General features: G+C 60.4%; 60 protein-coding genes and 1 pseudogene (2 of these 61 cut by a window edge). 44 read left to right on the forward strand and 17 right to left on the reverse strand.

Annotation, left to right across the window (positions count from 1 at the left end; all coding sequences use genetic code 11):
• On the forward strand, positions 1-237 hold the end of the coding sequence (gene fliI / locus OC605_RS15225) for a flagellar protein export ATPase FliI (RefSeq protein WP_016771077.1). Its footprint begins 1,122 nt before the window's first position; only the last 237 of its 1,359 coding nucleotides appear in the window; its start codon lies off the left edge, out of view; it ends in the stop codon at positions 235-237.
• A gap of 6 nt (positions 238-243) precedes the next feature.
• The gene (gene fliJ / locus OC605_RS15230; RefSeq protein ID WP_262137955.1) at positions 244-693 is read left to right on the forward strand and encodes a flagellar export protein FliJ; all 450 of its coding nucleotides are present in this window, start codon (positions 244-246) and stop codon (positions 691-693) included.
• A 31-nt stretch (positions 694-724) separates the two neighbouring features.
• Here the strand turns inward: fliJ and OC605_RS15235 are convergent, their stop codons facing one another.
• Complete coding sequence (locus tag OC605_RS15235; protein WP_262137957.1) at positions 725-1,078, reverse strand: hypothetical protein; 354 nt, start codon at positions 1,076-1,078, stop codon at positions 725-727.
• Positions 1,079-1,295: 217 nt separating this feature from the next.
• Here OC605_RS15235 and OC605_RS15240 point away from each other — a divergent pair, with 217 nt between their 5' ends.
• From OC605_RS15240 to OC605_RS15300, 13 genes are all read left to right on the forward strand, one after another.
• A complete protein-coding gene (locus OC605_RS15240; RefSeq protein ID WP_262137958.1) occupies positions 1,296-1,601 on the forward strand; it encodes an STAS domain-containing protein in 306 nt (101 codons plus the stop codon).
• 5 nt (positions 1,602-1,606) lie between these two features.
• Positions 1,607-3,310, forward strand: coding sequence for a fused response regulator/phosphatase (locus OC605_RS15245; RefSeq protein WP_262137960.1), 1,704 nt, complete (start codon positions 1,607-1,609; stop codon positions 3,308-3,310).
• Positions 3,311-3,340: 30 nt separating this feature from the next.
• Positions 3,341-3,688: an Hpt domain-containing protein gene (locus tag OC605_RS15250; RefSeq protein ID WP_016771073.1), complete on the forward strand. Its 348-nt coding sequence runs from the start codon at positions 3,341-3,343 to the stop codon at positions 3,686-3,688.
• 105 nt (positions 3,689-3,793) lie between these two features.
• On the forward strand, positions 3,794-5,161 hold the full coding sequence (locus OC605_RS15255) for a flagellar hook-length control protein FliK (protein WP_262137961.1): 1,368 nt from the start codon (positions 3,794-3,796) through the stop codon (positions 5,159-5,161).
• Positions 5,162-5,466: 305 nt separating this feature from the next.
• Positions 5,467-5,970, forward strand: a complete 504-nt coding sequence (gene fliL, locus OC605_RS15260; protein ID WP_016771071.1) for a flagellar basal body-associated protein FliL — start codon at positions 5,467-5,469, stop codon at positions 5,968-5,970.
• 9 nt (positions 5,971-5,979) lie between these two features.
• The gene (fliM, locus tag OC605_RS15265) at positions 5,980-6,948 is read left to right on the forward strand and encodes a flagellar motor switch protein FliM (protein ID WP_003222890.1); all 969 of its coding nucleotides are present in this window, start codon (positions 5,980-5,982) and stop codon (positions 6,946-6,948) included.
• Between the two features lie 55 nt (positions 6,949-7,003).
• Positions 7,004-7,462, forward strand: a complete 459-nt coding sequence (gene fliN / locus OC605_RS15270; protein ID WP_016771070.1) for a flagellar motor switch protein FliN — start codon at positions 7,004-7,006, stop codon at positions 7,460-7,462.
• A complete protein-coding gene (gene fliO / locus OC605_RS15275) occupies positions 7,463-7,915 on the forward strand; it encodes a flagellar biosynthetic protein FliO (protein ID WP_150742468.1) in 453 nt (150 codons plus the stop codon). It begins immediately after the preceding gene.
• A complete protein-coding gene (fliP, locus tag OC605_RS15280; RefSeq protein ID WP_071171446.1) occupies positions 7,915-8,673 on the forward strand; it encodes a flagellar type III secretion system pore protein FliP in 759 nt (252 codons plus the stop codon). The genes fliO and fliP overlap by 1 nt, the downstream gene beginning before the upstream one ends.
• Positions 8,670-8,939: a flagellar biosynthesis protein FliQ gene (fliQ, locus tag OC605_RS15285; protein ID WP_262137964.1), complete on the forward strand. Its 270-nt coding sequence runs from the start codon at positions 8,670-8,672 to the stop codon at positions 8,937-8,939. The genes fliP and fliQ overlap by 4 nt, the downstream gene beginning before the upstream one ends.
• A gap of 3 nt (positions 8,940-8,942) precedes the next feature.
• Positions 8,943-9,728 carry a flagellar biosynthetic protein FliR gene (gene fliR / locus OC605_RS15290; RefSeq protein ID WP_073472764.1) on the forward strand — a complete coding sequence of 262 codons (786 nt, stop codon included), beginning with the start codon at positions 8,943-8,945 and terminating at the stop codon, positions 9,726-9,728.
• Between the two features lie 3 nt (positions 9,729-9,731).
• Positions 9,732-10,871: a flagellar biosynthesis protein FlhB gene (flhB, locus tag OC605_RS15295; RefSeq protein ID WP_076566597.1), complete on the forward strand. Its 1,140-nt coding sequence runs from the start codon at positions 9,732-9,734 to the stop codon at positions 10,869-10,871.
• A gap of 114 nt (positions 10,872-10,985) precedes the next feature.
• Complete coding sequence (locus tag OC605_RS15300) at positions 10,986-11,654, forward strand: hypothetical protein (protein WP_262137965.1); 669 nt, start codon at positions 10,986-10,988, stop codon at positions 11,652-11,654.
• Positions 11,655-11,713: 59 nt separating this feature from the next.
• On the opposite strand, the gene OC605_RS15305 is transcribed toward OC605_RS15300, so the two are convergent.
• The 3 genes and pseudogenes from OC605_RS15305 to OC605_RS15315 form a co-directional block, all read right to left on the reverse strand.
• Positions 11,714-12,073 (reverse strand): DUF6124 family protein, encoded by a 360-nt coding sequence (locus tag OC605_RS15305; protein ID WP_042610027.1) that lies wholly within the window; start codon positions 12,071-12,073, stop codon positions 11,714-11,716.
• A gap of 699 nt (positions 12,074-12,772) precedes the next feature.
• The gene (locus OC605_RS15310; RefSeq protein WP_262137967.1) at positions 12,773-15,076 is read right to left on the reverse strand and encodes a hypothetical protein; all 2,304 of its coding nucleotides are present in this window, start codon (positions 15,074-15,076) and stop codon (positions 12,773-12,775) included.
• A gap of 375 nt (positions 15,077-15,451) precedes the next feature.
• A pseudogene (locus OC605_RS15315) lies at positions 15,452-15,807 on the reverse strand (DUF6124 family protein).
• Positions 15,808-16,335: 528 nt separating this feature from the next.
• On the opposite strand from OC605_RS15315, the gene flhA reads away from it, so the two are divergent.
• The 14 genes from flhA to OC605_RS15385 all read left to right on the forward strand — a co-directional run bounded on the left by flhA (position 16,336) and on the right by OC605_RS15385 (position 30,867).
• On the forward strand, positions 16,336-18,465 hold the full coding sequence (gene flhA, locus OC605_RS15320) for a flagellar biosynthesis protein FlhA (RefSeq protein ID WP_016771062.1): 2,130 nt from the start codon (positions 16,336-16,338) through the stop codon (positions 18,463-18,465).
• 11 nt (positions 18,466-18,476) lie between these two features.
• The gene (flhF, locus tag OC605_RS15325; RefSeq protein ID WP_024012117.1) at positions 18,477-19,817 is read left to right on the forward strand and encodes a flagellar biosynthesis protein FlhF; all 1,341 of its coding nucleotides are present in this window, start codon (positions 18,477-18,479) and stop codon (positions 19,815-19,817) included.
• A gap of 116 nt (positions 19,818-19,933) precedes the next feature.
• Entirely contained in the window at positions 19,934-20,764 is an 831-nt protein-coding gene (fleN, locus tag OC605_RS15330) for a flagellar synthesis regulator FleN (protein ID WP_016771060.1), read from the forward strand.
• Positions 20,761-21,501: an RNA polymerase sigma factor FliA gene (fliA, locus tag OC605_RS15335; RefSeq protein ID WP_016771059.1), complete on the forward strand. Its 741-nt coding sequence runs from the start codon at positions 20,761-20,763 to the stop codon at positions 21,499-21,501. Before fleN ends, fliA begins: the two co-directional genes overlap by 4 nt.
• Before the next feature lie 167 nt (positions 21,502-21,668).
• Entirely contained in the window at positions 21,669-22,040 is a 372-nt protein-coding gene (locus OC605_RS15340) for a chemotaxis response regulator CheY (protein ID WP_024012118.1), read from the forward strand.
• 18 nt (positions 22,041-22,058) lie between these two features.
• Positions 22,059-22,847 carry a protein phosphatase CheZ gene (locus OC605_RS15345; protein ID WP_042607546.1) on the forward strand — a complete coding sequence of 263 codons (789 nt, stop codon included), beginning with the start codon at positions 22,059-22,061 and terminating at the stop codon, positions 22,845-22,847.
• A gap of 53 nt (positions 22,848-22,900) precedes the next feature.
• Positions 22,901-25,180 carry a chemotaxis protein CheA gene (locus OC605_RS15350; protein WP_130887173.1) on the forward strand — a complete coding sequence of 760 codons (2,280 nt, stop codon included), beginning with the start codon at positions 22,901-22,903 and terminating at the stop codon, positions 25,178-25,180.
• Positions 25,181-25,229: 49 nt separating this feature from the next.
• Positions 25,230-26,375, forward strand: coding sequence for a chemotaxis response regulator protein-glutamate methylesterase (locus OC605_RS15355; RefSeq protein WP_130930097.1), 1,146 nt, complete (start codon positions 25,230-25,232; stop codon positions 26,373-26,375).
• Complete coding sequence (locus OC605_RS15360) at positions 26,375-27,115, forward strand: flagellar motor protein (protein WP_016771055.1); 741 nt, start codon at positions 26,375-26,377, stop codon at positions 27,113-27,115. Before OC605_RS15355 ends, OC605_RS15360 begins: the two co-directional genes overlap by 1 nt.
• A 12-nt stretch (positions 27,116-27,127) precedes the next feature.
• The gene (motD, locus tag OC605_RS15365; protein ID WP_016771054.1) at positions 27,128-28,018 is read left to right on the forward strand and encodes a flagellar motor protein MotD; all 891 of its coding nucleotides are present in this window, start codon (positions 27,128-27,130) and stop codon (positions 28,016-28,018) included.
• Positions 28,019-28,061: 43 nt separating this feature from the next.
• On the forward strand, positions 28,062-28,850 hold the full coding sequence (locus OC605_RS15370) for a ParA family protein (RefSeq protein ID WP_262137972.1): 789 nt from the start codon (positions 28,062-28,064) through the stop codon (positions 28,848-28,850).
• Positions 28,851-28,940: 90 nt separating this feature from the next.
• A complete protein-coding gene (locus OC605_RS15375) occupies positions 28,941-29,894 on the forward strand; it encodes a CheW domain-containing protein (RefSeq protein WP_130902402.1) in 954 nt (317 codons plus the stop codon).
• Positions 29,895-29,984: 90 nt separating this feature from the next.
• Entirely contained in the window at positions 29,985-30,470 is a 486-nt protein-coding gene (locus OC605_RS15380) for a chemotaxis protein CheW (protein ID WP_016771050.1), read from the forward strand.
• A 1-nt stretch (position 30,471) separates the two neighbouring features.
• Positions 30,472-30,867 carry a DUF2802 domain-containing protein gene (locus tag OC605_RS15385; protein WP_137216006.1) on the forward strand — a complete coding sequence of 132 codons (396 nt, stop codon included), beginning with the start codon at positions 30,472-30,474 and terminating at the stop codon, positions 30,865-30,867.
• Between the two features lie 120 nt (positions 30,868-30,987).
• Here the strand turns inward: OC605_RS15385 and OC605_RS15390 are convergent, their stop codons facing one another.
• Both OC605_RS15390 and OC605_RS15395 read right to left on the reverse strand, forming a co-directional pair.
• Positions 30,988-31,317, reverse strand: a complete 330-nt coding sequence (locus tag OC605_RS15390; RefSeq protein ID WP_016770586.1) for an EscU/YscU/HrcU family type III secretion system export apparatus switch protein — start codon at positions 31,315-31,317, stop codon at positions 30,988-30,990.
• Entirely contained in the window at positions 31,314-32,888 is a 1,575-nt protein-coding gene (locus tag OC605_RS15395; protein WP_123442834.1) for a flagellar hook-length control protein FliK, read from the reverse strand. Before OC605_RS15395 ends, OC605_RS15390 begins: the two co-directional genes overlap by 4 nt.
• A gap of 197 nt (positions 32,889-33,085) precedes the next feature.
• On the opposite strand from OC605_RS15395, the gene ccmA reads away from it, so the two are divergent.
• From ccmA to OC605_RS15455, 12 genes are all read left to right on the forward strand, one after another.
• On the forward strand, positions 33,086-33,721 hold the full coding sequence (gene ccmA, locus OC605_RS15400; RefSeq protein WP_217863992.1) for a cytochrome c biogenesis heme-transporting ATPase CcmA: 636 nt from the start codon (positions 33,086-33,088) through the stop codon (positions 33,719-33,721).
• Positions 33,718-34,386, forward strand: coding sequence for a heme exporter protein CcmB (gene ccmB, locus OC605_RS15405; RefSeq protein WP_039763615.1), 669 nt, complete (start codon positions 33,718-33,720; stop codon positions 34,384-34,386). The genes ccmA and ccmB overlap by 4 nt, the downstream gene beginning before the upstream one ends.
• A 97-nt stretch (positions 34,387-34,483) precedes the next feature.
• Positions 34,484-35,239, forward strand: coding sequence for a heme ABC transporter permease (locus OC605_RS15410; protein WP_122611635.1), 756 nt, complete (start codon positions 34,484-34,486; stop codon positions 35,237-35,239).
• Positions 35,236-35,412: a heme exporter protein CcmD gene (gene ccmD / locus OC605_RS15415; protein WP_016771045.1), complete on the forward strand. Its 177-nt coding sequence runs from the start codon at positions 35,236-35,238 to the stop codon at positions 35,410-35,412. The genes OC605_RS15410 and ccmD overlap by 4 nt, the downstream gene beginning before the upstream one ends.
• Positions 35,409-35,864, forward strand: coding sequence for a cytochrome c maturation protein CcmE (gene ccmE, locus OC605_RS15420; protein WP_016771044.1), 456 nt, complete (start codon positions 35,409-35,411; stop codon positions 35,862-35,864). Before ccmD ends, ccmE begins: the two co-directional genes overlap by 4 nt.
• Before the next feature lie 3 nt (positions 35,865-35,867).
• Complete coding sequence (locus tag OC605_RS15425; RefSeq protein WP_262137984.1) at positions 35,868-37,856, forward strand: heme lyase CcmF/NrfE family subunit; 1,989 nt, start codon at positions 35,868-35,870, stop codon at positions 37,854-37,856.
• On the forward strand, positions 37,853-38,389 hold the full coding sequence (locus tag OC605_RS15430; RefSeq protein WP_262137986.1) for a DsbE family thiol:disulfide interchange protein: 537 nt from the start codon (positions 37,853-37,855) through the stop codon (positions 38,387-38,389). Before OC605_RS15425 ends, OC605_RS15430 begins: the two co-directional genes overlap by 4 nt.
• Positions 38,386-38,856, forward strand: a complete 471-nt coding sequence (locus OC605_RS15435; protein WP_016771041.1) for a cytochrome c-type biogenesis protein — start codon at positions 38,386-38,388, stop codon at positions 38,854-38,856. Before OC605_RS15430 ends, OC605_RS15435 begins: the two co-directional genes overlap by 4 nt.
• Positions 38,853-40,052: a c-type cytochrome biogenesis protein CcmI gene (gene ccmI / locus OC605_RS15440; protein ID WP_262137989.1), complete on the forward strand. Its 1,200-nt coding sequence runs from the start codon at positions 38,853-38,855 to the stop codon at positions 40,050-40,052. The genes OC605_RS15435 and ccmI overlap by 4 nt, the downstream gene beginning before the upstream one ends.
• Positions 40,053-40,077: 25 nt before the next feature.
• Positions 40,078-40,482 (forward strand): hypothetical protein, encoded by a 405-nt coding sequence (locus tag OC605_RS15445; protein WP_073472737.1) that lies wholly within the window; start codon positions 40,078-40,080, stop codon positions 40,480-40,482.
• Between the two features lie 146 nt (positions 40,483-40,628).
• Positions 40,629-40,841 carry a type II toxin-antitoxin system HicA family toxin gene (locus tag OC605_RS15450; RefSeq protein ID WP_130887162.1) on the forward strand — a complete coding sequence of 71 codons (213 nt, stop codon included), beginning with the start codon at positions 40,629-40,631 and terminating at the stop codon, positions 40,839-40,841.
• Positions 40,841-41,245 (forward strand): type II toxin-antitoxin system HicB family antitoxin, encoded by a 405-nt coding sequence (locus tag OC605_RS15455; protein WP_016771035.1) that lies wholly within the window; start codon positions 40,841-40,843, stop codon positions 41,243-41,245. The genes OC605_RS15450 and OC605_RS15455 overlap by 1 nt, the downstream gene beginning before the upstream one ends.
• A gap of 112 nt (positions 41,246-41,357) precedes the next feature.
• On the opposite strand, the gene OC605_RS15460 is transcribed toward OC605_RS15455, so the two are convergent.
• From OC605_RS15460 to gcl, 9 genes are all read right to left on the reverse strand, one after another.
• Entirely contained in the window at positions 41,358-42,557 is a 1,200-nt protein-coding gene (locus OC605_RS15460; protein WP_262137992.1) for an MFS transporter, read from the reverse strand.
• Positions 42,558-42,725: 168 nt separating this feature from the next.
• The gene (locus OC605_RS15465; protein ID WP_016771033.1) at positions 42,726-43,724 is read right to left on the reverse strand and encodes a sulfate ABC transporter substrate-binding protein; all 999 of its coding nucleotides are present in this window, start codon (positions 43,722-43,724) and stop codon (positions 42,726-42,728) included.
• A 103-nt stretch (positions 43,725-43,827) separates the two neighbouring features.
• Complete coding sequence (locus tag OC605_RS15470) at positions 43,828-44,652, reverse strand: ion transporter (RefSeq protein ID WP_186565946.1); 825 nt, start codon at positions 44,650-44,652, stop codon at positions 43,828-43,830.
• Between the two features lie 21 nt (positions 44,653-44,673).
• Positions 44,674-45,588, reverse strand: a complete 915-nt coding sequence (locus OC605_RS15475) for an urea transporter (protein ID WP_262137994.1) — start codon at positions 45,586-45,588, stop codon at positions 44,674-44,676.
• Between the two features lie 151 nt (positions 45,589-45,739).
• Positions 45,740-47,155, reverse strand: a complete 1,416-nt coding sequence (gene pyk, locus OC605_RS15480) for a pyruvate kinase (protein ID WP_133340666.1) — start codon at positions 47,153-47,155, stop codon at positions 45,740-45,742.
• On the reverse strand, positions 47,152-48,426 hold the full coding sequence (locus OC605_RS15485) for a glycerate kinase (RefSeq protein ID WP_262137996.1): 1,275 nt from the start codon (positions 48,424-48,426) through the stop codon (positions 47,152-47,154). Before OC605_RS15485 ends, pyk begins: the two co-directional genes overlap by 4 nt.
• 154 nt (positions 48,427-48,580) lie before the next feature.
• The gene (locus tag OC605_RS15490) at positions 48,581-49,474 is read right to left on the reverse strand and encodes a 2-hydroxy-3-oxopropionate reductase (protein ID WP_056783869.1); all 894 of its coding nucleotides are present in this window, start codon (positions 49,472-49,474) and stop codon (positions 48,581-48,583) included.
• A 100-nt stretch (positions 49,475-49,574) separates the two neighbouring features.
• The gene (gene hyi, locus OC605_RS15495) at positions 49,575-50,357 is read right to left on the reverse strand and encodes a hydroxypyruvate isomerase (RefSeq protein ID WP_122691603.1); all 783 of its coding nucleotides are present in this window, start codon (positions 50,355-50,357) and stop codon (positions 49,575-49,577) included.
• Positions 50,358-50,566: 209 nt separating this feature from the next.
• A complete protein-coding gene (gene gcl / locus OC605_RS15500; protein ID WP_262138000.1) occupies positions 50,567-52,342 on the reverse strand; it encodes a glyoxylate carboligase in 1,776 nt (591 codons plus the stop codon).
• A gap of 268 nt (positions 52,343-52,610) precedes the next feature.
• On the opposite strand from gcl, the gene OC605_RS15505 reads away from it, so the two are divergent.
• Together OC605_RS15505 and OC605_RS15510 are read left to right on the forward strand one after the other, a co-directional pair.
• On the forward strand, positions 52,611-53,051 hold the full coding sequence (locus tag OC605_RS15505) for a GlcG/HbpS family heme-binding protein (RefSeq protein WP_130927505.1): 441 nt from the start codon (positions 52,611-52,613) through the stop codon (positions 53,049-53,051).
• 212 nt (positions 53,052-53,263) lie between these two features.
• The gene (locus tag OC605_RS15510) at positions 53,264-53,722 is read left to right on the forward strand and encodes an REP-associated tyrosine transposase (protein ID WP_262138002.1); all 459 of its coding nucleotides are present in this window, start codon (positions 53,264-53,266) and stop codon (positions 53,720-53,722) included.
• 102 nt (positions 53,723-53,824) lie between these two features.
• Here the strand turns inward: OC605_RS15510 and OC605_RS15515 are convergent, their stop codons facing one another.
• Positions 53,825-54,433 carry a TetR/AcrR family transcriptional regulator gene (locus tag OC605_RS15515; RefSeq protein WP_039763637.1) on the reverse strand — a complete coding sequence of 203 codons (609 nt, stop codon included), beginning with the start codon at positions 54,431-54,433 and terminating at the stop codon, positions 53,825-53,827.
• Positions 54,434-54,568: 135 nt separating this feature from the next.
• Between OC605_RS15515 and OC605_RS15520 the strand changes: the two genes are divergently transcribed.
• A complete protein-coding gene (locus tag OC605_RS15520; RefSeq protein ID WP_262138004.1) occupies positions 54,569-55,483 on the forward strand; it encodes a DUF808 domain-containing protein in 915 nt (304 codons plus the stop codon).
• Positions 55,484-55,610: 127 nt separating this feature from the next.
• On the opposite strand, the gene OC605_RS15525 is transcribed toward OC605_RS15520, so the two are convergent.
• Positions 55,611-55,800, reverse strand: partial view of a VacJ family lipoprotein gene (locus OC605_RS15525; RefSeq protein ID WP_024012144.1) — the end only. 599 nt of this gene lie beyond the right edge of the window; 190 of the gene's 789 nt are visible here — the last part of the coding sequence; its start codon lies beyond the right edge, outside the window; it ends in the stop codon at positions 55,611-55,613.

Consider the following 55,800-nt stretch of genomic DNA (forward strand, 5'->3'; position numbering starts at 1 on the left):
CCGGATCACATGCAGCGCGCGCAGTACTTCAAGCAGTTGTGGTCGCGCTATCAGCAGAGCCGCGATCTGATCAGCGTCGGTGCCTACGTGGCCGGTGGCGATCGCGAGACCGATCTGGCGATTTCCCTGCAACCACAATTGGTCAGGTATCAGCGCCAAGGCCTCAACGACAAAATCAATCTGGGTGAGAGCCAGGCCTATCTGGAAACCCTGTTCGCCCCTGCGGCGGGCGGGTAACCGGCCATGGCCGTCAGCCGCGCCGCGCGCCTGGCACCGGTGGTGGACATGGCCGAAAAGGCCGAGAAAGCCGCCGTGCAGCGCCTCGCCTACTTTCAGGGCCAGGTCAAAGTTGCCGAAAGCAAACTGGCCGACCTCAATGCCTTTCGTCTGGATTACTCGCAGCAATGGATCGTGCGCGGCAGCACCGGCGTGACCGGGCAATGGCTGCTGGGCTTTCAGGGCTTTCTGGCGCAACTCGACACCGCCGTCGACCAGCAACGGCAGAGCCTGGTCTGGCATCAGAACAAACTCGACAAGGCGCGTGAGGAGTGGCAGCAGGCGTTTGCCCGCGTCGAGGGTTTGCGCAAACTGGTGCAGCGCTATCGCGACGAGGCGCAACGCCTTGAAGACAAGCGCGAGCAGAAGCTGCTGGATGAACTGTCGCAGCGTTTGCCGCGGCGTGATTCTCATTGATACCGCGGCAATAACGCCAGAAAGTCACTAATCAAGCATTTGCTACCGTGAACTCAAATGGTTGAGATTGACCCACGGGTAGGCCCTTGCGGCTAACAGTGAAGTAAGTGGTCACTGTTTTGGCCACTAGCTGCCAATCGTCAACAGGGTTTAGTTTTGTACCGACTTCTCCTGCCGTAGCTCCGCCGGGCGAGACTGTTACAAGCTTTTCGTACCTCACATTCGAATCGACCTGGATGACAAATGTCACTTGGTCTCCTTCTTTTGCAAGATAGCTCGCCATCAAAGCTGCCTTTCCGCCCGTGAACTCGGTGTGACTGACGATAGTTGGTGAGTCCGTGTTTTTCAGATGCGGTGCTTCGAATGTTGTTTTCGATGAGGTCATGACTCAGTTCCATTGATCCGAGCGCAGCAATATTACTGCCGGTTAATTAGGCGACATGGGCTCCAGCTGCGCTACTGTCATATCTGACAGTAGCGACAAGCGGTACTCGGAGAAGGTTCAGGAGGAACGGCATATACAGCGGAGCATTCAAGGTTGCCGGTCTCTTTACTTGGTGCTAAACCTTGTACAGGTTCGTCAATGACAAGGAAGCCAGTCAATGTCAGTCGTTACAGAAGTTTCACCGGATGGGAAAAAGCTCAAAATCTCGGTAAAAGGCCGATTCGATTTCGGCAAACATCAGGAATTTCGCAGTTCCTATGAACGGGTCGACCCCGAGCCAAACTCCTACGAGTTGGATCTGAAAGAGACCACTTATCTGGACAGTTCCGCGCTCGGGATGCTGCTCCTGCTGCGTGATCACGCGGGCGGTGATGATGCGGACATTCGGGTGATCAACCCCAACTCCGACGTGCGCAAAATCCTCGCGATTTCCAACTTCGACAAACTCTTCGACATCAGTTGACGCCCATGCAGGCGCAAGAGCCGCTGACCATTCTTATCGCCGAAGACAGCGCCGCCGACCGGCTGCTGCTGTCGACCATTGTCCGCCGTCAGGGCCATCAGGTGCTGACGGCGGCCAATGGTGCCGAGGCGGTCGAAACGTTCAAAGAGCAGCAGCCCGATCTGGTGTTGATGGACGCGCTGATGCCGGTGATGGACGGCTTCGAAGCGGCGCGGCAGATCAAGGCGCTGGCGGGTGAAGCGCTGGTGCCGATCATCTTCCTCACCTCGCTGACCGAGAGTGAAGCCCTGGCCCGGTGTCTGGAGGCTGGCGGTGACGATTTTCTGGCGAAGCCGTACAACCAAGTGATACTCGCCGCCAAAATCAAGGCGATGGATCGTTTGCGTCGCCTTCAGGCAACGGTCCTGCAGCAGCGTGATCTGATCGCCAGACATCATGACTATCTACTGAACGAACAACGCGTGGCCAAAGCGGTGTTCGACAAGGTCGCGCATTCCGGTTGCCTGAGCGCGCCGAACATCCGATACCTGCAATCGCCTTACGCGCTGTTCAATGGTGATCTGTTGCTCGCGGCGTACACGCCGGCCGGTGACATGCACGTCATGCTCGGCGATTTCACTGGGCATGGCTTGCCGGCAGCGGTGGGGGCGATGCCGCTGGCCGAAGTGTTTTATGGAATGACCGCCAAGGGCTATGGCCTGGCCGAAACCCTGCGCGAGATGAACGCCAAGCTCAAGCGCATCCTGCCGGTGGACATGTTCTGCTGCGCTACGTTGCTCAGTCTGAGTTTCCAGAGCCGTTCGGTGGAGGTGTGGAACGGCGGCATGCCCGACGGTTACTTGCACCGCATGGCCAGTGGCGAACGCGTGCCGTTGCCGGCGCGGCATTTGCCCTTGGGGATTCTCAGCGCGCAAGCCTTCGATGACCGTACGGATGTGTATCCGATGGCGGACGATGATCGGGTGTTTCTGTTATCGGACGGGGTGATCGATACCTGCGATGCCAATGACCAATTGTTCGGCGTCGAGCGCTTGCAGCAGGTGTTTGCGGGGAACCGCGAGCCGGATCGGTTGTTCAAGGATATCGAACAGGCACTGCGCGATTTTCGCGGACAGGCCCGCGACGATGTGAGCATGGTCGAGGTCAGTCTGCTTGAGTCGGTACAGGCCCACGGCGCGGCGCCGGTGTATTCCGACAGCGGCCAGTCGTGCCCGCTGGACTGGTCGGCCAGTTTCGAGTTTTGCGGCGCCACGCTCAGGCGCTTCAATCCGCTGCCGTTCCTCTTGCAGTTGCTGCTTGAGGTGCATGGCCTGCGCGCGCAGAGCGGAGCGCTGTACAGCGTGCTCGCCGAGTTGTATTCCAATGGCCTGGAGCATGGCGTGCTCGGGCTGGACTCCAGCCTTAAACGCGATGCGGCAGGTTTCGCCCGCTACTATGAAATGCGCGCGGCGCGGCTGGAGGCGCTGCAAGACGGTTTCGTGCGAGTGCATCTGCAGGTCCAGCCGCAAGGCGAGGGCGGGCGGCTGGTCATCCGCGTCGAGGACAGCGGCAAGGGCTTTGATGTGGCGCGGGTCATGGAGCGGCCCGTGGATAACGTCCGCTTGTCGGGACGCGGCATCGGTCTGGTCCGGCAACTGGGGCGCAACGCCAGTTGGTCAGACCAGGGTCGTAGTGCCAGCGTGGAGTTTTTCTGGGAGATTGAGGCATAATCCGCCCATTCTTGATCAAGGAGTGAGCAAGTGACAGACCCACATGTAGATCGCGAAGTCCTCGATACTTTGCGCGAGGTGATGGAGGACGGCTATACGGAATTGCTGGAGACTTTTCTGGCAGATTCGCAAAGCCGCCTGCACGAGTTGCAGGACAGCACCAGCGCCAAAGCGCTTTCCGATGTAGCCCATAGCTTCAAGGGCAGCGCGAGTAACATGGGCGCGGTTCGACTGGCCGAGTTGTGCCAAGACCTTGAGTCGAATGCCAAGGACAAAAGTCCGGAAGCGCTCGCTCAACTGGTGGCCGATATCCATTCTGAATTCGCCGAAGTACGCCCGGTGTACGAAAGCGAAAAGCACCACGCCCACATCCACTGAAGCCGCCGCCCGGCGCTTTTCGCAAGTGTCTGGCCAAACTGGCCCGGCACTTGCAGTCATCTTGCTCAACTGTACCTACGATCCCAGTGCAGCGGAGACCGTGTCATGCCTGCGACCCCCAACATTCTTCTTCAGACCGCCGCCCAGGCCAAGGCGCAAGCCGCCTCTGCCAAATCGTCGGCAATGGCCGCAGACGCCGGGGACAAGGCTTCCAGCTTCGCCAAAGTGTTCGCCGATCAGGCGCCGGCCAAGCCTGCCGCAAGCGCTGACAATTCAGTCAAGCCGGCACGCGATAAAGTCGCTGACAGCAGCTGCAAAAAGGATATCGGCAAAGATCAGTCTGCCGCGCCCGAGCCAGCAGTTGCCGATAGCGGCAAAGCGTTGCCTGCCGACAAAGCGGCGACAAGCGACGACGCGACTGCCACTGCCGATGACACCACTGAAACCGTACAAACCCCTGTGGCCGATGCCGCGCCTGTAGACCCGGCGCTTGATCCGGCCTTGGCGCAAGTCGTTCAGCCGGTGGTGGCAGCGCCTGTGGTGCAAGCACCAACAGTCGCCACGCCAGCCCAGCCGGAAACCGAAACGCCTGCACTGGCGGTCGTGTCGGGCATGGTCAAAGATCCGGCGGCCACCGACAGCGAATTTGATCCAACAGCCGACCCGCTCGATTCGCTGCCGGCCGTGCGCATGGCGATGGAGCAGGGCGGGCATATTTCTGCCGCCAGCCAGGCGCAACCGAAAGCCACGCCTGCTCAAGCTCAGGCTGACAGCGAATTGACCGCCGCGCAGAACTTTGCCGCCGGCATGGCCAGCATGCTCGACGTGCAGGCCGACAAGGACAGCACCAGCCAGGGCGGCGAACAAGCTTTCAGCGGGTTGATCGACGATGGTCTGAAGGACCTGAAATCCGCCACCAGCGACACCCGCGTCGACGACTTCGCCAACCGTCTGGCGGCACTCACCCAGGCCGCTACGCCGAAAACCGCCAATGCGCTGCCGGTAAATCAGCCGATCGCCATGCACCAGAGCGGCTGGACCGAAGAAGTGGTCAACCGCGTGATGTACCTGTCCAGCGTCAACCTGAAGGCCGCCGACATTCAGTTGCAGCCGGCGGAGCTGGGGCGTCTGGATATCCGCGTGAACATGGTTCCCGATCAGCAGACCCAGGTCACCTTCATGAGCGCGCACCCGAGCGTGCGTGAAGCGCTCGACAGCCAGATGCACCGCCTGCGCGACATGTTCAACCAGCAGGGCATGGGCCAGGTCGACGTCAACGTCGCCGACCAGAACCGTGGCTGGCAGGGGCAGCAAGGCCAGGAGCAGGCGCAGCAGGGTCACGGTGGCCGGACCAGCGCTGCGGGTGGCCGCTTGGATTCGGCGGATGAGGAATTGGTACCGGCTACTGTCGCTGAAGTGGCGGCGCAGACTACCAGCGTGATTGGCAGCAGTGCGGTCGACTATTACGCCTGATCGCTTCAGATCAAAAGCCCCTCACCCTAGCCCTCTCCCAGAGGGAGAGGGGACTGATTGGGGGATATTGAAGATCTACACCGACCTGCATCGCCTTCACTGAATCCGTAATCGACTCGGTTTTTCGGGTCGACGCATAACCAAAACCCGACCCGGTCTGCTCCCTCTCCCTCCGGGAGAGGGCTGGGGTGAGGGTGGCTTTTGACTTTGGCGTTGTCTGCGCACCCTCCGACACTTCTGGCATAACACTTGCTCTTGCCTTGCCGTGCGACTGTGAAACCCCCGATTAGTGACGGATTATTGGCATGGCGAAGAGCGAAGCTGCAGCAGTAAAAGACCCCGCAACCAAAGGCAAACTCAAGCTGATCATCGTGATCGTGCTGGCGTTGCTGGTGGCCATTGGTGCATCCGTCGGGGCGACCTGGTTCTTCATGCACGGCGCGCAGAGCAAGCCTGCCGAGGCCGCTGAAGCAGCGCCGGTCGGCAAGCAGGCGGCGATTTTCGAGCCGATGGCGCCGGCCTTCGTTGCCAACTACAACCAGAACGGCCGTCAGCGCTACATGCAGGTGAGCATCACCATGCTGGCGCGTAATCAGGCCGATCTGGACGCGCTCAAAGTGCACATGCCGGTTATCCGCAACAACCTGGTGATGCTCTTCTCCGGTCAGGATTTCGCCACCCTGGCGACACCGGTCGGACAAGAGATGTTGCGCCAGAAGGCCACCGCCAGCGTCCAGGAAGTGGCGCAGAAAGAACTGGGCAAAGTGGTCATCGAACAGTTGCTTTTCACTAATTTCGTACTGCAGTAGGAACACGACATGGCCGTGCAGGATCTGCTGTCCCAGGATGAAATCGATGCGTTGCTGCATGGCGTCGATGATGGTCTGGTACAGACCGATAATGCTGCCGAACCCGGCAGTGTCAAAAGCTACGACCTGACCAGCCAGGATCGCATCGTCCGTGGACGCATGCCGACGCTGGAAATGATCAACGAGCGCTTTGCCCGCTACACCCGCATCAGCATGTTCAACATGCTGCGCCGCTCGGCGGACGTGGCTGTCGGTGGCGTGCAGGTGATGAAGTTCGGCGAATACGTGCACTCGCTGTACGTGCCGACGAGTCTCAACCTGGTCAAGATCAAACCGCTGCGCGGCACCGCGCTGTTCATCCTCGACGCCAAACTGGTGTTCAAGCTGGTGGACAACTTCTTCGGTGGTGACGGCCGTCACGCCAAGATCGAAGGGCGGGAATTCACCCCGACCGAACTGCGCGTGGTGCGCATGGTGCTGGAGCAGGCGTTCGTCGATCTGAAGGAAGCCTGGCAGGCGATCATGGAAGTCAATTTCGAGTACATCAACTCGGAAGTGAACCCGGCCATGGCCAACATCGTCGGCCCGAGCGAAGCGATTGTGGTCTCCACCTTTCACATCGAACTCGATGGCGGTGGCGGCGATCTGCACGTGACCATGCCGTACTCGATGATCGAGCCGGTGCGCGAGATGCTCGACGCCGGTTTCCAGTCCGACCTCGACGATCAGGACGAGCGCTGGGTCAACGCCCTGCGCCAGGACGTGCTCGATGTCGACGTGCCGATCGGTGCCACCGTGGCCCGCCGCCAGTTGAAGCTGCGCGACATCCTGCACATGCAACCGGGCGATGTGATCCCGGTCGAGATGCCGGAAGACATGATCATGCGCGCCAACGGCGTGCCGGCCTTCAAGGTCAAGATGGGCTCGCACAAAGGCAACCTCGCGTTGCAGGTGATCGAGCCGATCGAGCGTCGCTGAGACGGCGCTTTTCACCCCCGTATTTAACCGAATTGTGGCCCGCCGAGGACACATGATGAACGACGATATGAACGCGCAGGACGACCAGGCTCTGGCCGATGAATGGGCTGCGGCCCTGGAAGAAACCGGTGATGCCGGCCAGGCTGACATCGATGCACTGCTGGCTGCCGACGCAGGCACTTCCAGCTCCAACCGTCTGCCGATGGAAGAGTTCGGCAGCGTGCCGAAGAACAACGATCCGGTGACCCTCGACGGTCCGAACCTGGACGTGATCCTCGACATCCCGGTGTCGATTTCCATGGAAGTCGGCAGCACCGACATCAACATCCGCAACCTGCTGCAACTCAACCAGGGTTCGGTGATCGAGCTTGATCGTCTGGCCGGTGAGCCGCTCGACGTGCTGGTCAACGGCACCCTGATCGCGCACGGCGAAGTAGTGGTGGTCAACGAGAAGTTCGGCATCCGCCTGACTGACGTGATCAGCCCAAGCGAACGCATCAAGAAGCTGCGCTGAGTGAAAAGGTTTCTCTGGGTGCTGCTGGCATGGCCGTTGGGCGTGCTGGCTGCCGAGCCGAGCGCAACCACCGCTGCCCCTGCCGCCACCGCGCCGATGGTCAACAGCGGCGTGGCCGGTCAGTTGACGCAACTGGTGTTCGGTTTGCTGCTGGTGCTGGGCTTGATCTTCTTCCTCGCCTGGCTGCTGCGCCGCGTGCAACAGGCGGGGCCGGCGGGCAAGGGCCAGGTGATCGAGTTGATCGGTTCCCGCGCGCTCGGCCCGCGTGACCGCTTGATGCTGGTGCAGGTCGGCAATGAGCAGATTCTGCTCGGCCTCAGCCCCGGCACCATCACCGCGCTGCACGTGCTCAAAGAGCCGGTCGAAGTCCCCACTGCCAGCGAAAAAGCGACGCCGGAATTTGCTCAGCATCTGCTGAAGATTCTTGGCAAGGACCAAAAGGATACGAAGTAATGGGTGCGCTCCGCATCGTCTTGACGCTGCTCCTGTTGCTGGCCGCGCCGCTGGCGTTCGCCGCCGATCCGTTGTCGATCCCGGCGATCACGCTGGGCACCAATGCCGACGGCGCGCAGGAATATTCGGTCAGTCTGCAGATCCTGCTGATCATGACCGCGCTGAGCTTTATTCCAGCGGCGGTCATCCTGATGACCAGCTTCACGCGGATCATCATCGTCTTCTCGATCCTGCGTCAGGCCCTCGGCCTGCAACAGACGCCGTCGAACCAGATCCTCACCGGCATGGCGCTGTTCCTGACGCTGTTCATCATGGCGCCGGTGTTCGACCGGGTGAACAACGACGCGCTGCAACCGTATCTGGCGGAAACCCTCACCGCGCAGCAAGCGGTGGAAAAGGCTCAGGTGCCGATCAAGGACTTCATGCTCGCGCAGACCCGCACCAGCGATCTGGAGCTGTTCATGCGCTTGTCCAAGCGCACCGACATTGCCAGCCCGGATCAGGCGCCGCTGACCATTCTGGTACCAGCGTTCGTGACCTCCGAGCTTAAAACCGCCTTCCAGATCGGCTTCATGATCTTCATTCCGTTCCTGATCATCGACCTCGTTGTCGCGAGCGTGCTGATGGCCATGGGTATGATGATGCTCTCGCCGCTGATCATCTCGCTGCCGTTCAAGATCATGCTGTTCGTGCTGGTCGATGGCTGGGCGCTGATCATCGGTACTCTGGCCAGCAGTTTTGGAGGTGTTTCGCCATGACGCCGGAAGTCGCGGTCGATATCTTTCGTGAAGCCTTGTGGCTGACCACCATGATGGTCGCCATCCTGGTGATACCGAGCCTTCTGGTCGGCCTGCTGGTGTCGATGTTCCAGGCTGCCACGCAGATCAACGAACAGACTCTGAGCTTCCTGCCGCGTCTGCTGGTGATGCTGGTGACCCTGATCATCGGCGGTCCGTGGATCGTACAAACGTTCATGGAATACATCATCCAGCTGTACAAAAACATTCCGATGGTCATCGGCTAAGCCATGCAGTCGCTGCTTCAGCTGACCGACACCCAGATCAGCACCTGGGTGGCGTCATTCATGTTGCCGCTGTTTCGCGTGGCGTCGATGCTGATGGTCATGCCGGTGTTCGGCACCACCCTGATTCCGCGGCGCGTGCGCCTGTATTTCGCCGTGGCGATCACCGTGGTCATCACCCCGGCGCTGCCGCCGATGCCGGCCGTCAGCCCGCTGGATCTCAGCGGCCTGCTGCTGATCGGCGAGCAGATTCTGGTCGGCGCCGTGCTCGGCTTTTCCCTGCAACTGTTCTTCCAGGCTTTCGCCGTCGCCGGGCAGATTGTCGCGGTGCAGATGGGTATGGGCTTCGCCTCGATGATCGACCCTACCAACGGTGTTTCGGTGGCGGTGATCGGGCAGTTCTTCACCATGCTGGTGACGTTGCTGTTCCTGTCGATGAACGGCCACCTGGTGGTGTTCGAAGTCCTCACTGAAAGCTTCACCACGCTGCCGGTCGGCGGCGGTCTGATGGTTGCGCATTACTGGGAACTGGCCGGCAAACTCGGCTGGGTGCTCGGCGCCGCGCTGTTGCTGGTATTGCCCGCCGTCACCGCACTGTTGGTGGTCAACATCGCGTTCGGCGTGATGACCCGCGCCGCGCCGCAACTGAACATCTTCTCGATCGGTTTTCCGCTGACCCTGGTGCTCGGCCTGTTCATCGTCTGGGTGGGCCTGGCGGACATTCTCAACCAGTATCAACCGCTGGCCAGCGAGGCCTTGCAGTTGCTACGCGAACTGGCACGGGCGCGCTGAGTCATGGCAGAGAGCGAAAGCGGTCAGGACAAGACAGAAGACCCCACGGAGAAACGCAAAAAGGACTCCCGTGAGAAGGGTGAGATTGCCCGCTCCAAAGAGCTCAACACTCTGGCCGTGATGATGGCCGGTGCCTCTGCGCTGCTGATCTTCGGCGGCATGCTCGCGCAAGAAATGATGGACGTGATGCGCCTGAACTTCACCCTGTCCCGCGAAGTGGTCATGGACCAAGGCGCGATGGGCCGGTTCTTGCTGGAGTCGGGCCTGATCGCCTTGCTGGCGATTCAGCCGGTGATGATCACCCTGTTGCTCGCCGCCATCATCGGGCCGATCTCCCTCGGTGGCTGGCTGTTCGCCGCAAAGTCGCTGGCGCCCAAATTCAGCCGGATGAACCCGGCCGCCGGCCTCAAACGGATGTTCTCGTTCAAGGCTGTGGTCGAACTGCTCAAGGCCCTGGCGAAGTTTTTGATTACTCTGGGTGTGGCACTGTTGGTGCTGTCCGCCGACGTCGATGATCTTCTGCGCATCGCCCACGAACCACTGGACATGGCGATCATCCACAGCGTTTTGCTGGTGGGCTGGAGCACGCTGTGGCTGGCCTGCGGCCTGATCATCATCGCCGCCGTCGACGTGCCGGTGCAGCTCTGGGAAGCGCACAAGAAACTGCTGATGACCAAGCAGGAAGTGCGCGACGAACACAAGGACCAGGAAGGTCGCCCAGAGGTCAAGCAACGCATCCGCCAGACCCAGCGCGAAATGTCCCAGCGGCGCATGATGGCAGCGATTCCCGAAGCCGACGTGGTCATCACCAACCCGACCCATTACGCCGTCGCACTCAAATACGACTCGGAAAAGGGCGGCGCACCGGTGCTGCTGGCCAAGGGCAGCGACTTCATCGCCCTGAAAATCCGCGAAATCGCAGTGGCCAACAACGTCATGCTGCTTGAATCGCCTGCGTTGGCGCGCTCGATCTATTACTCAACTGAGCTTGAGCAGGAAATTCCTGGCGGGCTGTATCTGGCAGTGGCGCAGGTGCTGGCCTACGTCTACCAGATCCGCCAACACCAGGCGGGGAAGGGCAAGCGGCCGGATCCGTTGAAGGATGATTTGCCGATTCCGCCGGATTTGCGTCGGGATTCTTGATGGTTACCGCTTGTCTGGAAAATCTCGGAACCTGTCAACTCTGACAGTAGACGCCGCTCCCCAGCCGCGTTGCTATGCACTCGGGAATAATCCCTGAGCGCAGAGACGAAGATCATGGCAGAGCGAATCTATAAAAAACTTGAAGGAATGACGCTGGACTACGTTTCAGGGCAGTTGGAGGAAAACCCAAAGGAGCGATCCATACGTTACACGGTGAGCTTTGACCTCGATCTGGATTTCACTCACTTCGTGCAGATGGCTAACGTTTATATCCCTGATTACCTGAACAACCCGGTTAACGCCATCAGGCCTGAACTGGACGGCTTGGCGCACCACTATTCTTATAACTACCTGTTCGATAGCGCAGGAAATATTCGCGATAAAATGGACTTGTTCGAACTGTTCACCTCGCCACGTTATTACATGGATCAATGGGCCACGGGTGTGGATTTGGCGGTGCGCTACAGCAAGCCTGCGTTTGAGGTGTTCGGGCAAAAGTTGCGTATCACTGCAAGCAGGGATTTGCGACTGGTGGATGAAAGTCGAACGATCGGGATCGCAGATTTACCCCTCTTGCAGTTTCATTGGGCGTTAAACCTGTTGCAAAGTGACCTCGCCGCTCCTGATGTCACTGCACCTTTGACCAAAGTCGTGCTCATGTACATGAACGAGGATTTCGTCGAGGTTGAAGGCCAATCGGTGCTTCGAGGTGTGAAGTATGTTGATCGCAATCAATTGGGTTTCGGCACTATCACGGCCAAACAGATGCTGACTGCGCAGTAGCCGAATACTGCGCTTATCGTTCCCACACGGAGCGTGGGAACGATCATCGTGACGCCGCGCTACTGCGGCAATTCCAGATTATCCAGCACCCGATTCACCGCCAATTCTCCGAGCATGATCAGTTGCGCAATCCCCATCAGCGTCCGGCGTTGCGATGGCTTGACCAGTCCGGCGAATTCCTGGGCGATGGTTTTGGCGGAAGCGAGGGTTTCGCAGGCGTTGGCCAGCAGGTCTTCGTTTTTGGTGTCGGCGGTGACGGCGTACATGGCGCGAGGGCTGAAGGGTGGTGGGGTGGAGCCGGGTGGGCAGAGGTAATGGTCGAGGGCGCGGTCGGCGGCTTGGTGGAGTTTTTTTGAATCGAGGGATTCGTAGGGGGAGGTGGGGTCGGTTTCGGGTGGGTTGGGTGTTGGTTTGATCATGGTGAAGCTCCTATAAGGGTGGAGCCGCCCAGACACTGTCGCTAAACAGGAAGGTGGCGGCTGTACGCAGGTTAGCGAACCGGTTATAGGCACCCGGCAGACCCGAAGGTCTCCCGCATACAGCCACCATAACGAAGTCTCAGGCATTGAGCCTGCGACAAAGCATGGAACGCTGATGCACCTATTCAAGATCCGAGTCGCTAAACCCGATCGCTGATTCGTCAGCGACCGGACCACGATAGAACCCGGCCTCAAGGTGCACAAGCCGGCGGATTCTGGCTTGGCTGTAGGCAATGGCGCAAGGATTTGTAGTTTGAAAGGCGTGTCTGGAGGTGTCTTTTAAACGGATTCGTTTAAGTCGAAAAATTGTTTCGGATTTGAAGGCCTCTTCGCGAGCAAGCTCGCTCCCACATTTGGAATGCATTCATTTCCTCACATGAAATGCTTTCCTTGTGGGAGCGAGCCTGCTCGCGAAAGCGGAGTGTCAGTTGGAGAATTTGCTGGATGACACACCGCTATCGCGAGCAGGCTCACTCCTACAGGGGGCGTGTTTATCCCTTCCTGTTTCATTCCTTGGCAAAAGTTGGAAGGGGTCTTGCAATAGCCTCCGTGGGCCCGCTCGGAACGTCTTGAATTTGCTTTAAAGAAGGGTAAAAATAGATCCGTCCCCTTTTCTGTCCTTCCTCTTGTTGTGAAGTGCTAGTTGGATAGGGTGATTTTTATGTTGTCAATGTCTAAGTAGTCTCGCAAACCTCCGGTGCCAGGGACTATTTGGGTGGTTATTATGAGGGAGGAAAATTTTAAGTTGTTTGGTAATTTTATTGGGACTATCGTTAGATCGGCTACAGAGTGTATGGGTATTCCTGCAGCGTTGTAAAAGGTGATGCCGTTATTGGTCTGACTGTTTAGTACAGTCCAGTCGATTTCTGTCGCGGTTTTTCCATTTAAGTCTATTTTTATAGTGTCTCGGATTTTTAGACATTGACTTCCCCAGCCCACGGTAAGTGGATGTCCTATTCCGGTATAATCCCCAGAAACGCTATCCTCACGAATGTTTGTGAGTGTCATTGTTCCAATGTTGATACTTTGTCCTACGTTCAGTTTGTGGCTTGCAACGTTGGAAAAGTCTTCTTCAATAAACAAGGTTGGATTGTGAAGGATGTAATCCGTTGTTGGTAACTTCGTAGAGTGTTCTTCAGTGGGGTTTGAGCTAAAGAATATTTTTGGTACTAACTCTAGTGTGCTTTCATGCTGCAGGTTTTCTAAATCGGACCGGAGTAGAATCCTGCGCACTCCAGTGTTTTGTTCTTCGGTGTTTATGATGTCTCCCCGTGCAAGGGGGATAACAATGGGCTGCGCAGAGGATTTATTTAGAACTATATCGAGCCATAGATAATGGCCCGCTATAATCAAAGGGCTAGGCGCTATTGAAACGGTACAGTTCCCCTGAAAATCTTTAAGGTCAAGTACGTGGGTTGCACCATTAGCTTCGTCAATTCTAAATGCAGGCAATCGCGGATCTCCATCCGAAACCTTCAATACACTAAACGTCGCAACCGGTGATTTCCCAGCCTGCCCTCCATTGCGATTGAGGTTCCAGCGCAGGGTAATTTCCTTGCCATGCCGCGCCGCCAGAAACGCCTGGCTCAACACCGTATTCACCCGTTTATTGCTGTTGAACGCCACCAATGGGAACTGCGGCGAGCCCGCTGGCGGATTGACTTCCACCAGGCGCGCACGATCTCCCGGCAGTGCATCAAGGAACTCGATGCGCATGGTCACCCCGTTCGGATAGGCCAGTACATAAATCGGTTGCACCGCCGGTGACACGAGAAACGGTGGCAACAACTTAAGGGTGCCTTCGCCGATAACATCGGCTTTGGTGGTGTTGGATGTCGCGATGATCTGCCCACCGCGAATCAGCTCATATTTCGCTCGCACCACGCTGCCAGCGATGACTTTGGCGTTGGGCACCAGCAGTTTGTAGGTGAAGGGGATGCGCACCACATCAGCCTCAACGGTGTGCGACACGACAACGGTGTCGGGTTGGGTGGCGGTGTAGATCACGCGGATTTTGTCGTTGGGCTGCCAGAGCGGGGCGAACGCATGCACCAGCACGGTGAGATCGTTGCTGGCAAGTTTCGTCAGGTCGATGATGCTTGGGTCATCGCTCGGATCGTCCGGATCTTCGGCCAGATCGGGGGCGACCAGTCGCGGTTCCTTTAGGTGCACATCGATTTCAACCGTGCCCGAGTATGGCGAGTCGGTATCCGGCCCGTTGCCGAGCTCATCGGTGACAGTGTAGGAAAAGACAAACTCCGGGTTGTCGCCCGCTTGCTGAAACACCTCTTCCCCGACCATTACGCAAATTGTTGTCCGCTCGGCAGACGGGGAGGCAGGCGCTTCACCGGGGGCGACAATGCGCACGACATCCTTGCCGTTGCAGTTCAAGCGGATCACGTCATAGGCGCGGCAGTAGGGGTAGGCAAAGCATACTTGCACGCCTTGTTTGGCGCGCTCGGCATCAATGCCGTCGTCGATTACGTCCTGCGGCAGGATCAGTTGCAGTTCGGAATGGGCGCGGTCACCCGGCGTGCGATCCTCGATGCCGGGGCGAATGGCGTTGTACAGCAAGGTCAGCACTGGTGTTGATGTGCCGATGTTCTGGCTGGCGCGGGTGATGGTATAAACGAGCGTGTTAACGCGGTCCGTCAGCAACAGGCCCTTGGGCAGGTAAAGGGTTTGGACCTTGTTCTCCTCGCCAGCCCGGATGGTCTTTGTCGCCTCGGTAGGAGCGTTGTTCAAGACCAGTCGTATCACGTCGTCTGCTTGCACCGTACCGGCAAGCGGAGGGTCGACGGCGATGGTCAGGCCCATGGGTTCGAGGTCGTACACATGTTTGGGAACACCATAATGAGCGCCATTCACCGGGGTGGTCGCTTCGGGAGCGCGAGGTGGCAGCAGCGCCAATACGGTATTGTCGGATGTTTGATTGGTGCTCATGACGGTGGCTCCTGAACGGTGTGAAGGGTCAGGCATCATCAGAGCGCTTAATTGCCGGTTGCGCACCTGTCAGATCTGACAGGTGTCGATGGGTTTCCGACGGGTGGTCGGGTCGGACGATGAGGGAAGGAGGCCCGCCATCATGGTTGGTGGGGGGGGCGTTTTTATGTGCCGTGGAGATGTGTCGCCTGGTGGTCAGCTTTCGCGAGCAGGCTCGCTCCCACGGGTTCGGCGTGTAATGCAGGTTTTTTGATCGTTCTCATGCGCAGCTGAGGGGGGGCTTCAGTGGATGTTCCGCGTTCGGCTTTGGAAGGGACGCAGAGCGTCCCGGGCTGCATTCCCACGCGGGAGCGTGGGAACGATCATTGGGCAGATCTACTGTGGCAACTCCAGATTATCCAGCACCCGATTCACTGCCAATTCCCCGAGCATGATCAGTTGCGCGATCCCCATAGCGTCCGGCGCTGGGATGGTTTCACCAGTCCGGCGAATTCCTGAGCGATGGTTTTGGCGGAGGCGAGGGTTTCGCAGGCGTTGGCTAGCAGATCTTCGTTTTTTGTATCGGCGGTGACGGCGTACATGGCGCGGGCTGAACGGCGGCGGGGTGGAGCCGGGCGGGCAGAGGTAGTGGTCGAGGGCGCGGTCGGCGGCTTGGTGGAGTTTTTTGAGTCGAGGGATTCGTAGGGAGAGGTGGGGTCGGTTTCGGGTGGGTTGGGTGTTGGTTTGATCATGGTGAAGCTCCTGAGGTAATGGAGCCACTTTCGCCTGTCGCTAAACAGAAGAAGGTGGCAGCTGTACGCAGGTTAGCGAACCGGTCACAGGCACCCCGGTAGACCCAAAGGTCTCCCGCATACAGCCGCCATAACGTAATTGCGGGCGAAGAGTCCCACAACGAAGCCACGAACGCTGATGCACTGAGATGGTCCGAGTCGCTAAACCCGGTCGCTGATTCGTCAGCGACCGGACCACAATAGAATCCGACCCCAAAGCGCACAAGCCGGCGGATTCTGGCTTGGCTGTAGGCAATGGCGCAAGGATTTGTAGCCTTGAGACCGTGTCGGCAGGTGTCTTTTAAACTCGTCGTTTAAAAACAAAGATCGCAGCCTTCGGCAGCTCCTACAGGAGATGTAAATCCATGTAGGAGCTGCCGAAGGCTGCGATCTTTTCTGCTTGGGCAAAAGTTGGAAAGCTTCTTGCAATAGCCGCCCTGCGCCCGTTCGGGGCGTCAAAAGTTTGCTTTAAAGGAACGGGGAAAACCGGTGGATCGCACTCAGTTATTCAATACAGCACGCACCAACGTTGCCGATCTCAGTCGAGGCAATCTGGGCGTGCCGTTGTTGCTGCTGGTCATGCTGGCGATGATGATGTTGCCGGTACCGCCGTTCCTGCTCGACGTTTTCTTTACCTTCAACATTGCCCTGTCCATCGTCGTCCTGTTGGTCTGCGTGTATGCGCTGCGGCCGCTGGATTTCGCGGTGTTCCCGACCATTCTGCTGGTGGCGACGCTGCTGCGTCTGGCGTTGAACGTGGCCTCGACGCGGGTGGTGATGCTCCACGGTCAGGACGGCCACGCCGCCGCCGGTAAGGTGATTCAGGCCTTCGGTGAGGTGGTGATCGGCGGTAACTACGTGGTCGGTATCGTGGTCTTCGCGATCCTCATGATCATCAACTTCGTCGTGGTGACCAAGGGTGCCGGGCGGATTTCGGAGGTGAGCGCGCGTTTCACCCTCGATGCGATGCCTGGCAAACAAATGGCGATCGACGCCGACCTCAACGCCGGCCTGATCGACCAGAATCAAGCCAAGTCGCGCCGTCAGGAAGTCGCCCAAGAGGCGGAGTTCTACGGTTCGATGGACGGTGCCAGCAAGTTCGTCCGTGGTGACGCGATCGCCGGCCTGCTGATTCTGTTCATCAACCTCATCGGCGGCATGGCGGTTGGTATCTTCCAGCACGGCATGAGCTTCGGCGATGCGGGCAAGGTTTACGCCTTGCTGACCATCGGTGACGGTTTAGTGGCGCAATTGCCATCACTGTTGTTATCTACAGCAGCGGCGATCATGGTAACCCGTGCTTCCGGCTCGGAAGACATGGGCAAGCAGATCAACCGCCAGATGTTCGCCTCGCCGAAAGCGCTGGCCGTGGCCGCTGGTTTGATGGCGGTGATGGGCCTGGTGCCAGGCATGCCGCACTTCTCCTTCCTGAGCATGGCGGCGCTGGCTGCGGGCGGCGCGTACCTGTTCTGGAAGAAGCAGAACGTCGCCAAGGTTGTGGCGCTGGAAGAGGTCAAGCGTCAGCAGGAACTGCTGCCGTCGCCGGCCCGCGCCATGGAAACCAAGGAGCTGGGCTGGGACGACGTTACGCCGATCGACATGATCGGCCTGGAAGTCGGCTACCGCCTGATTCCGCTGGTGGACCGCAATCAGGGTGGGCAATTGCTCGCGCGGATCAAGGGCGTGCGCAAGAAGCTCTCGCAGGATCTGGGCTTCCTGATGCCGACCGTGCACATCCGCGACAACCTTGATCTGGCGCCGAGCGCGTATCGCCTGACGCTGATGGGCGTGATCCTCGCCGAGGCCGAGATCTACCCGGATCGCGAACTGGCGATCAATCCGGGCCAGGTGTACGGCTCGCTCAACGGGATCAACGCCAAAGATCCGGCTTTCGGCCTGGAGGCGGTGTGGATCGAAATCAGCCAGCGCGCCCAGGCGCAATCGCTCGGCTACACCGTGGTCGATGCGAGCACCGTGGTCGCCACCCACTTGAACCAGATTCTGTACAAGCACTCCAGTGAGCTGATCGGCCACGAGGAAGTGCAGCAACTCATGCAATTGCTGGCCAAGAGCTCGCCGAAACTGGCGGAAGAGCTGGTGCCGGGCGTGGTTTCGCTGTCGCAGTTGCTCAAGGTCCTGCAAGCGCTGCTCGCCGAGCACGTGCCGGTGCGCGACATTCGCAGCATTGCCGAGGCGATCGCGAACAACGCTGCCAAGAGTCAAGATACCGCCGCGCTGGTCGCCGCTGTGCGGGTCGGCGTATCCCGTGCAATCGTCCAAAGCATTGTAGGCACTGAGTCCGAGCTGCCTGTAATCACATTGGAACCAAGGTTGGAACAGATATTGCTCAATAGTCTGCAGAAGGCAGGACAAGGCTCGGAAGAGGGCGTTCTGCTGGAGCCGAGCATGGCCGAGAAGCTGCAGCGTTCGTTGATCGAAGCGGCCCAGCGGCAGGAAATGCAAGGCCAACCGGTGATCCTGCTGGTAGCAGGCCCGATTCGCGCGATGCTCTCGCGCTTCGGTCGCCTCGCAGTGCCAGGGCTGCATGTACTGGCCTACCAGGAAGTACCGGACAACAAGCAAGTGACCATCGTTGCGACAGTAGGGCCCAACGGCTGAGGTAGTGGTTTATGCAAGTTAAGCGTTTTTTCGCCGCCGATATGCGTCAGGCCATGAAGCTGGTTCGCGATGAGCTGGGCGCTGATGCCGCCATCATCGGCAACCGCCGCATTGCCGGCGGCGTCGAGTTGACGGCGGCTCTGGATTACAAATTGTCGGCGCTGGCGCCACGGGTTCCGAACATGGAACTCGAAGACGAGCTGCGCAAGACCCAGTCGCGCATCGTCACCGCCCAGGCCGAGCTGAGCCTGCGTGGCGAAGCCGACGGCAACACCAATCAGCAGTTGTTCGCCGGGCTGCCGTTGACCGCAGGCCTGCCGCTGACTGCTGCCGAACCACTGAGCGAGCCGACCTACGCCGCCCCGACGCGCCCGGCCGCAGCGCCTGCGCAGGCCTCGGCGGGTGTCGATCCGCGTGCGCTGGATTCGATGCGTTTTGAATTGAACAGCCTGCGCGAGCTGATGGAAGTTCAGCTCGGCACCCTGGCCTGGAATCAGCTGCAAGGCAGCCGTCCGGCCCAGGCCAATCTGTATCGCCGTCTGCAGCGCATCGGCCTGTCCGGCCCGCTGTCGCGCGATCTGCTGGCGATGATCACCGATATCGAAGAACCCCGTCAGGCCTGGCGCATGCTGCTGGCGCACCTGGCGCGGATGATCGCCGTACCGGAAGTCGAGCCGCTGGAAGAGGGCGGTGTGATTGCCATGGTTGGCCCCGCCGGCATGGGCAAGACCACCACGCTGGCCAAGCTCGCCGCGCGTTACGTGCTCAAGTACGGCGCGCAGAACGTTGCACTGGTGAGCATGGACAGCTTCCGCATCGGCGCGCAGGAACAACTGAAAACCCTCGGGCGCATCCTCAACGTGCCGGTAACGCACGTCGATCCAGGTCAGTCGCTGGTGCAGGCATTGGATCCACTGCTACGCAAACGCGTGGTTTTGATCGATACTGCCGGGCTGCAAGCCAGTGATCCGGCGTTGCGCATGCAGCTTGAGAGCCTGGCCGGGCGTGGCATTCGCTCAAAAAATTATCTGGTCCTGGCAACCACCAGCCAGAAACAGGTTCTAACCGCCGCTTATCACAGTTACAAGCGTTGCGGGCTGGCCGGCTGCATCCTGACTAAACTGGATGAAACGGCCAGTCTCGGCGAAGTGTTGAGCCTGGCGATCAGTCATGAATTGCCGGTCGCGTATCTGACCGATGGCCCACGGATTCCGGATGATTTGCATCTGCCGCGCCGTCATCAACTGGTCAGCCGCGCCGTCAGCGTGCAAATGCAGGAAGAACCCAGCGAAGAAGCCATGGCTGACATGTTCGCTGATATCTATCACAGCCCGACCAAGCAGGTTGGCTGAGGTAATCATGAACAGTTTTTGTACCTACATCGATGGTCTGCCACGCATTGTTCCGATCAGGAACGCGCAGCCAGTAATGTGGCCTCCGTCTATGCAAGACAAGGTAAAGAAATAACATGGGCAGCATGCATCCCGTACAGGTGATCGCGGTGACCGGCGGCAAAGGTGGCGTCGGCAAGACTAACGTGTCAGTGAACTTGTCGCTGGCGCTGGCAGAGCTTGGCCGTCGGGTCATGCTGCTGGACGCCGACCTGGGCCTGGCGAACGTCGACGTTCTGCTGGGGCTGACACCCAAGCGCACACTGGCCGACGTTATCGAAGGCCGTTGCGAACTGCGCGACGTGCTGTTGCAGGGCCCAGGCGGGATTCGCATCGTGCCGGCGGCCTCCGGCACGCAGAGCATGGTGCACCTGAGCCCGGCGCAACACGCCGGCCTGATCCAGGCGTTCAGCGACATCGGCGACAATCTCGACGTGCTGGTGATCGACACCGCTGCGGGTATTGGTGACTCGGTAGTCAGTTTCGTACGCGCCGCGCAAGAGGTGTTGCTGGTGGTCTGCGACGAGCCGACTTCGATCACCGACGCTTACGCGCTGATCAAGTTGCTCAACCGCGACTACGGCATGAACCGCTTCCGCGTGCTGGCCAACATGGCGCAGAGCCCGCAGGAAGGGCGCAACCTGTTCGCCAAGTTGACCAAGGTCACCGATCGCTTCCTCGACGTCGCCCTACAATACGTCGGCGCCGTGCCGTACGACGAAAGCGTGCGCAAGGCAGTGCAGAAGCAGCGCGCCGTCTACGAAGCCTTTCCCCGTTCCAAGTGCGCGCTGGCCTTCAAGGCCATCGCCCAGAAGGTCGACACCTGGCCGCTGCCGGCCAACCCGCGCGGGCATCTGGAATTTTTCGTCGAGCGTCTCGTGCAGCAAACCGCAGGGCCTGTGATATGACCGCCAGTGGCATGAATCTTTACAAAAAGTCGGCGCGTGACGCGCAATACGAATTGATCGAGCGCTACGCGCCACTGGTCAAGCGCATTGCCTATCACTTGCTGGCGCGCCTGCCGGCCAGCGTGCAGGTCGAAGACCTGATCCAGGCCGGGATGATCGGTTTGCTCGAAGTCTCGACCAAATACGACGCCAGCAAAGGCGCCAGTTTCGAAACGTACGCGGGCATTCGAATCCGCGGCGCGATGCTCGATGAAGTGCGCAAAGGGGATTGGGCGCCACGCTCGGTTCACCGTAATACCAGGATGGTCAGCGACGCGATTCGCTCGATTGAAGCTAAAACCGGCCGTGACGCTAAAGATCACGAGGTTGCGGCCGAACTCCAATTGAGTCTCGACGATTACTACGGGATTCTGAATGACACCTTGGGCAGTCGCCTGTTCAGTTTCGACGACCTGTTGCAGGACGGCGAACACGAAGGGCTGCACGAGGATGGCGCGAGTGCTCATATGGAGCCGTCACGCGATCTGGAAGATGAACGCTTCCAGGCGGCGCTGGCGGACGCGATTGCCAATTTGCCGGAGCGTGAGCGACTGGTGTTGGCGCTGTACTACGACGAAGAGCTGAACCTCAAGGAAATCGGTGAAGTCCTTGGCGTCAGTGAATCGCGGGTCAGCCAGTTACACAGCCAGTGCGCGGCCCGTCTGCGGGGGCGTTTGGGGGAGTGGCGAGCGCGCTGAAGGCAGTGTGGGGACACTGCGAAACGAGGCTGGTGCGGTGATGAACGGCGCCGGTCTCGATCCGTTGTGCTCCAGACAAACTTTAAGTGCTGCGCCGATTGATTGAAGTGGCGCGTCCAGGTGCTGGGCGCGTTTAAGACTGCTTGGAGGTCGAATTGAACAAAGACATGAAAATCCTCATCGTTGATGACTTCTCAACGATGCGGCGGATCATCAAGAACCTGCTGCGCGATCTTGGGTTCACCAACACCGTCGAGGCCGACGATGGCACCACTGCCATTCCGGTGCTCAACAGCGGCAGCATCGACTTTCTGGTAACGGACTGGAACATGCCGGGCATGACCGGTATCGACCTGCTGCGTCACGTGCGCGCCGATGAAAAACTCAAGCACCTCCCGGTGTTGATGGTGACTGCTGAAGCCAAGCGCGAGCAGATCATCGAGGCCGCCCAGGCCGGTGTGAACGGTTACGTGGTCAAACCTTTCACGGCTCAAGCGTTGAAAGACAAAATCGAGAAGATTTTCGAACGCATCGGCTGATGAATGCGCGGGGGAGCTATGGAGCATAACGAATCATCACAGGGCGATTTCGAATCGACCCTGAAAAAACACGCGGTCGAACTGGTCGAGAGCCTTGAAAAAGGCAGGTTCGGCGACGCGGTGCAACTGATCCATGAGCTCAATCAGACCCGTGACCGCGGCCTGTATCAGGAAGTGGGCAAGCTCACACGTGAACTGCACAGTGCGATCGTCAATTTCCAGATTGATCCGCACATGCCGCAGGCCGAGGAAGTGTCGCAAATCACCGACGCCACCGAACGCCTGGGCTATGTGGTCAAGCTGACGGAAGCCGCGGCCAACCGCACCATGGATCTGGTGGAAAGCGCCACGCCGGTGGTCAACAGTCTCGCTGATGAAGCGCAGACGTTGAGCGCCGATTGGGGCCGCTTCATGCGTCGCGAGGTCGGGGCTGAAGAGTTCCGCGAACTGGCGCGCCGGGTCGACGGTTTTCTGTCACGCAGCAGCACGGACAACCGTGCGGTGTCGAGCAACCTCAATGACATCCTGCTGGCTCAGGATTACCAGGACCTCACAGGTCAAGTGATCAAGCGTGTGACCCAACTGGTCACCGAAGTCGAAAGCAATCTGCTCAAACTCGTGCTCATGGCCAGTCAGGTCGACCGCTTTGCGGGCATCGAACATGACCGCGCCGCAATGCTTGCTGAAAAAGATCCACAAAAACATCTCTCGCAGGGTGAAGGTCCGCAGATTCATGCCGATAAACGAGAAGACGTTGTGTCCGGTCAGGACGATGTGGACGATTTGTTATCCAGCCTTGGATTCTAGAGTTTCGGAATTCGGGTTTTTTGGGTTTTTAGACCTGTAGGAGCACCCCATTAATGAGCTTCGGCGCCGATGAAGAGATCCTTCAGGATTTCCTGGTTGAGGCCGGCGAGATTCTTGAGCAACTGTCCGAACAACTGGTCGAGCTGGAAAGCCGTCCGGATGATGCAGATCTGCTCAATGCAATTTTTCGCGGTTTCCACACTGTAAAAGGGGGCGCCGGCTTCCTTCAGCTCAATGAGCTGGTGGAGTGCTGTCACATCGCCGAAAACGTGTTCGACATCCTGCGCAAGGGTGAGCGTCGCGTTGATGCAGAACTGATGGACGTGGTGCTCGAAGCACTGGACGCGGTGAACAGCATGTTCAGCGAAGTCCGTGAACGTGCACCGATCACCGCTGCCACGCCGGAACTGCTGGCCGCGCTGGCGCGTCTGGCCGAACCGCAATCGGCGGATGAAGCCGTTGCCGCGCCAGTGGAAGTGGTGGAAGAACCGGTCGCCGAAAGCGCATCGGACGACATCACCGATAACGAATTCGAACAACTGCTGGACTCGCTGAATGCCGTCAAGGCCCAGGCCGAGGCCCCGGCCGCTGCCGTGGCGCCCGCGCAGGTTGCCGACACGGCGGCCAGCGATGAAATCACCGACGCCGAATTTGAATCGCTGCTCGATCAACTGCATGGCAAAGGCCAGTTTGCTGTGGATGCGGTCGCTCCGGCGGCACCAGCAGCGCCGGCTGCTCCGGCCGCGCCTGCTGCGGGCGACAGCTCGGACATCACCGACGACGAATTCGAAGCCTTGCTCGATCAGTTGCACGGCAAGGGCAACTTCGCCGTTGACGCGCTGGAATCGGCCATCGCTTCGGCCCCGGCCGCACCTGCTGCACCGGCAGCCGCTGCGGCCGGCAGTGACCTGATCAGCGATCACGAATTCGAATCGCTGCTCGACGAATTGCACGGCAAAGGCAAGTTTGACGCTAGCGCTGCGACTGCCGGCTCTGCGTCGAGCGTCGCCACGCCAACGGCGAAAGCTCCGGCTGCCGCTGCTGTGCCGAAACCTGCCGCCAAGCCTGAACCGAAAGCCGAGACGCCGAAACCGGCCGCCGCTGCTGCACCGGCTCCGGCCCGTGCGCCAGCCGCTGCACCGGCAGAAAAACCGGCCAGCGAAGCAGAAACCACCGTGCGCGTCGATACCGCGCGGCTCGACGAGATCATGAACATGGTCGGCGAGCTGGTGCTGGTGCGTAATCGTCTGGTGCGCCTGGGCCTCAACAGCGGCGACGAAGCCATGTCCAAGGCCGTGTCGAACCTCGACGTGGTCACCGCTGACCTGCAGACCGCCGTGATGAAGACGCGGATGCAGCCGATCAAGAAGGTCTTCGGGCGCTTCCCGCGTCTGGTTCGCGACCTCGCACGTCAGCTCAAGAAAGAAATCAACCTGGAACTGGTGGGTGAAGAAACCGACCTCGACAAAAACCTTGTCGAGGCTCTTGCCGACCCGCTGGTCCACTTGGTGCGCAACGCCGTCGACCACGGCATCGAGTCGCCGGAAGAACGCGAAGCATCGGGCAAGGCCCGTGGCGGTCGCGTGGTGCTGGCGGCCGAGCAGGAAGGCGACCATATCCTGCTGTCGATCTCCGACGATGGCAAAGGCATGGACCCGAACGTCCTGCGTTCGATCGCGGTGAAACGCGGTGTGATGGACAAGGACGCGGCCGATCGCCTGAGCGATACCGAGTGCTACAACCTGATCTTCGCCCCGGGTTTCTCGACCAAGACCGAGATCTCCGACGTGTCCGGCCGTGGTGTCGGCATGGACGTGGTGAAGACCAAGATTTCCCAGCTCAACGGTTCGATCAACATCTACTCGACCAAGGGCCAGGGCTCGAAGATCGTCATCAAGGTGCCGCTGACCCTGGCGATCATGCCGACGCTGATGGTCATGCTTGGCAATCAGGCGTTCGCGTTCCCGCTGGTCAACGTCAACGAAATCTTCCACCTCGACCTGTCGACCACCAATGTCGTCGACGGTCAGGAAGTGGTGATCGTGCGCGACAAGGCGCTGCCATTGTTCTACCTCAAGCGCTGGCTGGTCAGCTCCGCCGCTCACGAAGAGCAGCGCGAAGGCCATGTGGTGATTCTTTCGGTGGGCACACAGCGGATCGGCTTCGTCGTCGATCAGCTGGTCGGCCAGGAAGAAGTGGTCATCAAGCCATTGGGCAAAATGCTCCAGGGAACTCCGGGCATGTCCGGCGCCACCATCACCGGTGACGGCCGCATTGCGCTGATTCTCGATGTTCCAAGCATGCTCAAGCGTTACGCCACAAAGCGTATTTGAATCCGGGGCGGCGGCGCGATGACGCGCCGCTGCACCTAATGGAGTGTTTATGGCAGTCAAAGTCCTGGTGGTGGACGATTCGGGTTTTTTCCGCCGCCGCGTCTCGGAAATTCTTTCGGCGGATCCGAGCATCCAGGTGGTCGGCACGGCCACCAACGGTAAAGAGGCGATCGATCAGGCCATGGCCCTCAAGCCTGACGTGATCACCATGGACTACGAGATGCCGATGATGGACGGCATCACGGCAGTGCGGCACATCATGCAACGCTGCCCGACCCCGGTGTTGATGTTCTCCTCGCTGACCCACGAAGGCGCGCGGGTAACCCTCGATGCGCTGGACGCCGGCGCGGTGGATTTCCTGCCGAAGAATTTCGAAGACATCTCGCGCAACCCCGAGAAGGTCAAGCAACTGCTGTGCGAGAAAGTCCACAGCATCTCGCGCAGCAATCGTCGTTTCAGTGCCTACAGCGCGCCGGCTCCCGCCGCTGCGCCAGCGCCGACGCCTGCTCCGGCAGCGTCGAGCTACGGCAGCCACACGAGCCACAGCAACCCTGTCCCGGCACGTCCGGCGCCTGCGCCAGCGCCTGCCCGTGCAACCGCTGCCAGCGCTTCGTCGCCGGCTCCGAAACGCAAAGCCTACAAACTGGTTGCCATCGGCACTTCGACGGGCGGCCCGGTTGCGCTGCAACGCGTACTGACGCAGTTGCCGGCGAACTTCCCGGCGCCGATCGTGTTGATCCAGCACATGCCGGCGGCGTTCACCAAAGCGTTTGCCGAACGTCTCGACAAACTCTGCCGCATCAGCGTCAAGGAAGCCGAGGATGGCGACATCCTGCGTCCGGGCCTGGCGCTGCTGGCGCCGGGTGGCAAGCAGATGATGATCGACGGCCGTGGCGCGGTGAAGATTTTGCCGGGTGACGAACGTCTGAATTACAAGCCGTGCGTGGACATCACTTTCGGTTCTGCAGCCAAGTCCTACGGCGACAAAGTTCTGGCAGTGGTGCTGACCGGCATGGGCGCCGACGGCCGCGAAGGCGCGCGTCTGCTCAAGCAGGGCGGCAGTTCGGTGTGGGCGCAGGACGAAGCAAGCTGCGTGATCTACGGCATGCCGATGGCCATCGTCAAAGCCGATCTGGCTGACGCCGTGTATGGTCTGGACGACATCGGCAAGCACATCGTCGAGGCGTGTATCTGATGGATGTTCTCAGCCTTATCGGCCTCATCATGGCGTTCGTCGCCATCATCGGCGGCAACTACCTTGAAGGCGGCCACCTCGGCGCGCTGGCCAACGGCCCGGCAGCGCTGATCGTGCTGGGCGGCACGGTCGGTGCTGCGCTGCTGCAATCGCCGATGAGCGCGTTCAAGCGCGCTATGCAGATTCTCGGCTGGATCTTCTTTCCACCGCGTGTCGACCTGGCCGGCGGCATCGACCGCGTGGTCAATTGGAGCCTTACGGCGCGCAAGGAAGGCTTGCTCGGCCTCGAAGGCGTGGCCGACGCCGAACCTGACAGCTACTCGCGCAAAGGTCTGCAACTGCTGGTCGACGGCGCCGAGCCGGAGGCGATTCGCAGCATTCTCGAAGTGGATTTCTACACTCAGGAATCCCGCGATATCGAAGCGGCCAAGGTGTTCGAAAGCATGGGCGGCTACGCGCCGACCATCGGCATCATCGGTGCGGTGATGGGCCTGATTCACGTGATGGGCAACCTCGCCGATCCGTCGCAACTGGGTAACGGCATTGCCGTGGCGTTCGTCGCGACCATCTATGGCGTGGCCAGTGCCAACCTGATCCTCTTGCCGGTCGCGGCCAAGCTCAAGTCCATCGCGTTGCGGCAGTCGCGTTATCGCGAAATGTTGCTGGAAGGAATTCTGTCGATCGCCGAAGGTGAAAACCCTCGTTCCATTGAGTTGAAGCTGCAAGGCTTCATGGATTAAGGGAATAACCTCATGGCTCGTCGTCGCCACCAGGAAGAACACGTCAATCACGAGCGCTGGCTCGTGTCCTACGCGGATTTCATCACTTTGCTGTTCGCGTTTTTCGTGGTGATGTACTCGATCTCGTCGATCAACGAAGGCAAGTACAAAGTCATTTCCGAAGCGCTGATCGGCGTGTTTACCGACTCCGATCGCTCGCTCAAACCGATTCCGATCGGCGACGAACGACCGAAAACCGTGACCCCGGCCAAGCCGCTGGTCAAGGATGCCGAGCAGGTCGACGCCGGTATTTCCGGGGCCAGCGACCCGCTGAAAAGCATCGCCGATGACATCAGCGCCGCCTTCGGTGATTTGATCAGCTCCAACCAGATGACCGTGCGCGGCAACGAGTTGTGGGTCGAGATCGAGCTCAATTCCAGCCTGTTGTTTGGCAGCGGCGACGCCATGCCGAGCGACATCGCGTTCAACATCATCGACAAGGTCGCGGCCATCCTCAAACCGTTCGACAACCCGATCCACGTCGAAGGCTTCACCGACGATCAACCGATCCGCACCGCGCAGTACCCGACCAACTGGGAACTGTCTTCGGCGCGTTCGGCGAGCATCGTGCGGATGCTCGCCATGCAGGGCGTGAACCCTGGGCGACTGGCGTCGGTGGGCTACGGCGAATTCCAGCCAGTGGCCAACAACGCCACGGTCGAAGGCCGGGCGAAGAACCGTCGTGTGGTGCTGGTGGTGTCGCGCAATCTCGATGTGCGCCGCAGCCTGACGGGCACCGGAACCGCCAATGCGCAACCGGACGCGGCGTTGAAGCGCGCTGGCACACAAACTGCACCGACCCCGGTCAAGACGCCGGGACGCGAGAGTGCCGTCAATTCTCCGTCGCCCGCATTAACACGCTGAAGCATGTCTCGGTCAATCAACCTGGCCGGGAGGAACGAACTGAATGAGAGTCTGGGCAGTCGCCAATCAAAAGGGTGGTGTCGGTAAAACCACATCCTCCATCGCTTTAGCCGGATTGCTGGCCGAGGCGGGCAAGCGCGTGGTTGTGGTCGATCTCGACCCGCACGGCTCGATGACCAGCTATTTCGGCTACGACCCCGACAGCCTGGAACACAGCAACTACGACCTGTTTCTGCACAAGGGCAGCGTGCCGCACGGCCTGCCGGGGCAGTTGCTGTTGTCGACCAGCGACGAACGCATTTCCCTGCTGCCATCGAGCACCGCACTGGCCACCCTTGAGCGCCAGTCGCCGGGGCAGAGTGGCTTGGGTCTGGTGATCGCCAAGAGTCTGGCGCAACTGTGGCAGGACTTCGATTACGCGATCATCGACAGCCCGCCGTTGCTCGGTGTGCTGATGGTCAACGCCCTTGCGGCGAGCCAGCAATTGGTGATCCCGGTGCAGACCGAGCACCTCGCCGTGAAAGGTCTGGAGCGCATGGTCAACACCCTGGCGATGATCAATCGCTCGCGCAAACAGCCGTTGCCGTTCAGCATCGTGCCGACCCTGTTTGACCGCCGCACGCAGGCGTCGATGGGCACCTTGCGCGTGCTGCGTGACAAATTCCCCGACGACATCTGGCACGGCTACATCCCGGTCGATACTCGTCTGCGCGACGCCAGCCGGGCGGGCGTCACGCCTTCGCAATTCGACGGCAAGAGTCGTGGCGTGCTGGCCTACCGCGCGCTGCTCAAGCGGCTGCTCGCGCAGCAACTTGTTCCGCAGGTGGCCTGAGATGATTTCGATCTGTTTGCCCGAACCCTGTGGGAGCGAGCCTGCTCGCGAAGCAGACAACGCGGTTTCCCTGTCAGGCGCTGATCACCGATGAACCGCCCAGTGAAACTCACGTCACGTCCGCAACAGGCCTTGCAGTCCTATCTGGAAGACCTGCTGCTCGACTTGCCCGAGGACTTGCCTGCGCCGGTCGAAGCGCTGCCGCCAGTCGTCGAACCGGCGCAGCCTGATGTGGTGGAAAGCACCGAGGCCATGGACGAGTTCCAGGCCGCGGTGCTGGAAGAGCAGGCCCGTGACGCGCAGAAATCTGCCGGCCCGGTCGCCGCGCCCGCTGCTGCCCCGGTGGCCAAAGCACCGGTGGCGCTGATCGATGAACCGCGTGCGCCACTGTCGACACTGGCGCCGCTGCTGCAAACACAATTATTGACCGTGCCGGAACCCGAACCGGAGCCAGAACCCGCGCCGCAGATTGCTGAGCCGCAGGTGCTGGTCCCTCCGCTGGTCGAAGTGCACCTGCCGCCGAACAACCCGCCGCCACCGGTCGAGCCCGATGGCCGTCCGGCCTGGGCTGCCGAAGCCTTCGAATGCTTGTTGTTCGATGTTGCCGGGCTGACCCTGGCGGTGCCGCTGGTGTGCCTTGGCTCGATCTATTCGCTGGCCGGCCACGAGCTGACGCCGCTGTTTGGCCAGCCGGAGTGGTTCCTCGGCATTCTGCCGAGCCAGGCCGGCAATCTGAAAGTCTTGGACACCGCGCGTTGGGTCATGCCGGATCGTTACCGCGATGACTTCCGGCAGGGCCTGCAATACGTGATTTCGGTACAAGGTTACGAGTGGGGGCTGGCGGTGCATCAGGTCAGCCGCTCGTTGCGCCTGGACCCGAATGAAATCAAATGGAGAAGTCACCGGGGTCAGCGGCCATGGCTCGCCGGCACCGTGATCGAGCACATGTGTGCATTGCTTGACGTATCCGCACTGGCCGAGTTGATCGCCAGCGGCGGGGCAAAGCACTTGAGTGGCAACAAGCCGCTACATAAACCGACATAGCAGCCGACATAACAATCAGGCGATGGCATTTTCCAGTGCCACCACACAGAACACACACCGCCCGGGGCGGTTTTTTCGAGGGGTCAGGGTATGAGTAGTCAGGCGTCGAATGCAAAAGGTTCTGAAGATCCGATCCTGCAATGGGTGACCTTCAAACTGGATAACGAAACCTATGGCATCAACGTGATGCGCGTGCAGGAAGTGCTGCGCTACACCGAGATCGCGCCGGTACCGGGTGCACCGAGCTACGTGCTGGGCATCATCAACCTGCGCGGCAACGTGGTCACCGTGATCGACACCCGTCAGCGCTTCGGCCTGCACAGCGGCGAGATCAGCGACAACACCCGTATCGTCATCATCGAAGCCGACAAGCAAGTCGTCGGCATCATGGTCGACAGCGTCGCCGAAGTGGTTTACCTGCGTCAGTCGGAAATCGAAACCGCACCCAACGTCGGTAACGAAGAGTCGGCCAAGTTCATCCAAGGCGTATGCAACAAGAACAACGAGTTGCTGATCCTGGTCGAGCTGGACAAGATGATGAGCGAAGAAGAGTGGTCGGAACTGGAGAGCATCTGATTTGATTCTCGAGGTTGCGGTAATTGTTCTGTTCCTGTTCTGGGCCGGCACGCTGGCGATGTTCGTCTCGTACATCAAGGCGCAGCGAGTGATCGCTGCGCAGCAGGCCCAGGGTGATGCGCTGCGTGATCAGCGCATCAAGGACCTGGCCAAACGCGTCGACGACTACCAGAACGGCAACGTGCGCATGGGCGAGGCCCTGCACGAGTTGCGCGCGGTGGTAAGCCCGTTGCCGGACAAGATCGTTGCACTGGAACAACGCGACCCGTCGAGCCTGTCATTCGCCCAGGCGGCGAAACTGGTGGGCATGGGCGCGAGTGTCGATGAACTGACTCAGTCGTGCGGGTTGACCCAGGCTGAGGCGGAGTTGATGCGCAAGTTGCACAAGGGCAGCTAGAAGCTTCAGGCTTCAAGCGGCAAGCAAGATCAAAAGCGTTATTCGCGAGCAGGCTCGCTCCCACATTTGATCACGGTCGAATGTGGGAGCGAGCCTGCTCGCGAAGGCGTCTTTGAAACCTCAATAATCATCCCCGCGTGCGGTGATGTCCTTCTCGACCATCGGCGCGTTCGGGTCCTGTCCCTCGGGGAATTTGCCCTTCAGGTTCCAGGCAAACGCGATGATCTCGGCGATGGTGCGATAGAGCTCTTCGGGGATGCTGTCGCCCAGTTCCATCCGCGCCAGCAGGCGCACCAGTTCAGGGTTCTCGTAGATCGGCACTTCGTAATCGCGGGCGATTCGCAGGATCTCTTCGGCCAGTTCCTCGTCGCCCTTGGCAGTGAGGGTCGGGGCGTGGTTGCCGTCGTATTTGAGGGCGATGGCCTGGCGTGGGGCAGTGGAATCGTTCATGCGGTTTCGTCGACCCAGCGGTGTTCGAGGCGGGTTTGGTTGCCTTGCGGCGGCGTGCCGTGGTGGCAGTCGAGGTCGCCGACGTTGAGCCCGGAATCGAGCAGGCGCTGGCGCAAGGCAAACAGATTGTTTTCGATCAGGTCAGCGGTGTACGGACGCTCAGCCCACAACTGACTGGACAGGCTGCCGGCGATCAGTTGCGCCTGAATCTGCATCGGCCCGAGCGGTTCCAGATCGAAGGCCAGATCGACGCGCCACAGTTGCTGTTTGGCTTCGCGCTCATCGCGGCGTTCGTGCGGCTGCGGTTCGCGCTCCGGCGCTTCTTCACGCTGGAACTTGACCTGCAACGGCACGATGTCCTGCAAATTGCGCATGGGGATTTCCAGCTGCCAGGTGCTGAGCAGGCGGCCATCGTCGGTGACGCCGGTCTGTTCCAGGCTCGACAACTGATGGCTTTGCAGGCGCGACACCGCTGCGGCGGCGAGGCGCAGCAGTTGTTCGAGATCACCTTCGCCTTCCAGTTTTGCCAACAGTCGTTCGGGCAACGGGAAGCTGCTCGGCACCGGTTTGGCGCTGACCTGGCCGAGGGTGCCGAGGGCGTTCCGGACGAAACTCGGCAGCGCCTGCGCCAAGGTGTTGGCAGCGATGATCGCATTGAAATTGGTGTTGCTCGGCAGGCCCGGGGTCAGTTGCGCGATCAGTTTGAGCAGGTCGGCCTTCATGTCCGGGGCGAGCGTAGGATTTTGTCCGCCGAGCAATTTCGCTTCAAGGAACGCGCCGCTATTGGCCAAGGCCAGCGCCACGCCTTTGGCGGTGCTCATTTGCTGCACGTCCGGCAGGCTGGCGAGCAGCTTGTCGACCACCGCGCGCAGATCGGCCGAGGTCTGGTCAGTCGCCGGTGGCAGATTTTGCAACATCTTCAGCAGGCCATCGAGCGAGCCCTGGCGACTTTGCTGACCGAGCAATTGCTGACTCACCGCCAGTTGTTCCTGACGGCTGCTCAGTGGCACGAATTTGAGGGTCTGCGCATCCTGCACCTGCGCCGACAACAAGGTGCCGATGCGCAGCGGCTGCGGGCTGTCGACGGTCAAGGTGCTGCCGCTCAATGCGGTATTAAGCAGAGTGACCATCGAGCGAAATACCGCCGCTTGCCCCGGCGTCTGCGGCAGGGCTTGCGAGGTCACGACTTTGCCTTGCAGCAAGGTGCCGGCGGGCAATTGCGCGGTATCGATGCGGGTCAGGGTGGCGACGCTGCTGGCGATCGCTTGCTGTACGGTGATCGCCAGATTGCCGGCCGACGGCTGAGTGATCGCCAGATTGGTGCCCTGTGGCAACGGCAGGTTGCTGCTGGCCTGCACGGTGGTCTGACGGCCGCTGTCGAGGGTCACTTTGAGCAGCAATTCAAAGGTCTGATCGGCCTGCTTGAGCGACAACACCTCAGCCTTGGCGCTTTGCCCCGCGCCTATCAGGCCCTCGACCGGCGTCAGCAGCTTGAGCAGTTCACCCATCTGCGGGCGAGCGCTCGCCGGCACGGTGGGCGGCAGCGGGAGGATGTTCATTTCGCCTGTCATACGCGGACACAACCTGAGGAAATTGCGCTCTTGAGAGTAAGGCACGGCATGTATAATGCCGCGCGTTGTGCGCTTCGTTCAAAAAACCTGGCAATTGTTTGATCCAGCTCGCCAGATCGAGCGATCAAAGCATCTATGCTGCATCTCTTTAACGGCCGCTCCAGAGCCGACTTGAACCGTATAAGGCCCGTGATCCCTTGACCAGTCCTGTCCTGCAAACCGTTGCCCTGGCGTGTGAACGCGATCTGCGGCTGCTCTTCGAAAACCTCGAATTGCGCCTGGCCAGTGGTGACATGGTGCAGATCAGCGGCCCCAACGGCAGCGGCAAGACCAGTCTTTTACGTCTGCTCGCCGGTTTGATGCAACCCACCGATGGCCAGGTGCTGCTCAACGGTCAGCCGCTGACCGAGCAACGCAGCGAACTGGCGCGAAACCTGTTGTGGATCGGCCACGCCGCCGGGATCAAGGATCTGCTCACTCCCGAAGAAAACCTCTCGTGGCTCTGCGCCCTGCATCATCCCGCCGAACGCGAGGCGATCTGGCAGGCTCTGGCAGCAGTAGGATTGCGCGGTTTCGAAGACGTTCCCTGCCACAGCCTTTCCGCCGGCCAGCAGCGTCGTGTAGCGCTGGCGCGCTTGTATCTGGACAGCCCGCCGTTGTGGATTCTCGACGAACCGTTCACCGCGCTGGACAAGCAGGGCGTCGCTCAGTTGGAAGAGCATCTGGCCGGGCATTGCGAACGCGGCGGCCTGGTGGTGCTGACCACGCACCATACGCTGAGCCGCATGCCGCCCGGTTACCGCGACATCGATCTGGGGAAATGGGCGGTATGAGTGTCTTCGGCCTGCTGCTTGCCCGCGAATCGCGACTGCTGTTCCGCCGCCCGGCGGAGCTGGCCAATCCGCTGATTTTCTTTGCCATCGTCATTGCCCTTTTCCCGCTGGCCGTCGGCCCGGAAACTCAAGTCTTGCAAAACCTGTCCCCGGGGTTAGTCTGGGTGGCGGCGTTGTTGTCGGTCCTGCTGTCGCTGGACGGATTGTTTCGCAGTGACTTCGAAGACGGCTCGCTGGAACAGTGGGTCCTTTCGTCGCACCCGCTGCCGCTTCTGGTCCTGGCCAAGGTGCTGGCACACTGGCTGTTTTCCGGTCTGGCACTGGTGCTGCTGTCGCCGTTGCTGGCGCTGATGCTCGGTTTGCCGGCCGCGTGCCTGCCGGTGCTGCTGCTGTCGTTGTTGCTCGGTACGCCGGTGTTGAGCCTGCTCGGTGCAGTCGGCGCGGCGCTGACGGTCGGGCTGAAGCGCGGCGGTCTGTTGCTGGCGCTGCTGATTCTGCCGTTGTACATCCCGGTGTTGATCCTTGGCAGCGGCGCGTTGCAAGCGGCGCTGCAGGGCATGCCGGCGACCGGATACCTGTTGTGGATGGCCAGCCTCACAGCGCTGGCGATCACCCTGACACCCTTTGCAATAGCCGCTGGCCTGAAGATCAGCGTCGGCGAATAATAATGAGGCCTGGTCAAAAATTGACCACTTCTTCCAGAAGAAAGGCATGACCCTCTGCCAGCTCGCGATGATGAGCGGCAACCGTGATGGAAACAGTATGAACTGGACCTGGTTTCACAAGCTCGGCTCGCCCAAGTGGTTCTACGGCATCAGCGGCAAGTTCCTGCCGTGGTTGAGCATTGCAGCGTTGCTGCTGATCGGCGTTGGCGTGGTCTGGGGCCTGGCCTTCGCGCCGCCGGATTACCAGCAAGGCAACAGCTTCCGCATCATCTATATCCACGTACCTGCAGCGATGCTCGCCCAGTCGATCTACGTGATGCTCGCGGTGTGCGGTGTGGTCGGGCTGGTGTGGAAGATGAAACTGGCCGATGTCGCCCTGCAATGCGCCGCACCGATCGGTGCGTGGATGACCGCCGTGGCGCTGGTTACCGGGGCCATCTGGGGCAAACCGACCTGGGGCTCGTGGTGGGTGTGGGATGCGCGCCTGACCTCAATGTTGATTCTGCTGTTTCTGTATTTCGGCGTGATCGCGCTGGGCAATGCCATCAGCAACCGCGACAGCGCCGCCAAGGCCTGCGCGGTGCTGGCGATAGTTGGCGTGATCAACATTCCGATCATCAAATACTCGGTGGAGTGGTGGAACACCCTGCACCAGGGCGCGACGTTCACCCTCACGGAAAAACCGGCGATGCCCGCGGAAATGTGGCTGCCGCTGCTGCTGACGGTGCTGGGTTTCTACTGCTTCTTCGGCGCCGTGCTGTTGCTGCGCATGCGTCTTGAAGTGCTCAAGCGCGAAGCCCGCGCCAGTTGGGTGAAGACTGAAGTGCAGCAGAGTCTGGAGGCGGTGCGATGAGTTTTGCTTCATTCGGCGATTTTCTCGCCATGGGCCATCACGGCCTGTATGTCTGGTCGGCCTACGGCATCTGTCTGGCGGTGCTGGCCCTCAACGTGGTGGCGCCGATTGCGGCGCGCAAGCGTTATCTGCAACAAGAGGCGCGTCGTCTGCGTCGGGAGAACGGCAAGTGAATGCGCTGCGCAAAAAACGTCTGATCATCATTCTGGCGATTCTGGTCGGAGTGGGCGCTGCTGTCGGCCTGGCCCTGAGCGCGTTGCAGGAAAACATCAATCTGTTTTACACACCGACGCAGATCGCCAACGGCGAAGCGCCGCAGGACACGCGCATCCGCGCCGGCGGCATGGTCGAGGCCGGTTCGCTGCAACGCTCCAAGGATTCGCTGGACGTCAAATTCGTCGTCACCGATTTCAACAAATCCGTGACCATCGCCTATCGCGGCATCCTCCCGGATCTGTTCCGCGAAGGGCAGGGCATTGTCGCCCTCGGCAAGCTCAACGCTGATGGCGTGGTGGTCGCCGATGAAGTGCTGGCCAAGCATGACGAGAAATACATGCCGCCGGAAGTGACCAAAGCGCTGAAGGACAGCGGTCAATCCGCACCGACGCCTGTGAAGGAGGGTTGATCAATGGCCGCCGCACTGTTTATTCCTGAGCTGGGCCATCTGGCGATGATCCTCGCGCTGTGTTTTGCACTGGTCCAAGCGCTGGTGCCGATGCTCGGCGCGTGGCGCGGTGACCGCTTGTGGATGAGCCTGGCGCAACCGGCGGCGTGGGGCCAGTTTGCCTTTCTGCTGTTTGCCTTTGGCTGCTTGATCTACGCGTTCATGACCGACGATTTTTCGGTCGGCTACGTGGCGATGAATTCCAACAGCGCGCTGCCCTGGTACTACAAATTCAGCGCGGTGTGGGGCGCCCACGAAGGTTCCCTGCTGCTGTGGGCGTTGATCCTCGGCGGCTGGACCTTCGCCGTGTCGGTGTTCTCCCGGCAGTTGCCGCAAGTCATGCTCGCCCGCGTCCTGGCGGTGATGGGCATGATCAGCACCGGTTTCCTGCTGTTCCTGATTCTTACCTCGAACCCGTTTTCGCGGATCCTGCCACAGATTCCGGCGGACGGTCGCGACCTTAACCCGTTGCTGCAAGACATTGGCCTGATCGTGCATCCGCCGATGCTGTACATGGGCTACGTCGGTTTCTCTGTGGCCTTCGCATTTGCCATCGCCGCGCTGCTCGGCGGCCGTCTCGATGCGGCATGGGCGCGCTGGTCGCGGCCATGGACCATCGTCGCCTGGGCCTTCCTCGGTATCGGCATCACCCTCGGTTCGTGGTGGGCGTATTACGAACTCGGCTGGGGCGGCTGGTGGTTCTGGGACCCGGTGGAAAACGCCTCGTTCATGCCATGGCTGGTCGGCACCGCGTTGATTCACTCGCTGGCGGTCACCGAGAAACGCGGCGTGTTCAAGAGCTGGACGGTGTTGCTGGCGATTGCCGCTTTTTCGTTGAGCCTGCTCGGCACCTTCCTCGTACGCTCGGGCGTGCTGACTTCGGTGCATGCCTTCGCTTCGGATCCCGAGCGCGGTGTGTTCATCCTGATTTTCCTGCTGTTCGTGGTCGGCGGTTCGTTGACGCTGTTTGCGCTGCGTGCGCCGGTGGTGAAAAGTCAGGTTGGCTTCAACCTGTGGTCGCGGGAAACCTTGCTGCTGGGCAACAACCTGGTGCTGGTCGTGGCCGCGTCGATGATCCTGCTTGGCACGTTGTATCCGCTGATTCTTGATGCCATCAGCGGCGCCAAGCTGTCGGTCGGCCCGCCGTACTTCAATGCGCTGTTCATCCCGTTGATGGCGTTGCTGATGCTGGTGATGGCGATCGGTGTGATCGTGCGCTGGAAGGACACGCCAGTGAAATGGCTGGCGAGCATGCTCACTCCGGTGCTGCTCGGCAGCGTCGCATTGGCCGTGGTGGCCGGCGTGGCGTACGGCGATTTCAACTGGGCAGTGATCGCGACGTTCCTGCTGGCGGCGTGGGTGTTGCTCGCCGGCGTGCGCGATCTGTTCGACAAGACCCGGCACAAAGGCCTGATCAAAGGTTTGCCGACGCTGACCCGCAGTTATTGGGGCATGCAGATCGCCCACCTCGGCATCGCCGTGTGCGCGCTGGGCGTGGTGTTGTCGAGCCAGAACAGTGCCGAGCGCGACCTGCGTCTGGCGCCGGGCGAGTCGATGGACCTGGCCGGCTATCAATTCGTCTTCGAAGGCGCCAAGCATTTCGAAGGGCCGAATTTCACCTCGGACAAAGGCACCATCCGCGTCATTCGTGACGGCCAGGAAATCAGCGTGCTGCACCCGGAAAAACGTCTGTACACCGTGCAGAACTCGGTGATGACCGAAGCCGGCATCGATGCCGGTTTCACCCGCGATCTTTACGTCGCCCTCGGCGAGCCGCTGGATAACGGCGCCTGGGCCGTGCGCGTACACGTCAAACCGTTCGTGCGCTGGATCTGGTTCGGCGGCTTGCTCACCGGATTGGGTGGTTTGCTGGCGGCGCTGGATCGGCGTTATCGGGTCAAGGTGAAAAGCAAAGTGCGCGAAGCGCTGGGCATGACGGGAGCGGCGGCATGAGGCGTTGGTTGATGTTGTTACCGCTGGCGATTTTTCTGCTGGTGGCAGTGTTTCTTTATCGTGGGCTGTATCTGGACCCGGCGGAGCTGCCGTCGGCGATGATCGACAAGCCGTTCCCCGAGTTTTCCCTGCCGAGTGTGCAGGGTGACAAGACGCTGACCAAGGCCGACATTCTCGGCAAACCGGCGCTGGTCAATGTCTGGGGCACCTGGTGCATTTCCTGCCGGGTCGAGCACCCGGTGCTGAACAAACTCGCCGAGCGCGGCGTGGTGATCTACGGCATCAACTACAAGGACACCAATGCCGACGCCTTGAAGTGGCTGGCCGAGTTCCAGAATCCGTATGCGCTGGATATTCGTGACGACGAGGGTTCGCTGGGCTTGAATCTTGGTGTCTACGGCGCGCCGGAAACCTTCTTCATCGACGCCAAAGGCATCATCCGCGACAAGTTCGTCGGGGTGATCGACGAGCAGGTCTGGCGCGAAAAACTCGCGGCCAAGTATCAGGCGCTGGTCGATGAGGCCAAGCCATGAAGCGTTTTCTCGCAGCCGTGGTGTTGGGCTTGAGCCTGGCCGGTGTCGCCCACGCGGCCATCGACACCTACGAATTTGCCAAAGAGGGCGACCGCGAGCGTTTCCGCGAACTGACCAAGGAACTGCGCTGCCCCAAATGCCAGAACCAGGACATTGCCGACTCCAACGCACCCATCGCCGCCGACCTGCGCAAGGAGATTTTCCGCATGCTCGGCGAGGGCAAGGACAATCAGCAGATCATCGACTTCATGGTCGATCGCTACGGTGATTTCGTCCGCTACAAACCGGCGCTCAATGCCAAGACCGCGCTGCTGTGGTTCGGCCCGGCCGGGCTGCTGCTCGGTGGTTTCGTGGTGATCGCGCTGATCGTGCGCAGGCGTCGCGGGCAGCGTGCCGAAACGCCGTCATCGCTGTCTGCAGAAGAACGTCAGCGTCTCGACCAACTGTTGGATAAAAACCAAGAATGATTGATTTCTGGCTCGCCGCAGGGCTGTTGCTTCTGGTCGCCCTGAGTTTTCTGCTGATCCCGGTGCTGCGCGAACGCCGCGCCCAGCGGGAAGAAGATCGCACCGCGTTGAACGTCGCGCTGTACCAGGAACGGGTGGCCGAGCTGCAAGCGCAGCAGGCCGAGGGCGTGCTCGACGCCGCGCAACTGGACAGCGGCCGCGCGGAAGCTGCGCGTGAACTGCTCGCCGACACCGAAGGCGCCGCCGCGCCGCGTGTCTCCCGTCTGGGTAAACCGTTGCCGCTGCTGGCCGCCGTGCTGGTACCGGTGCTGGGCCTCGGTCTGTACCTGCATTTCGGCGCCGCCGACAAGGTCGAACTGACCCGCGAATTCGCTCAGGCACCGCAGTCGATGGAAGAGATGACCCAGCGTCTGGAACGTGCGGTCGCCGCACAACCGGATTCCGCTGAAGGTCTGTATTTCCTCGGCCGTACCTACATGGCTCAGGACCGCCCGGCAGACGCGGCGAAGATGTTCGAACGCGCCGCCAACCTCGCTGGTCGCCAGCCGGAGCTGCTCGGCCAATGGGCGCAGGCGCAGTATTTTGCTGACGGTAAAAAGTGGTCGGAGCAGATTCAGAAACTGACCGACGAAGCGCTGAAGGCTGATCCGAAAGAAGTCACCAGCCTCGGCCTGCTCGGCATCGCCGCGTTCGAAGGTGAGCGTTATCAGGAGGCCATCGACTACTGGAATCGCCTGCTCGCGCAACTGCCGCCGGATGACAACTCTCGCGCTGCGCTGCAAGGCGGCATCGAACGTGCCGCCGAACGCCTGAAAGCCAGCGGCGGCAAGGTTGCCCAGGCGCCGGCGCCGAAAGCTGCGTTACTGAAAGTCAGCGTGGATCTGGCCAGCGAACTCAAAGGCAAGGTGCAACCGGGCGACAGCGTGTTCATCTTCGCCCGCGCCACATCAGGCCCACCGGCGCCGCTGGCGGCCAAACGCCTGACCGTGGCTGACCTGCCAGTGACCGTCGAACTGGGCGATGCCGACGCGATGATGCCGCAGTTGAAACTGTCCAACTTCCCTGAAGTCCAACTGGTTGCGCGCATCTCACGGGCCGGTCAACCGACCTCCGGTGAGTGGATCGGTCGTAGCGGCCCACTGGCCAGCAGCACCACCGCGCCACAAAAACTGACTATCGACAGCCCGGACAAATAACCGGATCCAACAGGAAAGCACCGCCATGCACACCATCGCCCGCATCACAGTCCTCACACTGGCCCTGGGCTTGAGTGCATGTGCGGTACAACGCCCGGAACCGACCACCAGCCTGCCGCCGATCCCGCCGTCTCAGCCAAGCCCAACCCCGTCGACCTCGCCGACCCCCGGCAAAAGCATCCCGGCCAAACCCGCCAAGCCCGTGCCCCGCACCTCGGCCAGCTTCGCCCCACCACCGGGCGGCAACAGCCACTGGGATCAGAAACTCGGCGTCTACGTCCTCGACGATCAGACCAACACCTTCTACCGCCAGCGCACCTACTACCGCTGGAACAACGGCTGGAGCCGCTCGGTCAGCCCCAACGGCCCGTGGGAAGACACCAACATCCACGGCGTCCCGCCGGGGTTGGGGAAGAAGTTCGGGCAGTAAGAGAAACGGCGATCCTGGGATCGCCGTTTTTTTTACCGTTTGAATCACACCTTGTAAAACTACCAACCATCACCCCGTCCCATTCTGTGCTTGAGTAAAGATAACTCTAGAGTTACTTTTGATGGGCCAGGCCAAGGAGGCGGTTGGTGCAGAGCAGGCTATTGATGAAGGAGCTGGAGGAGGCGGACTGGACGCTGGATCGGGTTGCGGGCAGTCATCACATCTTCACTCATCGTTACAACCCGAACACGATTGCCGTCCCGCATCCGAAAAAGGATTTACCGCTGGGGACAGTCAAAAGCATTCGGCGGCGCGCGGGGTTATTCAGCCCGCCAACCCGTCATGAAGGAGATCCGTAATGCAATATCCCATCTGCATCGAGTGGGGTGACGAGAACACTGCCATCGGCATTCAGATCCCCGATATTCCCGGCGCAGTCACGGCCGGGGACAGCTTTGAGGAGGCCTACAACGCGGCCGTGGAAGTGGCTCACCTCATGCTGCAGGAGATCGCGGCGGCCGGTCAGGCGATTCCGATGCCGACCTCGGCAGCGGCGCATCGCAATCATCCGGATTTTGCCGAGATGGGCTGGGGCATGCTGGAGCTGGATATCTCGCCGTACCTGGGCAAGACCGAAAAGGTCAACGTTACGCTGCCCGGCTATGTCATTCAGCGTATTGATCGCTATGTACGCGAGCACAACGTCAAAAGCCGCTCCTCGTTTCTGGCGGATGCGGCGATGGAGAAACTGGTTCGGTATTGAGGGTTTGCGCAATTGTGGGAGCGAGCCTGCTCGCGAAGGCGTCAGGTCAGGCACTGATCTGTGGCTGACACACCGCCTTCGCGAGCAGGCTCGCTCCCACTATGACATCGCGTCAGGACGCGACTTTTCGCTGCGCCAGCGCAGCGTTTTGCGATGCACTCAAAAACCGCAGCAACGCCAACAGCGGAAAGACGCTGCCGACAATCACGATCCACAACCAGCCGCCATGCTCGTACACCGCGCTGGCCACCGACGAGCCGAAGGCGCCGCCGATGAAGATGCTGGTCATGTACAGCGCGTTCAAACGACCCCGACTTTTCGCGTCCAGCGAGTACACCGCGCGTTGGCCGAGGACCATGTTCATCTGTACGCAGAAGTCCAGCACCACGCCGGTAACGGCCAGGCCGATGACGCTGTAGGCCGGGTGGATGAGGGCGGGCAGGAAACTCAGGCTGGCGAAGAGCATGGCCAGCAGCGAGGCGATGCGTGTGTGGCCGGCATCAGCGAGGCGGCCGCTGATTGGCGCCGCGATGGCACCGATCGCGCCGACAAGGGCGAAGATCGCGATCTCGCTTTGCGACAGGCCATGGTTGCGTGCCAGCTCCAGCGGCACGGCGGTCCAGAACAGGCTGAACGTGGCAAACATGCAACCCTGGTAAAACGCCCGCTGACGCAGCACCGGTTGCTGGCGCAGCAGTGTCCACAGCGAACCGATCAACTGGCCATAAGTAGCGCTGTGATCCGGCTGGCGCTTGGGCACGGTCAGCGCCAGCACCACGCTGATAGTCGCCATCAACGCAGCGGCGATCATGAACATGGCGCGCCAGCCGAGGTGATCGGCGACCACACTCGACACCGGTCGCGCCAACAGAATGCCCAGCAGCAAACCGCCCATGATCCCGCCGACCACGCGGCCACGAGATTCTTCTGGCGCCAGATGCGCCGCCAGCGGAATCAGGATCTGCACCGACACCGAGCTGAAACCGACCAGCAGCGAGATCAGCAGGAACACGTTCGGCTGCTCGGTAAACGCTGCGCCCAGCAGACTGGCAATCGCCACGACCGTGGTGATGATCATCAGCCGCCGGTTCTCCAGCAGATCCCCCAATGGCACCAGAAAGAACAGGCCCAACGCATAGCCGATCTGCGTCAGCGAGACGATGAAACTGGCCATGGTGTCGGAGAGGCCGATGTCCGGCGCGATCAGGCCGATGATCGGCTGTGCGTAGTAGATGTTGGCAACGATGGCGCCGCAGCAGAACGCGAACAGCAGGACCATGCCTCGGGTCATTGCGTGAGGAGTGGTGGTCATAGGGAATCTCGGGTCGGGCACAGGAAAGGGCTGAGGCTAATGGACAACGTGGACTGGCAGAAGACGTTTTCGGATGATAACTGTTATTACGCCGTGTAATGACCGGTATTGCCACGCAACAAAAAGGCGACCTCGGTGGGTCGCCTTTTGATTTTTTCAGATCAAGCCTTACTGCCCGCTATAAATCTGATCAAACACGCCACCATCATTGAAGTGGGTTTTCTGCACCGTGCGCCAGTCTCCAAAGGTCTTCTCCACCGAAAGGAAATCGACTTTCGGGAAACGGTCGGTGTACTTCGCCAGCACCGCCGGGTCACGCGGGCGCAGGTAGTTGGCCGCCGCAATTTCCTGTCCTTCCGGCGACCACAGGTACTTCAGATACTCATCAGCCGCAGCGCGCGAGCCTTTCTTGTCGACGACTTTATCGACCACCGAAACCGGTGGCTCGGCTTCTGCGGAGACGCTTGGGTAGATCACTTCGAACTGATCGCGACCGAACTCGCGAGCGATCATTTCCGCTTCGTTTTCAAAGGTCACCAGCACGTCGCCGATCTGGTTGGTCATGAACGTGGTGGTGGCGGCGCGGCCACCGGTGTCGAGTACCGGCGCCTGCTTGAACAGCTTGCCGACGAAGTCCTTGGCCTTGTTCTCGTCGCCGCCGTTTTTCAGCACATAGCCCCAGGCTGACAGGTAGGTGTAGCGGCCATTACCGGAAGTTTTCGGGTTCGGCACGATCACCTGTACGCCGTCCTTGAGCAGATCCGGCCAGTCTTTCAAGGCCTTCGGGTTGCCCTTGCGGACGATGAACACCGTCGCCGAGGTAAACGGCGCGCTGTTGTTCGGCAGGCGCGTGACCCAATTGTCCGGGACCAGTTTGCCGTTGTCGGCGAGGGCGTTGATGTCGGTGGCCATGTTCATGGTAATGACGTCAGCCGGCAGGCCGTCGATCACCGAACGCGCCTGCTTGCTCGAGCCGCCGAAGGACATCTGCACGGTGATGTTTTCGTTGTGCTCGGCTTGCCAGTGCTTCTGGAACGCAGTGTTGTAGTCCTTGTAGAAATCGCGCATCACGTCGTAGGAAACGTTGAGCAGCGTCGGTGCTGCCTGGGCAATGTTGGCCAAGGCCAGGCCGGCGGCGAGAAGTGAGGCGCCAAAGAGTTTTTTCACTGCGCATTCCTTGTTCTGTGGGGTGTCGTGTCAAAAATGAGGCGATTTGCCAGCGACTATAGCGGGCCTCGCATAGTCGCTTAAAGATTAAAAAGCTCTGTGCTTATTCCACTTTCTTGAACAGCTGACTGCCGCAGCGCGAACAGAACGCTGCGCTCTGCTCGTGGGACTTTTTCTGGCAGCTCGGGCAGTCATGTTGCAGCTGTTCGCCGCGCATGGCGTTGGCCAGCTCAGCGGTGAAAATCCCTGTGGGCACGGCGATGATCGAATAACCGGTGATCATCACCAGCGAGGAAATCACCTGGCCCAGCGGCGTCTTCGGCACGATGTCGCCGAAGCCCACAGTGGTCAAGGTCACGATCGCCCAATAGATGCCCTTGGGAATACTGGTGAAACCATGTTCCGGGCCTTCGATCACGTACATCAGCGTGCCAAACACCGTTACCAGCGTGCATACGCTGACCAGAAACACGACGATTTTCTGCTTGCTGCCGCGCAGCGCCGACATCAGATAGTTGGCTTGCTTGAGATACGGGCTGAGCTTGAGCACGCGGAAAATCCGCAGCATCCGAATGATGCGGATGATCAGCAGATACTGCGCATCGCTGTAGTACAGCGCGAGGATGCCCGGCACGATCGCCAGCAGATCCACCAGGCCATAAAAGCTGAAGGCATAGCGCAGCGGCTTGGGTGAGCAGTACAGACGCAGGATGTACTCGCCGAGGAAAATCGCCGTGAAGCCCCACTCGATATAGGCCAGAACGTCGGCGTAATTACGATGAATGCTGTCGATACTGTCGAGCATCACGATCACCAGGCTGGCGAGGATGATCACCAGCAGGATGCCGTCGAAGCGACGCCCGGCCGGGGTGTCGCTCTGGAAGATCATGACGTAAAGCCGTTCGCGCCAATTGTTGCTGCTGTCCATGGATAACGCCTGAATCGAAGATCAGCGCAGCCTAGGGTGATTCTCCTCGTGAGCGCAAGACTCATGCGCGAGCGAAGCTTTGCCAAGCATTTGAATGCCAGCCCGGATCAACCAGCAGGCGAGGATGAACGGCGCGGTCAGAGTCGCCAATCCAAGGGCGGCAAACAGTGGCGTCACCAGCAACGCCAGGACAATGGCGAGCAGCGGCAGCCACGGATTTTGTCGCTGAGCGCTGAAGGCAAGGGCGGCGAGTACGGCGTTGTAGCCACCGAGTCCGAGCAGTGCGGCGGACGTTTCGTGGTGCAGCAGACTCGAGCCGAGGCCGATCGCCGACGCCAGCAGCGCCCAGCAGAACGCGCGGCGATCGGCGAGCAGCAAACCGCTGGCGATCAACGCCCCGGCCAATGGATGGTCGAGGAACATCACCTGGCCGAATCCGCGCAGTTCAGCGGCGAGCAGATTTGTCGTGCTCAGGTCGACCAATGCCATCGGCGCGGACGGCTCGGCGAACATCAGCAGCACCCAGCTGAGCGCCACGAACGGCGAGGTATACGCCGGTATGGCGCGACTGCGGTACACGTGTTTGAGCCATTGCTGAGTGAGCATCGCGCTCAAGCCGCCCGCTGCAAGAATCAACGGCGGCAGCAGTGGCGACCAAGGGAAATACAGGCTCAGCAGCAGGCCGAGCAGCACGCCGTTGTAGCTGAACAACCCGGCCTGGCGATCGGCCTTGGCGTAGTTGCGCCGCTGCGCGGTGAGCAGACCGGCAACGCCACCAAGCAGCGCCCCGGCGAACAGCACCGGCGCGGTCAGCAGAATCGCCAACAGACACAGCAGGCCGCACAGCGGATGACGCTGAAAGAAAATCTGACTGAAACCGTTGAGCAAAGCCTCGGCCCAGTCGGGGCAGTGGGTGTTGAAATGATTGGCAGGCATGGCAGTTCTGAAAGTCAGGGAAACCGGGTTACTGATCGTTCCCACGCTCCGCGTGGGAATGCAGCCCGGGACGCTCCGCGTCCCAAGAGCAGACGCAGAGCGTCCATTGAGGCGTTCCCACGCAGAGCGTGGGAACGATCATGGTGGGGCGTTAGATCAACGTCTCGATGCGCAGCGAATTGGTCGACCCCGGCTGCCCGAACGGCACGCCAGCGGTGATCAGCAACGTGTCGCCACGCTCGGCCATGCCTTGCGCCTGAGCAATCTCCAGTGCGGTCGAGCAGACTTCGTCGACCTGACGCAGGCGATCGTTGACCACCGAATGAATGCCCCACGCCACGCTCAAGCGCCGCGCGGTTTGCAGGTTCGGCGTCAGATTGAGGATCGGCGCTTTTGGCCGCTCGCGCGATGCGCGCAACGTCGAGGCGCCGGACTCGCTGTAATTGACCAGCACCGCCACCGGCAGCACGTTGCTGATCCGGCGGATCGCACAACTGATCGCATCGGAAACCGTCGCCTCGGCTTTCGGTCGGCTGACGTCGAGCTGGGTCTGATAATCCGGGCCGTTCTCAACCTGACGGATGATCTTGCTCATCATCTGCACGGCTTCCAGCGGGTATTCGCCGGACGCGGTTTCCGCCGAGAGCATCACCGCATCGGCGCCTTCGGCCACGGCGTTGGCGACGTCGGTGACTTCGGCGCGGGTCGGGGCAGGGGAGAAGCGCATCGACTCGAGCATTTGCGTCGCCACCACCACCGGCTTGCCCAGCGCACGGCAGGTGGTGATGATGTTTTTCTGAATCTGCGGCACGCTTTCCGCCGGCACTTCAACACCAAGGTCACCGCGAGCGACCATGATCGCGTCGCTCAACTCAGCAATCTCACGCAGTTGCTCGACCGCCGAAGGTTTCTCGATTTTCGCCATCAGAAACGCCTTGTCGCCGATCAATGCGCGGGCTTCGACAATGTCCTGCGGGCGCTGTACGAACGACAGCGCGACCCAGTCCACACCCAATTCCAGGCCGAAGCTCAGATCGCGGCGATCCTTGGCGGTCAGCGGGCTCAGGTCGAGCACCGCTTGCGGCACGTTCACACCTTTGCGATCAGACAGTTCGCCGCCGTTGAGCACGGTGGTGTCGATCGCATCGGCGTACTTGGTGACCACGCGCAGGCGCAGTTTGCCGTCGTCGAGCAGCAGATCCATGCCGGCTTCCAGCGCAGCAATGATCTCCGGATGCGGCAGGTTGACCCGGCGCTCATCGCCCGCTGTCGCATCGAGATCGAGGCGGAACGCCTGACCGCGATGCAACTGCACCTTGCCGTCAGCGAACTTGCCGACGCGCAGTTTCGGCCCCTGCAGATCCATCAGAATGCCCAGTGGGTAGTTGAGCTGACGCTCGACTTCGCGGATCCACTGATAGCGCTTGGCATGGTCGGCGTGATCGCCGTGGCTGAAGTTCAGGCGGAAGATGTTGACCCCGGCCTCGACCAGCTCGCGGATGTCGTCGATACCGTCGACGGCAGGGCCGAGGGTGGCGAGGATTTTGACCTTTTTATCAGGCGTCATGATTTGCAGTTCTCAAGGATCAGAATGGCGCGGAAGTCGTTGACGTTAGTGCGGGTCGGCTCGGTGACGATCAGCGCATCGAGCGCCTGGAAATAGCCGTAGCCGTTGTTGTTGTCCAGCTCGTCGCTGGCGCTCAGACCCAGTGCGGCGGCGCGGGCGTAGCTGTCCGGAGTCATGATTGCGCCGGCGTTGTCTTCCGAGCCGTCGATGCCATCGGTGTCGCCGGCCAGCGCGTAGACGCCGGGCTGGCCCTTGAGGCTGTCGGTCAGGCTGAGGAGGAATTCGGCGTTGCGTCCGCCACGGCCATTGCCGCGCACGGTTACCGTTGTTTCACCGCCGGAGAGAATCACGCAGGGCGCCGCCAGTGGCTGGCCGTGGTGGATGATCTGTCGGGCGATGCCGGCGTGGACTTTCGCCACTTCACGGGATTCGCCTTCCAGGTCGCCGAGAATCAAGGTGCTGAAACCGGCCTGACGGCATTTCACCGCCGCCGCGTCCAGCGATTGCTGTGGGCGGGCGATCAACTGGAAATGACTGCGCGTCAGGCTTGGGTCGCCGGGTTTGACCGTCTCTGATTCCGGACTTTGCAGCCAAGTACGCACGGAGGCGGGAATGTCGATGCCGTAGCGCTTGATGATCGCCAGCGCCTCGGCCGAAGTGCTCGGATCGGCCACGGTCGGGCCAGACGCCATGACGGTGGCGAGGTCGCCCGGCACATCGGAAATCGCGTAGGTGTAAACCGTCGCCGGCCAGCAGGCCTTGCCGAGGCGGCCGCCCTTGATCGCCGAGAGGTGCTTGCGCACGCAGTTCATCTCGCCGATGGTCGCGCCGGATTTGAGCAGGGCCTTGTTGATCGACTGCTTGTCGGCAAGGGTGATGCCTTCGGCTGGCAGGGCGAGCAGGGCAGAGCCGCCGCCGGAGAGCAGGAAGATCACGCGGTCGTCTTCAGTCAGGTTGCTGACCAGCTCCAGCACGCGTTTGGCCACGGCCAGACCGGCCGCATCCGGCACCGGGTGTGCGGCTTCGACCACTTCGATTTTTTCGCACGGAGCGCCGTGGCCGTAGCGGGTCACCACCAGGCCGGTGACTTCACCCTCCCAGCAACGCTCGACCACTTGCGCCATGGCAGCAGCGGCTTTGCCGGCACCGATGACGATCACCCGCCCCGTGCGGTCAGCAGGCAAATGGGCTTCGAGGACTTGGTTCGGATGGGCCGCGTCGATGGCTGTGGCAAACAGCTCGCGCAGCAGTTGTTGCGGATCGACCGACATGGCGGGCTCCCGGAATTCTTGTTATTCGAAAGGGCAACTCGGAACCCTTGTGGGAGCGAGCCTGCTCGCGAACGCGGTATGTCAGCCAACATGGATGTTGAATGTGAAGCCGCTTTCGCGAGCAGGCTCGCTCCCACAGGGTTTTGTGCAGGCTTTATTTTTTGTCGCGAATCGAGAAATTGGCCATGTGCTCAAGGCCCTTGATCAGCGCCGAGTGGTCCCAGTTGCTGCCACCGATGGCCGCGCAGGTGCTGAATACCTGCTGGGCATTGGCGGTGTTCGGCAGGTTGATGTTCAGTTCCTTGGCGCCTTGCAGGGCCAGGTTCAGGTCCTTCTGATGCAGGCTGATGCGGAAGCCCGGGTCGAAGGTGCCCTTGATCATGCGCTCGCCATGCACTTCGAGGATCTTCGAAGAAGCGAAACCGCCCATCAGCGCTTCACGCACCTTGGCCGGATCGGCACCGTTTTTCGAGGCGAACAGCAGGGCTTCGGCAACGGCCTGGATGTTCAGCGCGACGATGATCTGGTTCGCCACTTTGGCGGTCTGGCCGTCGCCATTGCCGCCGACCAGGGTGATGTTCTTGCCCATGGCCTGGAACAGCGGCAGGGCGCGCTCGAAGGCATCGGCGTCGCCACCGACCATGATGCTCAGGGTGGCGGCCTTGGCACCGACTTCACCGCCGGACACTGGCGCGTCAAGGTATTGCGCGCCTTTCTCGTTGATCTTGGCGGCGAAGGCTTTGGTGGCTGTCGGTGAAATCGAGCTCATGTCGATGACCACTTTGCCTTTACCGATACCGGCGGCAACACCGTCGGCGCGGAACAGCACGTCGTCGACTTGCGGGGTATCCGGAACCATGACGATGATAAATTCGGCTTCCTGCGCCACTTCACGCGGGTTGGCCAGGGCGACGGCGCCAGCGGCGACCAGATCGGCCGGGGCCGCGTCGTGGTGTTGCGACAGGAACAGGCTGTGACCGGCTTTCTGCAGGTTCGCCGCCATTGGGTGGCCCATGATGCCGGTGCCGATGAATCCGATTTTAGCCATGAGAAAATCCTCTTGTTTTTGTCGTGCTCAAGCAAATAGGGGAGCTACTTTTCATGTGGGAGCGAGCAGGCTCGCTCCCACAGGGGATTTGCTGTGTTTCTTAGATTGCGTTATGGGTTTTCAACCAACCCAGGCCCGCTTCGGTGGTGGTCAGCGGTTTGTACTCGCAACCGACCCAACCCTGATAGCCGATGCGATCAAGGTGTTCGAACAGGAAGCGGTAGTTGATCTCACCAGTGCCCGGCTCGTTACGCCCCGGGTTGTCCGCGAGCTGCACATGGTTGATCTCGCCCAGGTGCGATTGCAGGGTGCGGGCCAGATCGCCTTCCATGATTTGCATGTGGTAGATGTCGTATTGCAGGAACAGATTGGCGCTGCCGACCTGCTCGCGAATCGACAGGGCTTGCGCCGTGTTGTTCAGGTAGAAACCGGGAATGTCGCGGGTGTTGATCGCTTCCATCACCAGTTTGATGCCCACCGCTTGCAGCTTGTCGGCGGCATATTTAAGGTTGGCAACGAAGGTCTTCTCCACGGTGGCATCGTCAACGCCTTGCGGGCGAATACCGGCCAGGCAGTTGACCTGGGTGTTGCCCAGCACTTGTGCGTAAGCGATCGCCAGATCGACCCCGGCGCGGAACTCTTCGACTCGATCCGGCAGGCAGGCAATACCGCGCTCGCCCTTGGCCCAGTCACCGGCCGGCAGGTTGAACAGCACTTGGGTCAGCCCGTTGGCCTCGAGTTTTGCCTTGATTTCAGCCGAGCTGAAGTCGTACGGGAACAGGTATTCCACGCCACTGAAACCGGCCTTGGCGGCGGCGTCGAAACGGGCAAGGAAATCCTGTTCGGTGAACAGCATGGACAGGTTGGCTGCGAAACGCGGCATGGTGGTCTCCCGTAAATCTTGTGAGGTCCCCTGTGGGAGCGAGCTGTGGCGAGGGGATTTATCCCCGTTCGGCTGCGAAGCAGTCGTAAACCATTGTATGCGGTGTACCTGATACGCCGCGGTTTCAGGTTTTGAGGCCGCTTCGCGCCCTAACGGGGATAAATCCCCTCACCACACAGGCTCGCTCCCACAGGGAGAGCAGTCAGCAGTTAATCCAACATCGAAATCGCCGTCGGCGCGTCATTGCCGACCAGTGCCAGGTCTTCGAACTCGTTGACCGCGTTGATCTCGGTACCCATGGAGATGTTGGTCACACGCTCCAGAATGATCTCGACGATCACCGGCACCTTGAACTCTTCGATCATCTGTTCGGCCTTGCGCAGGGCAGGGGCGATTTCCGACGGTTCGAACACACGCAGCGCCTTGCAGCCAAGGCCCTCGGCGACTGCGATGTGGTCAACCCCGTAACCGTTGAGTTCCGGCGCATTCAGGTTATCGAAGGACAGCTGCACGCAGTAGTCCATTTCGAACCCGCGCTGGGCCTGACGGATCAGGCCCAGGTACGAGTTGTTCACCACTACGTGGATGTACGGCAGTTTGAACTGAGCGCCGACCGCCAGTTCTTCGATCATGAACTGGAAATCATAGTCCCCCGACAGGGCCACGACTTTGCGGTTCGGATCGGCCTTCACCACGCCCAGCGCCGCCGGAATGGTCCAGCCCAACGGGCCGGCCTGACCGCAGTTGATCCAGTGACGCGGCTTGTAGACGTGCAGGAACTGCGCGCCGGCAATCTGCGACAGACCAATGGTGCTGACGTAGCAGGTGTCCTTGCCGAACACCTGGTTCATTTCTTCGTAAACGCGCTGCGGCTTGACCGGCACGTTGTCGAAGTGGGTCTTGCGATGCAGGCTGGCCTTGCGCTGCTGGCAATCCTGCAGCCAGGCGCTGCGGTTCTTCAGCTTGCCGGCGGCTTGCCATTCACGGGCGACTTCGATGAACGCGGTCAGCGCTGCGGCGGCGTCGGAAACGATGCCCAGATCCGGCGTGAACACGCGGCCGATCTGCGTGCCTTCGATGTCGACGTGAATGAACTTGCGACCTTCGGTGTAGACGTCAACCGAACCGGTGTGGCGGTTGGCCCAACGGTTACCAATGCCCAGCACCACGTCGGATTTGAGCATCGTCGCGTTGCCGTAACGGTGCGAAGTCTGCAGACCGACCATGCCGACCATCAGCGGGTGGTCGTCAGGGATGGTGCCCCAGCCCATCAGGGTCGGGATGACCGGGATGCCGGTCAGCTCAGCGAATTCAACCAGCAGATCGCTGGCGTCGGCGTTGATGATGCCGCCACCTGCGACCAGCAATGGACGCTCGGCCTGATCCAGCAGTGCCAGAGCCTTCTCGACCTGTACGCGAGTTGCGGTCGGTTTGGCCAATGGCAGCGGTTGGTAAGCGTCGATGTCGAATTCGATCTCGGCCATCTGCACGTCGAACGGCAGATCGATCAGCACCGGGCCTGGACGGCCGGAGCGCATTTCATAAAAGGCTTTCTGGAACGCGTAAGGCACTTGGCCCGGCTCCAGAACGGTGGTCGCCCACTTGGTCACTGGCTTGACGATGCTGGTGATGTCGACAGCCTGGAAGTCTTCCTTGTGCATACGGGCGCGGGGTGCTTGCCCTGTGATGCAGAGGATTGGAATCGAGTCGGCCGAGGCGCTGTAGAGCCCGGTGACCATGTCGGTACCGGCCGGGCCGGACGTGCCGATGCACACGCCGATGTTGCCGGCCTTGGTGCGGGTGTAGCCCTCGGCCATGTGCGAGGCGCCTTCAACGTGGCGAGCAAGGACGTGATCGATGCCACCGACCTTCTGCAAGGCGGAGTACAGCGGGTTGATCGCTGCGCCCGGGATGCCAAAAGCGGTATCAACCCCTTCGCGGCGCATCACCAGAACGGCGGCTTCGATTGATCTCATTTTGCTCATGGTTTTGTGCCTCTTTACGTTTTGTAATTGTATACAAGTGGCTTTGCGCAGAGTGTATTCACGGCGGACGGCGCAGGTCAATCCATTTTCTCAAGCGCCTGTTTCATTCGTCGGAAGCCCGATGTGCTGTGGCTTTTCGTCGCATGTAGCGCTTTTCGAGAATTATTGTATACAAAAAAATAACTCATTGTGTTCTATTTGTGACATCGGACTGCGGCACAAACGCGCAGTCCCACGACTTTCCCTATAACAAAATGAGGACGGCACCATGAGCGCTTTAACCTTGAAAGTCGCAGTCAACCTGGTCAGCGAAGCCATCAACGCAGGACGCGGCATCAACGCCGCACCGCTGACCATCGCGGTACTCGATACCGGTGGCCACTTGATCGCCCTGCAACGCGAAGACGGCGCCAGCCTGCTGCGCCCCGACATCGCCATCGGCAAGGCCTGGGGCGCCATCGCCTTGGGTAAAGGCTCCCGCCTGCTCGCCCAGGACGCCCAACAACGCCCGGCGTTTTTTTCTTCGTTGAACAGCATGGGGCAGGGCAGCGTAGTGCCGGCACCGGGTGGCGTATTGATTCGCAACCAGGCCGGCGAAGTGCTCGGCGCGATCGGGATCAGTGGGGATTTGTCGGATGTGGATGAGCAGGTGGCGATCAGAGCGGTGGAGGCGCTGGATTTGCGGGCGGATGGCGGGGTGGCTGTTTGAATGTCAGTGTCTGAATAACCGCTTTCGCGAGCAGGCTCGCTCCCACATTGAGTTTGGGTTGGACACAAAATGTTCGAGTGTTCGAAAGCCCCTGTGGGAGCGAGCCTGCTCGCGAATAGGATCTGCGCTACACATCTTGCTAAAAGTCTGACGCTCCCCTTGCCATCGCCACGGCTAGCCTTCTCATGATCAACCTGTGAGAAGGCAACGGAATGCCGGGTTTATCTGCTTCACATCGCTTGCGCATCGGACGTTATTCAGAACACAACCGCATTTACCTTCTGACCGCCAATACCGCCGGGAGAGAACCCGTATTCAGCGATTTCTTCCTTGGCAGAATGCTTGTAAGCCAATTCCGGGCAGCTGAGGAAACGGGATTGGCCAATTCTCTGGCTTGGGTCGTAATGCCAGATCATTTTCCCTGGCTGATTGAATTGAAGAGTGGCTCGCTCGGCGAATTGATGCAGCGAACCAAATCCCTCAGCACCAAAGCGGTAAAGCTTTCGACCGGCCGAAAGACCAGCCTTTGGCAACCTGGCTTCCATGACCGTGCACTGCGTAAAGAGGAGAATCTGGTGAAGATGGCGCGGTATGTCATTGCCAACCCATTGCGGGCAGGGCTGGTCAAAAGCCTTGGCGACTATCCGTTGTGGGATTCGATCTGGTTATGAGTTGAGGTGTGCGGTGCGGCTATTCGCGAGCAGGCTCGCTCCCACAGGAGAATGCATTCCAAATGTGGGAGCGAGCCTGCTCGCGAAGCGGTTCCCCCGATCTCAGTGATCCGGCTCACACCCCTTCAACACCAACCGGATAATCGTCTGCGCTGCCGCTTCATAATCCGCTTCATCAAGCTTGTCCTTCCCGGTCACTGCGGAAATCTGCCAGTCGAAGTCGGCGTAGGTCTGGGTCGCGGCCCAGATGCTGAACATCAGGTGGTTGGGGTCGATCGGGGCGATCTGGCCGCGGTCGATCCAGCTCTGGATGCAGGCGATGTTGTGCTTGGCCTGGGCGTTGAGCTGCTCGACCAGGTCGGCGCTCAGGTGCGGGGCGCCGTGCATGATTTCGCTGGCGAACACCTTGGAGGCGTAGGGCAGGTCGCGGGAGATGCGGATCTTCGAGCGGATGTAGCCGCTCAGCACCTCGCTCGGCACACCGTCCGGGTTGAACGGGGTCGAGGCCTGCAGAATCGGCTCGATGATGCTTTCCAGCACCTCGCGGTAGAGGTTTTCCTTGGATTTGAAGTAGTAGTAGACGTTGGGCTTGGGCAATCCCGCCTTGGCGGCGATGTCGCTGGTTTTGGTCGCCGCGAAGCCCTTGTCGGCAAACTCTTCGCTGGCGGCGCGCAGGATCAGTTCTTTGTTACGCTCGCGGATTGTACTCATAAACCCGGTGGTTCCTTGCCTGTTCTGGCGGTGGCGCATGGTAGCACCGGCCTTGAGCGGCGCTCAACAATGCAGCCTGTGGCCGGCGGTCGCGTTATGCTTGGCAACATTCATACACAGAAGGAAACAGGATTCATGGCAGGAAGCAGTTTGCTGGTGCTGATCGATGACATCGCCACCGTTCTGGATGACGTTGCGTTGATGACCAAGATGGCCGCGAAGAAGACCGCCGGAGTGCTCGGTGATGATCTGGCGCTCAATGCCCAGCAGGTATCGGGCGTGCGCGCCGAGCGGGAAATTCCCGTGGTCTGGGCGGTGGCCAAGGGCTCGTTCGTCAACAAACTGATCCTCGTGCCGTCGGCATTGGCGATCAGCGCTTTCGTACCGTGGCTGGTGACGCCGCTGTTGATGGTCGGCGGCGCGTACCTGTGCTTCGAGGGTTTCGAGAAGCTCGCGCACAAGTTTCTGCACAGCAAAGAGGAAGACGAGGCAGAGCACACGCAGTTGACCGAAGCAGTGGCCGATCCGGCGACCGATCTGGTGGCGTTCGAGAAGGACAAGATCAAAGGCGCAATCCGCACTGACTTCATTCTTTCGGCAGAAATCATCGCCATCACTCTCGGCACCGTGGCAGATGCCTCGCTGACGCAGCAAGTGGTGGTCATGTCCGGCATCGCCATTGTCATGACCGTGGGCGTTTACGGTTTGGTGGCGGGCATCGTCAAACTCGACGATCTGGGGCTGTGGCTGACACAGAAGCCCGGGCAGATGGCGAAAAAGATCGGCGGCGGCATTCTCAGCGCCGCGCCGTACATGATGAAAACCCTGTCGGTGGTTGGCACGGCAGCGATGTTCCTGGTCGGCGGCGGCATCCTGACCCATGGCGTGCCGGTGCTGCATCACTGGATCGAAGGTGTTGGCGCAGCGGCAGGGAGCGCCGGGTTCGTCGTGCCGATGCTGCTCAATGGTGTTGCGGGGATTATTGCTGGCGCAGCGGTGTTGGTATTGGTTTCGGTCGTAGGCAAGCTCTGGAAAGCGCTGAAGGGTTAACCAGCAACACATAACAAATGTGGGAGCGAGCCTGCTCGCGAATGCGGTAGTCCAGTCAATATCGATGTTGACTGAAACTCCGCGTTCGCGAGCAGGCTCGCTCCCACAGTGTTTTGCGGCAGCCGATTTACTCGGCGATCTGCAACTTGCGCGCCTCGGTATACACGTACCGCACTTTCTCGTACTCGAACGGCGAGTTCATCTGGCCGTAGCGGAAGCTGGTCTGGTAGCGCTTGTCGATCGCACGCAAGGCCCAGACTTCCGGGTGGTTGGAGCTGACTTCGGCGACGTTGAGGAAGTTGATCGCAGTGTCGGCG

This window comes from Pseudomonas sp. Marseille-Q5117 (assembly GCF_946901175.1).
In the GTDB taxonomy this organism is placed as follows: domain Bacteria; phylum Pseudomonadota; class Gammaproteobacteria; order Pseudomonadales; family Pseudomonadaceae; genus Aquipseudomonas; species Aquipseudomonas iranensis.

Coding starts and splice junctions, on each gene's coding strand:
- OC605_RS15245 (WP_262137960.1), top strand. CDS start 1,607: ATGCAGGCGCAAGAGCCGCTGACCATTCTTATCGCCGAAGACAGCGCC.
- gcl (WP_262138000.1), bottom strand. CDS start 52,342: ATGAGCAAAATGAGATCAATCGAAGCCGCCGTTCTGGTGATGCGCCGC.
- OC605_RS15310 (WP_262137967.1), bottom strand. CDS start 15,076: ATGAGCACCAATCAAACATCCGACAATACCGTATTGGCGCTGCTGCCA.
- OC605_RS15510 (WP_262138002.1), top strand. CDS start 53,264: ATGCCGGGTTTATCTGCTTCACATCGCTTGCGCATCGGACGTTATTCA.
- OC605_RS15350 (WP_130887173.1), top strand. CDS start 22,901: ATGAGCTTCGGCGCCGATGAAGAGATCCTTCAGGATTTCCTGGTTGAG.
- fliQ (WP_262137964.1), top strand. CDS start 8,670: ATGACGCCGGAAGTCGCGGTCGATATCTTTCGTGAAGCCTTGTGGCTG.
- fliL (WP_016771071.1), top strand. CDS start 5,467: ATGGCGAAGAGCGAAGCTGCAGCAGTAAAAGACCCCGCAACCAAAGGC.
- fliM (WP_003222890.1), top strand. CDS start 5,980: ATGGCCGTGCAGGATCTGCTGTCCCAGGATGAAATCGATGCGTTGCTG.
- OC605_RS15445 (WP_073472737.1), top strand. CDS start 40,078: ATGCACACCATCGCCCGCATCACAGTCCTCACACTGGCCCTGGGCTTG.
- fliN (WP_016771070.1), top strand. CDS start 7,004: ATGAACGACGATATGAACGCGCAGGACGACCAGGCTCTGGCCGATGAA.
- OC605_RS15340 (WP_024012118.1), top strand. CDS start 21,669: ATGAAAATCCTCATCGTTGATGACTTCTCAACGATGCGGCGGATCATC.
- OC605_RS15355 (WP_130930097.1), top strand. CDS start 25,230: ATGGCAGTCAAAGTCCTGGTGGTGGACGATTCGGGTTTTTTCCGCCGC.
- OC605_RS15370 (WP_262137972.1), top strand. CDS start 28,062: ATGAGAGTCTGGGCAGTCGCCAATCAAAAGGGTGGTGTCGGTAAAACC.
- OC605_RS15470 (WP_186565946.1), bottom strand. CDS start 44,652: ATGGACAGCAGCAACAATTGGCGCGAACGGCTTTACGTCATGATCTTC.
- motD (WP_016771054.1), top strand. CDS start 27,128: ATGGCTCGTCGTCGCCACCAGGAAGAACACGTCAATCACGAGCGCTGG.
- pyk (WP_133340666.1), bottom strand. CDS start 47,155: ATGACGCCTGATAAAAAGGTCAAAATCCTCGCCACCCTCGGCCCTGCC.
- flhF (WP_024012117.1), top strand. CDS start 18,477: ATGCAAGTTAAGCGTTTTTTCGCCGCCGATATGCGTCAGGCCATGAAG.
- OC605_RS15435 (WP_016771041.1), top strand. CDS start 38,386: ATGAAGCGTTTTCTCGCAGCCGTGGTGTTGGGCTTGAGCCTGGCCGGT.
- OC605_RS15425 (WP_262137984.1), top strand. CDS start 35,868: ATGGCCGCCGCACTGTTTATTCCTGAGCTGGGCCATCTGGCGATGATC.
- OC605_RS15515 (WP_039763637.1), bottom strand. CDS start 54,433: ATGAGTACAATCCGCGAGCGTAACAAAGAACTGATCCTGCGCGCCGCC.
- ccmD (WP_016771045.1), top strand. CDS start 35,236: ATGAGTTTTGCTTCATTCGGCGATTTTCTCGCCATGGGCCATCACGGC.
- OC605_RS15395 (WP_123442834.1), bottom strand. CDS start 32,888: ATGACAGGCGAAATGAACATCCTCCCGCTGCCGCCCACCGTGCCGGCG.
- OC605_RS15235 (WP_262137957.1), bottom strand. CDS start 1,078: ATGACCTCATCGAAAACAACATTCGAAGCACCGCATCTGAAAAACACG.
- OC605_RS15475 (WP_262137994.1), bottom strand. CDS start 45,588: ATGCCTGCCAATCATTTCAACACCCACTGCCCCGACTGGGCCGAGGCT.
- ccmI (WP_262137989.1), top strand. CDS start 38,853: ATGATTGATTTCTGGCTCGCCGCAGGGCTGTTGCTTCTGGTCGCCCTG.
- OC605_RS15380 (WP_016771050.1), top strand. CDS start 29,985: ATGAGTAGTCAGGCGTCGAATGCAAAAGGTTCTGAAGATCCGATCCTG.
- OC605_RS15360 (WP_016771055.1), top strand. CDS start 26,375: ATGGATGTTCTCAGCCTTATCGGCCTCATCATGGCGTTCGTCGCCATC.
- OC605_RS15410 (WP_122611635.1), top strand. CDS start 34,484: ATGAACTGGACCTGGTTTCACAAGCTCGGCTCGCCCAAGTGGTTCTAC.
- ccmB (WP_039763615.1), top strand. CDS start 33,718: ATGAGTGTCTTCGGCCTGCTGCTTGCCCGCGAATCGCGACTGCTGTTC.
- OC605_RS15455 (WP_016771035.1), top strand. CDS start 40,841: ATGCAATATCCCATCTGCATCGAGTGGGGTGACGAGAACACTGCCATC.
- OC605_RS15460 (WP_262137992.1), bottom strand. CDS start 42,557: ATGACCACCACTCCTCACGCAATGACCCGAGGCATGGTCCTGCTGTTC.
- flhB (WP_076566597.1), top strand. CDS start 9,732: ATGGCAGAGAGCGAAAGCGGTCAGGACAAGACAGAAGACCCCACGGAG.
- fliA (WP_016771059.1), top strand. CDS start 20,761: ATGACCGCCAGTGGCATGAATCTTTACAAAAAGTCGGCGCGTGACGCG.
- fliJ (WP_262137955.1), top strand. CDS start 244: ATGGCCGTCAGCCGCGCCGCGCGCCTGGCACCGGTGGTGGACATGGCC.
- OC605_RS15255 (WP_262137961.1), top strand. CDS start 3,794: ATGCCTGCGACCCCCAACATTCTTCTTCAGACCGCCGCCCAGGCCAAG.
- OC605_RS15300 (WP_262137965.1), top strand. CDS start 10,986: ATGGCAGAGCGAATCTATAAAAAACTTGAAGGAATGACGCTGGACTAC.
- OC605_RS15305 (WP_042610027.1), bottom strand. CDS start 12,073: ATGATCAAACCAACACCCAACCCACCCGAAACCGACCCCACCTCCCCC.
- OC605_RS15390 (WP_016770586.1), bottom strand. CDS start 31,317: ATGAACGATTCCACTGCCCCACGCCAGGCCATCGCCCTCAAATACGAC.
- OC605_RS15520 (WP_262138004.1), top strand. CDS start 54,569: ATGGCAGGAAGCAGTTTGCTGGTGCTGATCGATGACATCGCCACCGTT.
- fleN (WP_016771060.1), top strand. CDS start 19,934: ATGGGCAGCATGCATCCCGTACAGGTGATCGCGGTGACCGGCGGCAAA.
- OC605_RS15490 (WP_056783869.1), bottom strand. CDS start 49,474: ATGGCTAAAATCGGATTCATCGGCACCGGCATCATGGGCCACCCAATG.
- OC605_RS15430 (WP_262137986.1), top strand. CDS start 37,853: ATGAGGCGTTGGTTGATGTTGTTACCGCTGGCGATTTTTCTGCTGGTG.
- OC605_RS15505 (WP_130927505.1), top strand. CDS start 52,611: ATGAGCGCTTTAACCTTGAAAGTCGCAGTCAACCTGGTCAGCGAAGCC.
- fliP (WP_071171446.1), top strand. CDS start 7,915: ATGGGTGCGCTCCGCATCGTCTTGACGCTGCTCCTGTTGCTGGCCGCG.
- fliR (WP_073472764.1), top strand. CDS start 8,943: ATGCAGTCGCTGCTTCAGCTGACCGACACCCAGATCAGCACCTGGGTG.
- OC605_RS15375 (WP_130902402.1), top strand. CDS start 28,941: ATGAACCGCCCAGTGAAACTCACGTCACGTCCGCAACAGGCCTTGCAG.
- hyi (WP_122691603.1), bottom strand. CDS start 50,357: ATGCCGCGTTTCGCAGCCAACCTGTCCATGCTGTTCACCGAACAGGAT.
- OC605_RS15345 (WP_042607546.1), top strand. CDS start 22,059: ATGGAGCATAACGAATCATCACAGGGCGATTTCGAATCGACCCTGAAA.
- OC605_RS15240 (WP_262137958.1), top strand. CDS start 1,296: ATGTCAGTCGTTACAGAAGTTTCACCGGATGGGAAAAAGCTCAAAATC.
- OC605_RS15485 (WP_262137996.1), bottom strand. CDS start 48,426: ATGTCGGTCGATCCGCAACAACTGCTGCGCGAGCTGTTTGCCACAGCC.